General features: G+C 46.0%; 49 protein-coding genes and 1 pseudogene (2 of these 50 cut by a window edge). 42 read left to right on the top strand and 8 right to left on the bottom strand.

All coding sequences use genetic code 11. The annotated features are described in order from the left end of the window. The 6 genes in view from CBX98_RS20370 to CBX98_RS20345 are tightly spaced (at most 46 nt apart) and all read left to right on the top strand, a layout consistent with a single transcriptional unit that may run on beyond the window. Nucleotides 1-608: the 3' end of a hypothetical protein gene (locus CBX98_RS20370; protein WP_109170151.1), read on the top strand. The gene continues 1,042 nt to the left of window position 1, outside the view; the window shows 608 of its 1,650 coding nt (coding positions 1,043-1,650); the start codon falls outside the window, past its left edge; its stop codon occupies nt 606-608. A 46-nt stretch (nt 609-654) separates the two neighbouring features. Then, nucleotides 655-1,086, top strand: coding sequence for a DNA-directed RNA polymerase subunit alpha C-terminal domain-containing protein (locus tag CBX98_RS20365; RefSeq protein ID WP_109170150.1), 432 nt, complete (start codon nt 655-657; stop codon nt 1,084-1,086). Next, nucleotides 1,079-2,653 carry a hypothetical protein gene (locus CBX98_RS20360; protein ID WP_109170149.1) on the top strand — a complete coding sequence of 525 codons (1,575 nt, stop codon included), beginning with the start codon at nt 1,079-1,081 and terminating at the stop codon, nt 2,651-2,653. The genes CBX98_RS20365 and CBX98_RS20360 overlap by 8 nt, the downstream gene beginning before the upstream one ends. Nucleotides 2,654-2,675: 22 nt before the next feature. Beyond that, the gene (locus CBX98_RS20355) at nt 2,676-3,344 is read left to right on the top strand and encodes a hypothetical protein (RefSeq protein WP_024703854.1); all 669 of its coding nucleotides are present in this window, start codon (nt 2,676-2,678) and stop codon (nt 3,342-3,344) included. Nucleotides 3,345-3,353: 9 nt separating this feature from the next. Next, nucleotides 3,354-3,962, top strand: a complete 609-nt coding sequence (locus CBX98_RS20350) for a hypothetical protein (protein WP_109170148.1) — start codon at nt 3,354-3,356, stop codon at nt 3,960-3,962. 13 nt (nt 3,963-3,975) lie between these two features. Beyond that, the gene (locus tag CBX98_RS20345) at nt 3,976-4,473 is read left to right on the top strand and encodes a baseplate protein (RefSeq protein ID WP_109170147.1); all 498 of its coding nucleotides are present in this window, start codon (nt 3,976-3,978) and stop codon (nt 4,471-4,473) included. A gap of 65 nt (nt 4,474-4,538) precedes the next feature. Here CBX98_RS20345 and CBX98_RS20340 read toward each other — a convergent pair whose 3' ends face one another. After that, on the bottom strand, nt 4,539-5,870 hold the full coding sequence (locus CBX98_RS20340) for a Fic family protein (RefSeq protein ID WP_109170146.1): 1,332 nt from the start codon (nt 5,868-5,870) through the stop codon (nt 4,539-4,541). 470 nt (nt 5,871-6,340) lie between these two features. Between CBX98_RS20340 and CBX98_RS20335 the strand changes: the two genes are divergently transcribed. The 20 genes and pseudogenes from CBX98_RS20335 to CBX98_RS20240 all read left to right on the top strand — a co-directional run bounded on the left by CBX98_RS20335 (nt 6,341) and on the right by CBX98_RS20240 (nt 33,640). Further along, entirely contained in the window at nt 6,341-7,240 is a 900-nt protein-coding gene (locus CBX98_RS20335; protein WP_109170145.1) for an HNH endonuclease signature motif containing protein, read from the top strand. A 344-nt stretch (nt 7,241-7,584) separates the two neighbouring features. Then, nucleotides 7,585-10,887, top strand: coding sequence for a hypothetical protein (locus CBX98_RS20330; protein ID WP_109170144.1), 3,303 nt, complete (start codon nt 7,585-7,587; stop codon nt 10,885-10,887). 198 nt (nt 10,888-11,085) lie between these two features. Then, on the top strand, nt 11,086-11,646 hold the full coding sequence (locus CBX98_RS26615; protein ID WP_242446601.1) for a hypothetical protein: 561 nt from the start codon (nt 11,086-11,088) through the stop codon (nt 11,644-11,646). An 11-nt stretch (nt 11,647-11,657) separates the two neighbouring features. Continuing rightward, entirely contained in the window at nt 11,658-12,173 is a 516-nt protein-coding gene (locus CBX98_RS20320; protein ID WP_109170143.1) for a hypothetical protein, read from the top strand. Continuing rightward, nucleotides 12,173-12,985 carry a hypothetical protein gene (locus CBX98_RS20315; RefSeq protein ID WP_109170142.1) on the top strand — a complete coding sequence of 271 codons (813 nt, stop codon included), beginning with the start codon at nt 12,173-12,175 and terminating at the stop codon, nt 12,983-12,985. Before CBX98_RS20320 ends, CBX98_RS20315 begins: the two co-directional genes overlap by 1 nt. Nucleotides 12,986-13,113: 128 nt before the next feature. Beyond that, a complete protein-coding gene (locus CBX98_RS20310; protein ID WP_109170141.1) occupies nt 13,114-15,786 on the top strand; it encodes a hypothetical protein in 2,673 nt (890 codons plus the stop codon). 3 nt (nt 15,787-15,789) lie between these two features. Further along, nucleotides 15,790-16,137, top strand: a complete 348-nt coding sequence (locus tag CBX98_RS20305) for a hypothetical protein (RefSeq protein WP_109170140.1) — start codon at nt 15,790-15,792, stop codon at nt 16,135-16,137. Then, nucleotides 16,134-17,531, top strand: coding sequence for a hypothetical protein (locus tag CBX98_RS20300; RefSeq protein ID WP_109170139.1), 1,398 nt, complete (start codon nt 16,134-16,136; stop codon nt 17,529-17,531). The genes CBX98_RS20305 and CBX98_RS20300 overlap by 4 nt, the downstream gene beginning before the upstream one ends. Before the next feature lie 91 nt (nt 17,532-17,622). Continuing rightward, on the top strand, nt 17,623-18,462 hold the full coding sequence (locus CBX98_RS20295; RefSeq protein WP_109170138.1) for a hypothetical protein: 840 nt from the start codon (nt 17,623-17,625) through the stop codon (nt 18,460-18,462). 56 nt (nt 18,463-18,518) lie between these two features. Continuing rightward, nucleotides 18,519-18,980: a hypothetical protein gene (locus CBX98_RS20290; RefSeq protein WP_109170137.1), complete on the top strand. Its 462-nt coding sequence runs from the start codon at nt 18,519-18,521 to the stop codon at nt 18,978-18,980. Continuing rightward, nucleotides 18,980-20,239 (top strand): hypothetical protein, encoded by a 1,260-nt coding sequence (locus tag CBX98_RS20285; RefSeq protein ID WP_053307347.1) that lies wholly within the window; start codon nt 18,980-18,982, stop codon nt 20,237-20,239. The genes CBX98_RS20290 and CBX98_RS20285 overlap by 1 nt, the downstream gene beginning before the upstream one ends. A 73-nt stretch (nt 20,240-20,312) precedes the next feature. Beyond that, nucleotides 20,313-21,431, top strand: coding sequence for a hypothetical protein (locus CBX98_RS20280; RefSeq protein WP_109170136.1), 1,119 nt, complete (start codon nt 20,313-20,315; stop codon nt 21,429-21,431). 94 nt (nt 21,432-21,525) lie between these two features. After that, nucleotides 21,526-24,150, top strand: a complete 2,625-nt coding sequence (locus CBX98_RS20275) for a hypothetical protein (protein ID WP_109170135.1) — start codon at nt 21,526-21,528, stop codon at nt 24,148-24,150. Nucleotides 24,151-24,549: 399 nt separating this feature from the next. Further along, the gene (locus CBX98_RS20270) at nt 24,550-24,873 is read left to right on the top strand and encodes a hypothetical protein (RefSeq protein ID WP_074190812.1); all 324 of its coding nucleotides are present in this window, start codon (nt 24,550-24,552) and stop codon (nt 24,871-24,873) included. Continuing rightward, nucleotides 24,870-25,283, top strand: coding sequence for a hypothetical protein (locus tag CBX98_RS20265; protein ID WP_053307343.1), 414 nt, complete (start codon nt 24,870-24,872; stop codon nt 25,281-25,283). The genes CBX98_RS20270 and CBX98_RS20265 overlap by 4 nt, the downstream gene beginning before the upstream one ends. Next, nucleotides 25,276-25,902: a hypothetical protein gene (locus CBX98_RS20260; RefSeq protein ID WP_053307342.1), complete on the top strand. Its 627-nt coding sequence runs from the start codon at nt 25,276-25,278 to the stop codon at nt 25,900-25,902. Before CBX98_RS20265 ends, CBX98_RS20260 begins: the two co-directional genes overlap by 8 nt. Beyond that, nucleotides 25,899-30,692, top strand: a complete 4,794-nt coding sequence (locus tag CBX98_RS20255) for a hypothetical protein (RefSeq protein WP_109170134.1) — start codon at nt 25,899-25,901, stop codon at nt 30,690-30,692. Before CBX98_RS20260 ends, CBX98_RS20255 begins: the two co-directional genes overlap by 4 nt. A 68-nt stretch (nt 30,693-30,760) precedes the next feature. After that, nucleotides 30,761-31,444 (top strand): hypothetical protein, encoded by a 684-nt coding sequence (locus tag CBX98_RS20250; RefSeq protein WP_109170133.1) that lies wholly within the window; start codon nt 30,761-30,763, stop codon nt 31,442-31,444. 324 nt (nt 31,445-31,768) lie between these two features. Beyond that, nucleotides 31,769-33,162, top strand: a pseudogene (locus CBX98_RS20245) (hypothetical protein); the annotation flags it as partial. A gap of 145 nt (nt 33,163-33,307) precedes the next feature. Then, complete coding sequence (locus CBX98_RS20240) at nt 33,308-33,640, top strand: hypothetical protein (protein WP_079878982.1); 333 nt, start codon at nt 33,308-33,310, stop codon at nt 33,638-33,640. A gap of 21 nt (nt 33,641-33,661) precedes the next feature. Here CBX98_RS20240 and CBX98_RS20235 read toward each other — a convergent pair whose 3' ends face one another. From CBX98_RS20235 to CBX98_RS20215, 5 genes are all read right to left on the bottom strand, one after another. Beyond that, a complete protein-coding gene (locus CBX98_RS20235) occupies nt 33,662-34,597 on the bottom strand; it encodes a ParB/RepB/Spo0J family partition protein (RefSeq protein ID WP_109170132.1) in 936 nt (311 codons plus the stop codon). Continuing rightward, the gene (locus tag CBX98_RS20230) at nt 34,594-35,367 is read right to left on the bottom strand and encodes a ParA family protein (protein WP_109170131.1); all 774 of its coding nucleotides are present in this window, start codon (nt 35,365-35,367) and stop codon (nt 34,594-34,596) included. The genes CBX98_RS20235 and CBX98_RS20230 overlap by 4 nt, the downstream gene beginning before the upstream one ends. A 3-nt stretch (nt 35,368-35,370) precedes the next feature. Beyond that, a complete protein-coding gene (locus CBX98_RS20225; RefSeq protein WP_109170130.1) occupies nt 35,371-35,610 on the bottom strand; it encodes a hypothetical protein in 240 nt (79 codons plus the stop codon). Nucleotides 35,611-36,142: 532 nt separating this feature from the next. Further along, the gene (locus CBX98_RS20220; RefSeq protein WP_109170129.1) at nt 36,143-36,568 is read right to left on the bottom strand and encodes a hypothetical protein; all 426 of its coding nucleotides are present in this window, start codon (nt 36,566-36,568) and stop codon (nt 36,143-36,145) included. A 55-nt stretch (nt 36,569-36,623) separates the two neighbouring features. After that, a complete protein-coding gene (locus CBX98_RS20215; RefSeq protein ID WP_109170128.1) occupies nt 36,624-43,343 on the bottom strand; it encodes an SNF2-related protein in 6,720 nt (2,239 codons plus the stop codon). A gap of 381 nt (nt 43,344-43,724) precedes the next feature. Between CBX98_RS20215 and CBX98_RS20210 the strand changes: the two genes are divergently transcribed. Together CBX98_RS20210 and CBX98_RS20205 are read left to right on the top strand one after the other, a co-directional pair. Then, the gene (locus CBX98_RS20210; RefSeq protein ID WP_109170127.1) at nt 43,725-45,398 is read left to right on the top strand and encodes a portal protein; all 1,674 of its coding nucleotides are present in this window, start codon (nt 43,725-43,727) and stop codon (nt 45,396-45,398) included. Between the two features lie 13 nt (nt 45,399-45,411). Next, nucleotides 45,412-46,365, top strand: a complete 954-nt coding sequence (locus tag CBX98_RS20205; RefSeq protein ID WP_109170126.1) for a head processing protein — start codon at nt 45,412-45,414, stop codon at nt 46,363-46,365. A 91-nt stretch (nt 46,366-46,456) separates the two neighbouring features. On the opposite strand, the gene CBX98_RS20200 is transcribed toward CBX98_RS20205, so the two are convergent. Next, a complete protein-coding gene (locus CBX98_RS20200; RefSeq protein WP_109170125.1) occupies nt 46,457-46,810 on the bottom strand; it encodes a hypothetical protein in 354 nt (117 codons plus the stop codon). 551 nt (nt 46,811-47,361) lie between these two features. Between CBX98_RS20200 and CBX98_RS20195 the strand changes: the two genes are divergently transcribed. Both CBX98_RS20195 and CBX98_RS20190 read left to right on the top strand, forming a co-directional pair. After that, complete coding sequence (locus CBX98_RS20195) at nt 47,362-48,282, top strand: hypothetical protein (protein WP_109170124.1); 921 nt, start codon at nt 47,362-47,364, stop codon at nt 48,280-48,282. Nucleotides 48,283-48,371: 89 nt separating this feature from the next. Further along, on the top strand, nt 48,372-49,448 hold the full coding sequence (locus CBX98_RS20190; protein ID WP_109170123.1) for a replication initiation protein: 1,077 nt from the start codon (nt 48,372-48,374) through the stop codon (nt 49,446-49,448). A 1,797-nt stretch (nt 49,449-51,245) separates the two neighbouring features. On the opposite strand, the gene CBX98_RS20180 is transcribed toward CBX98_RS20190, so the two are convergent. Then, nucleotides 51,246-51,479 carry a hypothetical protein gene (locus tag CBX98_RS20180; protein ID WP_109170121.1) on the bottom strand — a complete coding sequence of 78 codons (234 nt, stop codon included), beginning with the start codon at nt 51,477-51,479 and terminating at the stop codon, nt 51,246-51,248. Between the two features lie 139 nt (nt 51,480-51,618). Here CBX98_RS20180 and CBX98_RS20175 point away from each other — a divergent pair, with 139 nt between their 5' ends. The 12 genes from CBX98_RS20175 to CBX98_RS20125 form a co-directional block, all read left to right on the top strand. Further along, nucleotides 51,619-52,050, top strand: a complete 432-nt coding sequence (locus CBX98_RS20175; RefSeq protein WP_109170120.1) for a hypothetical protein — start codon at nt 51,619-51,621, stop codon at nt 52,048-52,050. Further along, the gene (locus CBX98_RS20170; protein WP_017634072.1) at nt 52,025-52,327 is read left to right on the top strand and encodes a helix-turn-helix transcriptional regulator; all 303 of its coding nucleotides are present in this window, start codon (nt 52,025-52,027) and stop codon (nt 52,325-52,327) included. The genes CBX98_RS20175 and CBX98_RS20170 overlap by 26 nt, the downstream gene beginning before the upstream one ends. A 3-nt stretch (nt 52,328-52,330) precedes the next feature. After that, nucleotides 52,331-52,873: a single-stranded DNA-binding protein gene (locus CBX98_RS20165; protein WP_109170119.1), complete on the top strand. Its 543-nt coding sequence runs from the start codon at nt 52,331-52,333 to the stop codon at nt 52,871-52,873. A 4-nt stretch (nt 52,874-52,877) separates the two neighbouring features. Then, nucleotides 52,878-53,177 carry a hypothetical protein gene (locus CBX98_RS20160; RefSeq protein WP_024703810.1) on the top strand — a complete coding sequence of 100 codons (300 nt, stop codon included), beginning with the start codon at nt 52,878-52,880 and terminating at the stop codon, nt 53,175-53,177. Nucleotides 53,178-53,233: 56 nt separating this feature from the next. After that, nucleotides 53,234-54,637 (top strand): hypothetical protein, encoded by a 1,404-nt coding sequence (locus tag CBX98_RS20155; RefSeq protein ID WP_109170118.1) that lies wholly within the window; start codon nt 53,234-53,236, stop codon nt 54,635-54,637. Beyond that, a complete protein-coding gene (locus tag CBX98_RS26225; RefSeq protein WP_145535847.1) occupies nt 54,634-54,831 on the top strand; it encodes a hypothetical protein in 198 nt (65 codons plus the stop codon). Before CBX98_RS20155 ends, CBX98_RS26225 begins: the two co-directional genes overlap by 4 nt. 87 nt (nt 54,832-54,918) lie before the next feature. Then, entirely contained in the window at nt 54,919-55,500 is a 582-nt protein-coding gene (locus CBX98_RS20150) for a hypothetical protein (RefSeq protein WP_146192900.1), read from the top strand. Next, nucleotides 55,500-55,988, top strand: coding sequence for a hypothetical protein (locus CBX98_RS20145; protein WP_109170116.1), 489 nt, complete (start codon nt 55,500-55,502; stop codon nt 55,986-55,988). Before CBX98_RS20150 ends, CBX98_RS20145 begins: the two co-directional genes overlap by 1 nt. Then, the gene (locus CBX98_RS20140; RefSeq protein WP_109170115.1) at nt 55,981-56,481 is read left to right on the top strand and encodes a hypothetical protein; all 501 of its coding nucleotides are present in this window, start codon (nt 55,981-55,983) and stop codon (nt 56,479-56,481) included. The genes CBX98_RS20145 and CBX98_RS20140 overlap by 8 nt, the downstream gene beginning before the upstream one ends. 160 nt (nt 56,482-56,641) lie before the next feature. Continuing rightward, on the top strand, nt 56,642-57,028 hold the full coding sequence (gene uraH, locus CBX98_RS20135; protein ID WP_045625025.1) for a hydroxyisourate hydrolase: 387 nt from the start codon (nt 56,642-56,644) through the stop codon (nt 57,026-57,028). 147 nt (nt 57,029-57,175) lie between these two features. Then, nucleotides 57,176-57,640, top strand: coding sequence for a hypothetical protein (locus CBX98_RS20130; RefSeq protein ID WP_242446600.1), 465 nt, complete (start codon nt 57,176-57,178; stop codon nt 57,638-57,640). A 2-nt stretch (nt 57,641-57,642) separates the two neighbouring features. Then, a protein-coding gene (locus tag CBX98_RS20125; RefSeq protein WP_109170114.1) for a VRR-NUC domain-containing protein crosses the window boundary here: on the top strand, nt 57,643-57,671 show its start. It continues 700 nt past the right edge of the window; only the first 29 of its 729 coding nucleotides appear in the window; its start codon is at nt 57,643-57,645; the stop codon falls past the right edge of the window.

Genomic DNA, 57,671 nt, shown 5'->3' with positions numbered 1-57,671 from the left:
AAGATCTGAAATCTCTACAGATGAGTCACATGCGCAACACATTGGCATCGGAAAAAGCGACTCGCCACCTAGTAGATATGGACTTTGCTTGTACGCGCGAAGAAACATTCAATATCTACGTAGCAGCTGGTGAAGATTGGCGTCTACATCGTGAACGTCTAAACGAAGTTCTTCTAAACGTTTCTACGAAGATCCTACAAGCGACTCGCACAACTGGCATGACAGGTATCTTTGCTGGTACTGGCGCGTCAACAATCCTTAAGTCTCTTGGTGCTCCATATTTCGTTGCTCCGGCTAACTACCAACAGAAAAACGCTATCCACTACGCGGGTAAATTGTTCGGTATGTGGAAAGTGTTCGAATGTCCGGTAGTTATCGGTACGAACGACATGCTTTGTTACGGTCGCGGTTCTTCTCACTCAGAAGCGGGTTACGTAGCGGGTGATGCGATCGCAGCAACCATGTACACACATCCAATCGGCAAAGGTCTAGTAGCGTCTAACACGCTATACGAATTGGCCTACGGCGAGATCCATCCATTCGACGGAGAAGACTACTTCTACCGTGTGAGACTTATCGACGAAGCTCCTGTAGCAGAAGCGGCATAAGGCAAGTAAGCGGCAGTCTTACGGGCTGCCGCTCTTGGGGGATTCGATGAAAGAAACGATCGTTTTAATCACCAACCACACACCAAAGGAAATCACGGTGCAGGGTCGCGTTATGCCACCACTGGCCAAAGATTTCCCTCTCTCAGTTTTCAACGTGAACCGCTTCAAACACGAAGTGGAAGCGGCCTATCCAAACGGCCTTGTTTCGGTTCGCCTTGAGCCAACGGATTTAACAGAAGCTCAAAAACAACCAGACACAGCCACCAGCGACAAAGGCACAGCGCTATCAGCACTTGAGCTAAGCGCAAGCGTTGAAAAAGCCCTGATTAACCACGGTGTGACAACGGTTGAGCAACTAACCGAAATGACGAAAGACAACGTGATTGCGGTGAAAGGTATTGCTCAAGCGGGTTTGCAAGAAATTGTAGACCAGCTTGCAGCACAGGATCTAACGCTGAAAGAGACAGAGAATGAGTAAGATTGAATTTTCAATGGATAACGTCTCACAAGTTGCGGTTGCGCCAATTAACGCTGACTCGACAACGAAGCAAGGCACTGGCTCTAACCAGCTAGTGTTTGGCGGTGTGATTGTGTCTCAAAAAGGTAAGCCGTTCGAGGTTATTCCGGTAACTGCGGCTAACTTCCTAGATAAGCTAGGTAAACCTTACCACTCAAGCCTTGGCAAACTGGCTGACGGCATGCGCGTTCTTGATGAAGCATTGCGCGGCGGTAATGGCTATGTGGTTCGTGTCGTACCAAAAACGGCAACCTATCCAGCTATCAAGTTAACCAAACCAGCAGACGAAGTAACGATCACAAATGAAGCGATCAACTACTCGGCTGACCTGTCACTTGAAGATGGCGAATTTTTAGCGATCGCTATCAAAGACGGTGCTCAATCCGATAACCGCTCTATCACGCTTGCGAAAGCAGACGAAGCGACTTACGGCGCCGGCATGTTCACTCTTACCCTAGAGGAAGAACAGGCGGCTGGTGGCTCTGTAGTGCTAGAAGAATGGGTTGTATCCCTAGAGCCTACAGCTGTAGACCAAATGGGTAGCGCTGCGTTTATCGAGACTGTTCTTGAAGAACGTTCGCTGTACCTAACTTGTCGTATCGATGCAGAAGTAGCGAAACGCGAAGTTACTGCAATTGCTCAAACCAAATTCACTGGCGCAACCAACGGCAATATTAGCGACATTACGGCTGAAGATTACCAGAAAGCAGTGAAAGCACTACGCACTACCGTTTACAGCTATAACTACGTTTGTGGTTTGGGCTGCTACGAAACAGCGGTAATCACTGACCTAGCGCAAATCTGTAAAGACAAACGCATTTCTGGCTACTTCGATATTGATCCTCGCCTAACGCACGAAGCGGCATTGGAGTTCAAAAAAGGTCTGAACTTCAACAACCATCGCGCTTCATTCGTGCATATGCCTTACCTAGCTAAGTGTCGTTTCTACGGCAACATGGCGATATGGGGCGGTTCGGGTATCGGCTTTGCAGCTAAAGCGCTTGGTGTTGCTAAAACCTCTCCGGTCGGCGGTTGGCACTACACACCAGCAGGTGTTGAACGTGCTGTTATTCAGCGTAGTGGCCTAAAACCAATCCAAGGTGCTGGCGAGCCTAACTACCAAGAAATGTACAAGGCACGTCTAAACAAACTAGGCACAGACGAAAACGGCAACCTGTTCATTGATGACTCTCTAACGTCATCTGCGGCTGAAAACTACCTACGTTTTGAGCAAGTCGTGTCTATTGCTGACGCTATCTCACGCGACTTCTACGCACTAGGTAATCGCCTAAAACACCAACCTGACGGTGCAACGCTTGAGGGTCTAACTGACGGCATGGCCAGCATCCTAGAGGGCTATGAAGCCGTTGGTGCGCTAGTGACACCTCGTAATCCAAATGAAGACGGCGAAAGCGCTTGGACACTGGAAATCAAGCAAGTCGAAATCGACTACTGGAAGGTCACTTGGTCGTTCTGTCCAACTGGCTCAGCGCGTCGAATCCTTGGTGAACCTGTACTAATCCGTTAATCAACAAAAGAGCAAGAATAGAATGAAATCAATGTTTTCTGAGGGTTCTGTTCTTGCTCGCCCATTTGTGATGCCACAAGTGGCCGAGCAGGAACAAACTGAAACTGCATTTTTTGAGTCTGTAACAGAAGACCAACTTCTTGAGTCAATCAACCGTGCATCAACCATCATGGCTCGCCAAGACGCAGCAGCGGCTTGTGTTCAGTGGGTTAACGGTGGTGACAGCTCAATCGACAACCTAGACGCAATGCTATTTGGCATGGCTGGTGGCGATGATGATGCAGAGCTAACCGATGGCCAAGCAGCACTATACGAATCGCTACAAGAAGCGGCTAGCGAGTTCATTGCTCAAGTTGGCCAGCCAAAAGAGGGCGACATGCTAGAAGCTCTGGAAGATCCAGAAGCAGCAGATCGCATCTTTGAATCCCTAGAGCGTGGTCTAGACAACGTGGACTCGGACGAAGCGATTGCAGAGTTCGCCGTTCGTGAATCCATGATGCTTGAAGCGCTTAAGAAAGTGATCCGTGACGGCAAGGTAACTTACATCAAAACCAATCGCCGTAAGCGCCGTATGAGTGCAGCACAAAAAGCTGCACTTAAGAAAGCGCGCGCGAAAGCTCACAGCTCAGCAGCTAAAGCAGCTCGCAAAAAGTCTAACCGCATGCGCGATTCTCGCGGTATGGACAAGTAAGGGTAAGCAATGGCTGTAATTGTCGGCGTACCTAATGATGATGGCGTGTCTATCCACAATAAATGCGCCATTACACAAGTCATAGGCGGTCAAGAGGTTACGGTCATTGGTTACATGAATGATGAGTGTCAGCTTGCCTTTAGAGCGATATGGGAAGCGCCGTTTGAGGGCGATTCCGTGGGTAACATCAATGCCCTAGATAAAACGTCCTCAGTCGCGCAAACCGTGTCGGATAAGACGAGTAAAACACTATGGAACAGTCAGCAAGTTTGGCAAGGAAACGAACCGCCAGAAATCACAGCAACGCTGAAATTTGTCGCGTTCACCAATGCCAAATCAGAGGTTAATGATCCCATTAAATACCTGGCTCAGATGATCAGTCCCGAGCTCCAAAATACTGTTCCAGTCAGTTCCGATGGCCTTGGTGGCCGTGTTCCAAGTGATGCGAGATTCAAGATTGGCAAAGCGCTCAATCTACCTATGCGTATTAGCGAGGTGAGTTATGACATTAACGCACCTAAGACGCGAGACGGCAATTTCGCTTACAACACGGTAACTATTACCGCCGCTCCTAAGCAAATGATTAATCAGTCACAGATTCCAAACCACTTCCAATAGAATAGGTGTAATTATGGCCGGAGCATTTAACGCAAAAGGCGATATGAATTTCTTAAAACAGAAATTCACTAAGAACGTCCAAGCTGGCGAAAAGATGATGGGTACAGAGTTCGAGATGAAAATCGAAGAATACCCTAATCTTAGCGTTTTGGTGCGTTCTACTCAGTTTCCAGCAATGGGTCGTGCAGACGTAGAAGATTTTGGCCAAATGGGCTTGGGCTACATCCAAAATGGTGCACTTGAGAACAAAGGCGAAATCGCGGTGACGTGCGTAGAAACGATCACAGGTACAGTGCTAGAAATGCTACGTGAGATCGTTCGTGAAAAGAAAATGGTCACTGTCGTTATCGAGTCTACGCCTGAATCAACTAAGGGTAAGGGTTCAACCTCGCATCGATTCCGTTTGGAGCACGTAAAAGTACGTTCAGACGTGATCGACCTATCGACAGAAGATTCAGCAGCGCTTGTTAAGCCAGCTATCACACTGCAATACAACTGGGTAGATTTCTAATCGCCAACCAGTCCTATTCTATTCCCTACAAAAAGGCCGCCAGTTTGGCGGCTTTTTTGATGCTCTTAAGCTTTGGTTAGCCTATCTTTCAAGTCGGCTGGTGCAATGTAGGTGTTCTCGTTGCCATCCTTTGATTTGAACAGCAATTTCAGCTCCACCAGCTTCTCAAGATACTTGCGCGCAGAGGTATGAGACACGTCAAAATCAGACTGAATTTCCTTAACTGAAAAGACACGTCCGGCTGTTTCTAATCCCTTGGCCAGAATCACAATGTGCGGCAGCTTCAACACATCCTTAAGCTTGGAGTCGTCTAGCAGCTCGCGCACCTCTCTCGTATCTTCAATCTTAGATTTGATGTACTCGTTAAAGCGCTCAATCGCCTTAATGATGACCGTTAACTGGTAGTCCACAAAGTGCGTTAAGTCGTTGTCGTCCGTTTCGGTGTAAACGTAGCTTCTAACGTACTTGGTTGACGCGAGTTTAAGTGGCGCAGAGATCGAGACGTACTTAAAGTTCTCATAACCATGCTTAAGGATGAACCAGTAGAAAAGCGCCCTAGCCGTTCTCCCGTTGCCGTCCATGAATGGGTGAATGTAGCCAATCATGAAGTGCAGAATACAAGCCTTAACGATTGGGTTAATAAAATTGGTGTTGGTGGTATGGTCGGTATTGGCGAAGTCACATAGTTGCTCAATGAGCTTCAAAACGTGCTCATGTTCGGGTGCTTCGTGAACAATATCGCCAGTGGCCACGTCTCTAACCATGACCGCATCCGTTCTATATTGGCCAGCAACGTGCTCATTCTCTAACACGCCATCGGTGGCTATTTCATTAAATCCGCTAATCAATTCTGGTGTGAGCTCTACATCCTTAAGATCATCGGCCATCATAATCAAACGCCAGTTATTGATAATCATCCGTTCGGAGTCATCTTTAGGCTCACGTTCCGTTTCAAGCATTTCCTTGGCCACTTTGCGCGTTGTGGCCGCTCCCTCCAATTGAGCGCTGCTAATGGCTTCTTCCATGATCACGCTTTTCACTAGGTGTGCCTTTTTATCTTGAGCAGATAGCGGCAAATCTTCTAGTTTGAGCTGTTTATCGATGCGGAATAGCTTAGCGTCGAGACTGGCGGCACTAAGCTGGAACGGATTGCCCTTTTCATCAACAAGCGAAATGTCGTTAAGGCCACGTCTGATTTTTAGGGCATGCCAAGCGTAGCCCTTTTGGTCGCGTTTAAACTCTTTTGAACGGTACTGAAAGTCATTCCAATGCAAGTAATTGCCGCTGCTATCAAACCCGTACTCAATTGGGTCTAGCTGACCGATTAGTTCTACTACTTTCATGAAATCAGTAGGTTTTGCTGGTGGGATGCTGACTCCCGCTATCTTTTTGCTCATGACGTGAAACTTTTTGAAAATGTTTAATGCATCTAGTATTGCACACAGGAAGTGGGAGTCAATCAATTATCTATCTAGGAGTTACAAGGGGTGTAATGCTTTGCTGAATACTTTCAATAATACAGTTGTCCCCTTAACTTCCATCCCAATCGATCAATATTTTATGCCAGTGACCAACAACTGTCGGTAGACAGTAAAGTTCAAAACCTTTCGAATAGTTGGCTTTTCAGGAAGTCACTCTCAAATTCACTTCGTAACACCTCTAAGTGCCCCAAAACGTGTTGGGGCTGACCTCGGCAACCACGCCTTGTCACCGAAACAAGTGATGAACCAAAGTATGAGCATAGATTTTCTGTTAACTTTGATATGCAAAAAGTAATGCTGGTCAAAAGTTAAGAACTAGCGCCTATTAACCTAATCAAACATTTATATTTACACAAATAAAAACTAACTACTAAGTAAGGTAGATAATGTCACGAAAAAAATTTATGGAATCCTACGGCGCAACTAATCGCAACGCTCGGTATGGCTGGGCCTTTGTGAATCACGAAAAAAAGGAAGTATATTTTGGTGCGTGGGATGTCAATACGAACGGAAACAGAGCGTTGATTTTTTCAATGGCCTGGGAGTTCAATAACGAAGGGCGTAGGGTTAATGCATTTGGCGAAGCTCTTGAGTATATAAAACTAGTAGAAAATGAAGGTTATTCATTAAGAACATTCCCAATAATATGGGATGAAGATAACGACGGTTACGCAGATACAGGCAGCGCCAAGATAAAAGAGTATATTGAAGAAGTCTCTGACATGTCTCTAGATATTGTTGGCGGTGATTACTATGCGGTTGGTAACCATAAAGCAAAGCACTCTAAAATGCCTTTACCCAACGTAGCACAAGACATCGATAGTATATTCGGTACTACTACAAATAAGACTGAGCGCGAAAGCTTAGTACTTTCTCGTGTTGGACAAGGGCAATTTAGACAAAACGTCATCAACGTTTGGGGTAATGGTGAGAGCTGTGCGTTAACCCTTACACCGGTGCGCGAGATATTAATTGCATCTCATATAGTGCCTTGGTCTAAATGCGAAAGTAATGAGCAGAGGCTTGATGGGGCAAATGGTATTCTACTCTGTGCTCATGTTGATAAACTCTTTGACGCGCACCTGCTAACCTTCACAAAGAAGGGCTCGAAGTACATATCTAAGTTATCACCCAACCTTGATACTTCACTGTTAAAAGGTTTGGGTATTCAAAATGGTGAGGAACTTTGTTCTGAAGAGATTAGTGAACAGCATCGTGATCGATTCGAAAAGTACTTGGAAGTGCATAACAACGAGTTCAACTTTAAGCTCTCACAGACTCGCTAAACGATCACTATCTCGACCATTTGGAGTTTCAGCATTCCAATTAAAGTGCCCTACGTGATTAGTCGCGGTGATTGTAATTAGGTGGATTTGTCAGGACATCATCGCACGATACAGATATATTGTTCTAACTAACTCCTGCCCCGAAATGAGTTACGTCTCGCGAAAAGATGCGAGTAGTCAGCTACTTTTTGCAATACATATTTTAGTGGAAAGGCAAGAAGCAATGCCTACCTCCATTACAGGCACTAAACGTTTTGAATATACGCATCTAATTGATTAATCGTCGACATCTAGTAAAGTAGTTGTACCTGAAAATGATCCACCTAATTTCTGGAGAGACTTAAGTGTTTGCTAGGATAGAAAAGCTGTTAAATTCACTTCAGCATCATGTAGATAAAAACATTGATGAAACGCTTTATCAAAACAAGGCGTTTTTATCTAGCGAGTGGAACCTTTTAGAACACAACATATTGCATTGGTCTCAAAGACATAGGTATTACATCTTTCTTCTCTTCGTCTTATCTAGCTTACTCGTTGCCAATTTATTACTCTGGAAAGAAGAGTTAACCCCATTTGCCCTTGAGTATTTCCCTCACTGGAACAAACTCATTGACTGGCAAGGAGCTTTTCTTGCAGGTCAGTTGACCATTATCGGTGTTGTTTACCCCCTTGTCATTGGTTTGATTGGTGTACTTTTTCAGAATAAGTCAGCAAAGAAGACACTATTTCCTATTTATCAGATGTATTCTGGCTTCATGTTTGCTGGATTGAGTGGATTATTTTTGTCTATTTTTATAATTGCAGGCTATTTCCTCAGTGCTAGTATCGAACAGTCAACTTATCTATCGATTTGCATAACTACTGCACTATGGCTTACATTCAACATCTTATTAACAAGCTGGTTTTTTGCGACCACTTTCTTGATGTTGGATGAAACGAAACGTGATAGGTTAATTGTTAGGTTCACTATTCATGAGCTTTGTGAAATGGATATTAGGCAAAGAATTCATGAACTATTATTACTCAACTCCGTTCGGAATAAGATTCTAGTCAACCCTAATGAAGATCTGCTAAAAGTTAGCACTTATAAGTTCTCTGATGAGAAGTACAACGAAATTATAATTCCGTCAACAGATCCAATTCGGATTACAAATGTTTACTACGCAACAATCAACGCGCTAATTCATTACCAAGTTAAGAAGCTAAAGATACTTCGTTGGTTTAATCGGCAGAGCTTTGGAAAGTGGTTAGTTTCAAGAAAAGGTTTTAGCGGGCTTAGCTTTGACTTTAATGCTAAACCAGAGTTCGTACTACAACCTGTATGGACGAAGAAAGGTGAAACTGGTCTAGTAGTTGCCAGATATGTAGACTTCAATTTGGGCTGGATATCTAAGCTACTGATTAAGAATAGCGTTACAACAACGAAAAAAGAAGTTGATTATGACAAAAGCCTGACGTCCATGATGTTAGGTCTTGTTGGTTCAGCTAATGATTCTATCCGTGAAAAGAATATCGGCGAATTCAAAACTGCTTTAGCCAATATCGTAAAGTGGCACACTGAGATAGCTTCTGCTTTAAGTTTCTTAAATGATAACAAGGAAGATGACAATTGGCTATTGCTACCAACGACCAACTTTTTCAGTAGAAGTTATCTCGATGAAATTTTGACAGAGTATTATCGAATAGCTAGATCTGCTGTTGAACTAATTCCTGAAAACATCGAATTTTATGACGAAGTTATTTCCTTACATAAGCGCCTATTTGCTGGGCGAGAAAAGTTGGTTACACGTGAAGGTTTCTCATTGATACAAAGCAGTTACTTTACTTGGTCGTTATTGATGGAGTGGCGCTCTTACAGTTCTTCTTCATCAGATATACGCTTAGCTAATAAATATGAAGATGTGCTTTTTGACTTCGTTGGCTCATGGGAGTCTTGGCTAGATTATATTGAGCCTAGATATCAACGACTTGATAGCCTAACTGATTCACTACCCTTTTATCTCGCTCATTTAGAATTTACAGCTCATACCACAATATCTGCATTAAGGTATGACAATGTTGAGGCGGCTGGTTGGGGGGTTGATATGCTAAACAATTGGTGTGAGACACTTTCAGTGAGAGATTACGGCTATGGGTTCGAAGAATATAGATGGCACTCAGAATTAGTGACCCATAATATATTGCTTAAAGGTTTAGATGACAAGTTGTGGGCTATTATATTAAATGGTCATGAATTTAATTCTCGGTCTGCTTTTTATATTGCATTTGAGAATGCAGCGCTTGACCTTAGAGTTATTACAGCATGTTATATTTTGCTCAAGCCTAACTTAAATGATGATCAAGTAAGAAAATATATTAGAGCATTACTTTCTAACGCTGCGATTCATCCAACTGGTGCAATTGCTCGTGGAACGAAGTCCGTATCTAACGCTAGTGATATAGTTGGGGTGTATATTAGGCATAGAGATTACTCTAATAATGGCTATGGCTCATGGCTTTCAGGAGTTCTTGAGTCTTTTGGGCGAGTTAATGAAAAGAGAAGAGTATCAGGGCGTATCTATTCAGGTTGGGGGCGTAATGATCCTCAAAGTATGAATGCGGCTTACATAGAGATAGCCGTTTCACTTTCAAATAGCGAATGGCAACTGGGACGTCAATGGTTCGATATTGTATTTTCGGATGCATTTCGTCATCAAGATCAACAATCCCTTGTTAGTGACTTACAAGAGTGGCTTAGATTGGTCGACGAAATCAAAGAACCATTCCTTATCTCTAGAGAACAGTTTGATAGTTACCTAGATAATTTTAAAAATTCAGTTCAACGAGTTATAGAGCAAATAAATCAAAGACAGAGTGAATTAGTGGCAGAAGCGGAAATTGATGAAGACCTTCTAACACAATTTGGTTTGATTTGTTCCGAGGGTCTTATAGGCAAAACCCCGAACTTAGAATTCCCAATCAGCTTATTTAACTCAGTTGGTTTTAATGGTGATATTGTTGATGATACCTTATATAAATTAAACATACAGGAGTACAGAAAAGAAAGGGTTGCCAAAGGTATTGATACCAATAGAGCAATCAACGAGAAAGATTGGCTAAAAGAATCAACAAGGTCTAATGTTCAAGCTAACATTTTAAGAGAGATATTACGTTACAAAACATCTGATTCAAAAGTTTATTCCAGTGTCGAAAATAATATTTTTGACATTTTAGATATAGCAAGAACCATTACAAATCCTATTTTGTTTTCAGGAAGCTCAGAGTTAAAAAAGTTGCTTAGAGAAGCTAGGTACAAACCAGAAGTAGCGAATAAATACAATATCTCTTTTATTGATGGCTTCGGAAAAGATTATATATGCAATTTGGGTGGTGTTATTGTATATAATCTTTATTTTTCAGACATCAACTTTAGTTTATTGACTACTAGAGAGTTATTTGAACATATTGAATTCGGCAAGATAATGGATGATCAATTTGTAAAAGTAAGTTACAAGCCATCTCAAAGTGCAAATGTCGGTGAATTATCAATAAATTATTGGATGCAAGTTACTTTAGCAAAAGATCTACCTTGTATTAAAACTGAAATAAAGAACACAGATAAAAGTGATGATAATCAAGTACTATTGAGTAAGGCTACAACACTTTAGGTGGTTTGACGTAATTTTAGTAATCTCTATTTGGTGAGCTAGAGCAAAGAACCTAGCTCACTTTTGTCCAAAAATGAGTTTCGGTCTTTGTTGTCCATCGGCAATAACACAGTTTGAATCGCGCGCCCTATCGCTTTGAGTTAAGATTCACCAAGCCTATCCCCTATCTCAAAATGCGCCGCCACTACCGGAGCGGCCATGACACCGATTGAACTACTCGAAGACGTGAAAGCGAGATTCCCTATCTTGCTCCACGACGACGAAAAGGCGCTGTTAAGCCTACTGCGTAAAGCGCTGGCCAAGTACCAAGAGATTGCCGGATTTACCACTAAAACCCGCATCCAACAAAGCGACTTAGCCGATAGCAATCAGTTTGAATTACCGTCCGACTTTGCTGCAAGGCTGGTGGTCAAAGATGACCGAGGCCGCTATGTGCGTAGCGAGGTTTGGGGCAACGTTCTTGAACTGAAATTAACAGGCGCAGAAACATTCCCACTGACATTGATGTACATGCAAAACGTACTCAATGAGCCGTTTGATTCGTTCCGGCTTCCAACGCCGTGCATTAGCTTGCTTGGCGACTATCTGGAATTGCTGATCACTATCCCGAACGCAGAGCGTCAACGCCGTATTGCCATCGCAGGCAAGCTGGATGTGACCGATATTGCTGCCGAACCTGACCTAGCCGCACGTAAAGCCGAGATTGAAAACTCAATGCGCGCGAACCGTGCCATTGTCCCGCCAGTATCGTTGCTATAAGCGAGGTTGCGATGAATCCATACATGCAGCTCGCCAAACGCGCGACCAATAACTTTATGAATAAGCCGTGGCTACAAGGCTGGCAATGGGCGGTAGAAATCGACTCGCCGGACGCGCCAACGGACTTTGATATTTACGTAAAGGATATTGATTTTGGTGCTGGCTCTATCGATGCAGATTCATTCCAAGTCGGTTCAGGCTCGATTGCGCTGCCTACATACAGCAGCGTTGGTGAAATCACGCTAACGGTTCGTGATGACCAAAACCTGACTATCTCCAAGTGGTTTGAAAATCGAATCAAGAAAGTCAGAAACCAAGACGGCACACTCAACATCCCCAAAGAGTACGTGTTTAAGGTCAACATTTTTAGGCTCAACGAGGACGGCAAAAAGTCACTCTATAAGAGCTATCAAGTCTTTCCTACCAAGATTGGCAACGTGATGTTTTCACGCGAAAACGGCAACCAGATCCAATCATTCCCGCTCATTCTCCAAAAATTTATGTCTGTAGGTAACAAGGTACTGTAATGCACATTCCATCATTTCCACTACCAAGTAACATTTCAGAAGTGATTGAGTTTCGAGTCCCAACCGTGGAAGACGCTCTATTGTTCTGCGACCTCAACGAGTACCAAGAGGAAGCCAACACAACTCGCTATCTGAACCACATGCAAGACACCAGCAAGCGCCCTATGAGTGATAGTGGCCTATGGACTGGTGAAGATCGCCGTGCAGCATTGTGGTGGATTTTTATGTCCACCAGCGAGCTAGGCACCATTCCATTTAGTTATGAGTGCGAGCACTGCAAAGAAACTCACTATCTCGATCTCAATATGGGCGAGCTAATGGAATCGGCCAAGGCGCTCAATGGATTGCCAAAACAAGAGATCACCTTAAGCGTGAAAGGCAAATCATACCTAGCGAACGTGAAACCGCTAACCGGTTACGAGGCGGAGCAACTTGAGAACATTCGTAATGAGCGCGACCAGTACGAACCGGACAGCGCTGAATGGAAGCAACAAGCTAACCGCATGGCGCTCACTGAGCTGGCCTACTGCCTAACGTTCGAAGACCAACCGAAAGACCAAGATGATGCCCTAGTGTGGAAAATCGACCTATTGAAATCGATGTACCTCAACACGGAATTTCGCGTGGCCTTTGCCAAGGTTGAAAAGTGCCTACGCAATGCGCGTCACGGCTTGCTCACTAAGTACGATGAGGGTCGCTATTACCTAGTCGCCACCATAGCGCAATGCCAGAAAGTTATCGAGCAAGGAGGTGAAGCAACTCGAATGTTGCTCTTACCCTTTCGGAATAACGACTTCATTACAACGTTTTGATTACGTTGGTTGGAACGTACTGATTGAGAACTTAACGATCTACGGCGGCCAACCTATCGATGCGGTATTCAAAACACCTCAAACGATGGCCATAAGCCTAGATAAAGCGCTCCAAGACAAGGTGAAAAATGGACAAAAATCAACAAGAGGTCGATCTATCGCTGGTTGTTGATGCAGTGAAGCGATCCAGTGACAGAGAGCTGGCCGTGCTATCTGAGATTAGTCGTAAACTCGATGGCAAGACGCTGCCAACGAACCAGAAAAAGGCTGTCCTTGCAGTAGATACAAAAGGCATCGAAAAGGCGGTGACTAAGGGCGTTTCCAACGCCTCTTTAAACGTCTCTACAATTCCGAGCACTAATCCACAAAAAGGATTAAAACAACAATCAAATGGCGCACATCAATCCAGCTCAACCAAGACCAAGCGAACGGGTGAAATTGAGCTGTCATTTGCGCCTAGTCAACCAGCAGAGATACAAGCAAAGCCGGACGCTAAAGCGGTCGAGCAAAGCAACTCTGTAAGTGGCGTTACGCCGATTGCTGACACACTGAAAAACGAGGACGCGCGCGAGCCTGTAAAGCAAGCGCCTGTTGTCGTGAATGTAGAGTCGCCAGAATCCAATTCTGAGCGTTTAGATACCTCAATCCTTGATGATGTACCAGAGAAGCTAGAAAAGGCCGTCTCTGACGCACTGGCAGAGTTTGAGGGCTATTGGGAAGACGCAAACGGCAAGCTTCGACGCTCCGATGGCCGCTACGCGAGCAAGCAAGAGCAATCGGCTTACAAGAACGCGCAACAAACGGCATTAGAGCGCCAGATTGAAAAGCAAACCGACACGGAAAAGGAAAGCCAGAGCGTTTTTGCCAAGGTGGCCACCAGCCTTAAGCAGTTAGCCATCAATAACGTGAAAGAGTTCCTACAGGAAGAAAACGATGCGACCGATGCAGCTGGCGCTGCGGCTGGTGGTTCGTTCTTCTACTCCGCAAAAGAGCTCTATCACTTAGGCCAAGACGCTAAAGAGGCATTGGATGATGTAAGCGAAAAGGCCACTTCAACCAAGGACAAGCTTAAAGAATCGAAATTAGGCCGACTCTTTACCCGAGGCAAACAAGCGCCAGAGGCAGACAGTCAGGCCGTCACAGCCATAGAGACAGTTAGCCATGAACAACTATCAGCGACAAAAGATTCGTTCGAGACAAGCCATTCAACGCAAATTACGCCTAGTGATCGACCTAACCGTGATGGTGCTAGGGGTAACGATCCTGTCAATCTTGCTAGGGGCGATTCTAGCCGGATAAGCAAGGCCAGTGAGCTAACAAGCACCAAAGATCAGAGCTACCGAGCAAACATGCTTGAAGTACTCCATGAGTCGAGTGCTGATCGTGAACACCAGTTTGATGATGTGCTAGACAAGCTCGATGATCTGATTTCGGCAACCAAAGCAGCGGGGAACGATGGCCAAGGCGGTTTATTTGACTTGGCTGGCGATATGTTTGAACGCCGCAGTGGTCGTAAAGCTGGCGGTAAGCGTGGCCGAGTTAAATCGGTAATGTCGGGGATTGGCAGTAAAGCCTCAAGCGTGGCCAGCAAAGGCGCATCGATGGCGGGTGCCGCTTTTAAGGGCATGTCTAAAGTCGGCTCCGTCGCTGGTAAGGCAATTCCTTTCCTTGCTCCGGCTTTAATGGCCTACGAAGCGTTTAGCGGATTTACAGACCAAGACAAGCAGAAAGAGACGTTCAACCTCAAAGATGGTCAAGAGGCGACAACTGGCCAGAAAAGCTCAATGGCATTGGCGAACGTGCTCGATTTGGGTGGCCTAGTCAGTGGCGGTGCTGGTTTGCTTGGTTCGGCGCTTGGGGCGTTCGGTTTTGATGGCGCTAAGGAAGCATTAACCTTTGATTCTGGCGATATGGCCAAAGGCATTTACAAGCTATTTGGCGGTGAGGTTGAGGACGACAAAGAGGCTAAGGATTCTAAGGCTGAGAAAGCTCAACCGGAGAAAGAAGAACACCTTAAGAGCGCCGAAGCCTACCACACAGCTAAAGTGTCCGGCGACGAGAAAACCATGCGCGAACTTGATGCGAAAAACTCAACTCAAGTGACCTCTCAAGAGGTATCGCAAAAGGCCAGCGAGCAAGACATTAGCTACAAAGAAGCTTACTTAGCTGTAAAAAGAGAAAAACGCATTAGCCAGGACAAACGTGTGCAAGTGGCTAATGAAACGGGCATGGATATGTCCGGTATGGTCGAGCATCCCGAGCTTGGCCAAGTTTACTCGCCAGATAAGAAAGCCGAACAAGTGGCCGCTGTCGATGCGGAGATCAAACGCCGTAAAGAAGCCGAGGCCGTAGCTGCACTAACCAAGGCTGCAAATAACACGCAAACCAACAGCGTGACCACTGCCAGCCATGAATCATCCATCAATACCGAGCTAAGTAACCAGAAAACGGATGCTCAATCCGTGGTGAAAGTGGATACCGAAAACACCTCGAATAAGACGGTTGCGACTCAATCATCCATCCAACGCAATGAGCGAGTTAGCGAGCTGCAAGCACAGGCAGCAATGAAAGACCTCAAAGAGAGCGGTAAGCCTCAAACCGTGGAACTTAGCAAGCATTCACTGGATGCCATTGGGCGCGCGGTTAGCGGCAGTGATAACAACAAACCAACCACTATCTTTGCAGCGCCTAGCGGCAGCTCAAGCAAAGACAAGCCAGCCTCATCCACTAAGGCTAGTGGCTCTATTCCTCTCAACTTTGATGACCGTTCGTTACAGCGTCAAAGCGCTGATATGGAGTGATAAATGAGCCAAGAAATTGATTACTTACTACGGGTCGATATTGACGGTGTAAAGGTGGCCGATGAGAAACACGCGATCGTTGCGCGCGTCTCTGAATGGCTCGATACACCTCAAGGCCAAGTTTGGGGCGCTCCAAAATGGGGCAACAGATTAGGGGCATACAAGCATGAACCACTAAACGAAACCACAGCAGCAGCTATCGAAAACTCAATCCTATTAACCCTCCCAATTGACGTGAAAGACGCGGTGGTTCAAGGCATTGCCGTAGAGCCAAGCGTGAACGGTATCGATGCCTACAAATTGACGATCGTTGTGAACGGTCAAACGTTGGAGAGAGGTATTACGTTTTGAGTAAGTTAGAAGAAGTCAAAAAGACCTTTAACGAGGCGATTGCTGGTTCAAGCTGGTGGTCGCGTCATATTGGTTCGCAATTCGTTGACTACCTTTGCTTATTTGTGGCCAAGATTGTTGAACGCATGGCAGCAATCAGTAGCCGTGCATTGCAAGAATCCTACTTGACGCTAGCCACTAAACGCACCTCCATTTTGGCGGGCGCTGAAACTGAGGGCTATGTAGGGCGAAAAGCAGCACCATCGAAAGGCCGTGCGCTAGTGACCAATACCGGAACAAAGCGCGTAACCTTGCCGAAATACAGCCAATGCGTTGCTGACAATCAATTGCGCTATACGCTAATGGAAGCCATTGATTTGATGCCGCAAGAAAGCGCCGCAGTAGAGGTACAACAGTTCGAAGTGTCCAAAATGACCTACACGGTCGATGAGGGACAGAACTGGTTGGCCGTGGCGTTCCCTCAAGAGCTGACTAAGCGCATTCATAACATCATCGTGCGCGTGAACGGCGAGCAATGGACGCACGTTTTTAAGTTTCGCAATACGGACGGCAAATCCAAAGCCTACATGGAATATTACAAGCCAACCGACCAGCTAGGCGTTCGTTTTGGTAACAACAATAACGGTCGCGCGCCAGCTACGGGCGATGTGATTGAGTTTGAGCTATGGCTGACTAATGGTGTGACTACCCTACTCGATGCGCAGCCTTTAGAGCTTATCGATATGGGTATTCAAAGCGCCTATAAAGACCAGCTCTCAATCAAAACGTCCACCAGCATTATCGGCGGTGCAGAGCCAGAAAACATTGAATCAATCCGAAACAACGCCCTTTACTCGCCAATCTATGACGAGCAGATTGCGTGGGACTCGGATTACATGACCTTTGTTAAGCGTAATGTTTCGGGTGTTACTTGGTTGTCCATTTGGGGCGAAGCAGAGCAGGAAAAACTCACTGGAAAACCTGACGTTCGTAACATCAATACCATTTTCATTTGCGCTTATTCTGCCGATAAGCCCGACGAGATTTTGTATAAGGAAATACAAGATCTATTCGCTGGCCGTGAGGGCTACAACGAACGCTATGAAATGGTGGAACGTAAAGACGAGCCTTTCACTGTAGCGATTACTGGCAAGCTTTATCCAAGCTCAAATCCAGAATGGGCGACAAAGGTACTAGCCGATGCGTTAAATGAGAAATTTGGCAAACAGACAAGTCGCAATGACCGCATTACCAAAAACCAAATTTGGGACGCCATCCAAGAGCTCAACGTAACTTTGGGTATTAAAGAGTTTGAGGTTGATGTCGTTGGGATTCTTGACCGCATCCCTATTGATACTTACCACTATTTAGACGTGAGTGCGTCAACCATTCAACTTAACTTCGATTACTCATAGAAGTTTTCGCATGCGAGAACTTTTTCGCACGGAGCATGAAAAACACGGATGTTTTCGCATGCGAAAACTTTCACACCAATAAGGAAAAAACATGGCATTTGGAGACTTTAGAAAATGGCTATCTGGCCAGCTAACCAAGGCGCGTCAAAAGGAAGCCGCTTGGGTAGATTTAGCAAGCGCGATCGCAGAGTCAATTGAAGCGCACGTAGAGTCATACATTGAAAAGCTTAAAGCGCGTTCTTCACTGTACGAAATGGACAAAGAATCGCTGCTAGAAGACATTAAAGAGCTGCGAAAAATCTTCCCACTAGGCGAAGTGGCCGATGAGGACTTGCCACACGTTGTGATGCAGCGTAAGGACGAAATACACTTTAAAAAGACCATTTACCCACTTATCTCAACGCTCGCGCGTGAATTTAAAGGGCTACGTGTTAAGTGGGAACGAATCTACGCGCCAGTAGATCAAGACCGATTCCCATACGGCACGTTCTTAGTTCCCGAGTCAGAGTTAGAGCTGCAAAACGGATTAAACCCGAGCGACTTTTTCCTGACCAGTCGCGGCGCTATTCGCATCCCTTTGAACGACATTGCAGGTGAGGATGGTATTACCGAGGAAGCCATTCGAGCATTCGAAGCAAAGATTAAGCGAGTGGTGCATCCTCTTATCCCATTACGTATTGTTTTAGATGGCCAATTGTATTCTATTGAATTTGAAGTCATGGATATGGTGGAAATACCTAACTATTCTGACCATGTTACGGTTGGAAAACAGACCACGACCAATATAGAATCAACACCGAGCTATAAACAGGATTTTGTTCAGACTGGAACGACGACACAGGAAGAACGCCCTGTTAGCCCTATGTATGGTACACCTAGAATGGATGCGATCCCCTTAGATGCGATCTCCATTGATAGACGGTACTATTAACCCTATTCCTATTCCCCGTCCCATTAAAGCGCCACGACTTATACGAGGTCGTAAAGGTGCTTACACAAAAAGTAGTCCTATCGCAGTGTGAACTGCTTAACCGTTATTACGACGAACGCGCCTTGTCGTCGTTGCCTACCAATGGTACTGAGCCTTATTTCCAATTTGGCGATCTTGAATGGGGTTTTGACCTTATCCAAGAAATTGAGGGCAAGCCTAGCTGCATGCCTATCCCACTGGATAAAACAACCGTTGAAAACGTGTTTTACCGCTCTAAGGCGAACTACGCCTATGTGAACGGCAATATCGTGATAACGGCAAACTTGCCAGCGGGTACGCTAGCAGAAGATGAACAATACCAGTTCTCTTGCGTGGGCGTGAAAGATGCGAGCGGCGGCCTAATTTTAGTAGCTGTCACTCAACCAGTTTGGATCTACTCTGACCGTGGCCTATCGATAGAAATCGTGATTAACACGGCTCGCACGGATAGCGCTCAAGTGGCGCAGGTTGGTGCCTAATGAGTCGCCCAAACTTCGAAGAAACGATCATCATTCCACCACTGCTAACGGACTGGCAAGCGCTACCGTTTATCACCGATACGCAATACCTAGAACCACTGGCTAGTAACAGTCTAAACCGCAAATTCTACGGCATCGTTCGCGCTGGTATTTTCCGTGGGTTTGAATGTGCTCCGGCTGGTGGAATGAAACTGCGTGTGAGCAGTGGTGAACAATTTGGCGTGGCATTGGTTGAGCGTGACGACTACATCCTAACCGTTCGCCAGCAACACGATATTGATGTGGAAATTCCGGTTGGGGCGACTTCTTATGTGGTGCTTGAGGCGTTCTATAAGTTCGGCGTAAAGACAAAGCAAGTCGATTTAGCGTCAGAGATTGAAGCGTCACAAGTTAAGGTACTTCCGCAGGAGGCGGTAGAAGAACATCATTTGATTTTGTGTCGTGCTACCGTGCCAGATGGCGTTAGCCAACTCAAAAGTGAACACCTTAATTTTGATGATCGTGAACAAGGCGGTTATGACCTACAAGGCCACGTTTCACATCCCGACCCACATAAGCAATATGCGATGCGCGCCGAAGCCGATGCGCACTACGCTGACCGTGAAAACCCGCACCACGTAACCAAGGCGCAAGTTGGCCTTGGCTTGGTAAACAACTGGGACGCAACCAGTGAGATAAACGTAGATAACGATCAGCTGTATGCTACAGCGAGAGCAATCAAGTTAGTCCACGACAAAGCCGTTGCCGCCTACAACAAATCGGTTGAGCATTGGCCATACATTGCGTCTGGTGGTGAAACAAAAATCGCATTGCCTTACGAGGTGCCAGAAGTAGATTCATTGTCTATCCAAGGTATCGTGCAAACCAAAGATAGTGCTTGGCAGTTTCTAAAAGACACTAACGAAGTTGAAGTAGCCGAACCACTTGAAACGGGTGATGAAGTGGTGATTACTCTTGGTGTTCCATCATTAAGCTCAAGCTCCATCATTGCAGAGCTTCAAGAGCACATCGATAACCTTGAATCTATCATCAACAGCGGCGCTACTGGCTCGCCTATGGAAGTATTCCATAGCCACTTCCCTAATACCTCGAACACATTCGCTATCCCGCCAGCATTTGCAGAGCGCGCGATTAAGCTTGTGTTCCTACAAGGTGTACAGCAATCAAAAGATATTGCTTACACCATTGTGCCGGACACTGGTGTTATCCAGTTTGTTGACGAAATTGCAGCAGGAACGGAGATCACCTTGGTCGGCTAATCAGTTTCTACATTCCCCCAAAACCTATTCCCCATAAATGCCCTTTTTACTAACAACGAAAATTGGATCTTTTATGGCTACACAAAACAAATTAACTCGCATTAACCGTCTCGTTTCTGATCTTTCAGCTCAAGACGTTGGTGCATTACCAGCGGGTGCTCGCGCAACAGACTCATCAAAACTTGAGGGCAAAACCAAGGCACAAGTTGTCAGTGAAGCGCGTTCGAACCTTGTCCCAACTTCTCGCACTATCAATAACAAACCACTAACGGGCGATGTGACTCTGACTCACTCAGATGTGGGCGCAGCGCCAGCAAGCCACACTCACGACTACATCCCTAATAACAAGAAAGGCGTTGCAGAGGGCGTGGCTACGCTAGATAGCACAGGTAAGATCCCACAAGGCCAATTGCCAGCTATCGCAATCAAAGAAACGTTCCCTGTTAAATCAGAAGCGGAAATGCTTGCTCTTACAGCGCAAGAGGGTGATATGGCAATCCGTTCGGATCTGCGTAAATCATTCGTTCTTATGCGCCAACCAGCAAGCACACTAGCGAACTGGCAAGAGCTGTTAACGCCAACAGATGCGGTTTCATCTGTTAACGGCCAGCGCGGTAACGTAGTGCTTGAAGCTACAGACGTAGGTGCTGAACCAGCGTTTAGCAAAAATACAGCATTTAACAAAAACTTCGGCACTAGCGCTGGCACGGTTATGCAGGGTAATGACTCTCGTGTTGTTAATGCAGTGCCAAAGACTCGTACCATCAACGGTCACGCGCTAAGCGCAAACGTCGAGCTCACAGCTGAAGACGTGGGCGCGCTAGACGCTGACGCAACTGCCGTTAACGCAGCAAAGCTTGAGAACACCACTAAATCACAAATCATTTCACAAGCACGTAGCGGTCTAGCTGCTAGCGGCGCGTCATACACCAAAGCGGAATCTGACGGTAAATATGCAACCAAAGATAGTCTAGGCGCTTCCATCAAAGACGCGATCCGAACGGTGGATATTACTGTCGAAGCTGCATCAACTACGGTCACTCTGCCAGCGGGTACAGTATCAGCAATCCTTGTTCTAAGTGTGTGCGGCGTAATGCAGAACGCAGGTGTATGGAGTCTATCTGGTAACACAATCACGTTCGGTGAACAGCTACAAGCTGGCGACATCGTGACGGTTATTGGCTTCAAGTAAACATGACCTTTCCTTTCCTACTTCCCCATTAACGATGTGCTCCGGCGCTTTGTCGGAGTTGCTGGTCAATGAATTGAGAAAGGCATATTTCTGAATGGCATTAAAAAAATTGACTCAAGTTGGTGGTAGTCCAGCTCGAAAATTGCGTGAAGAAATCACGACAAAAGTGGATGAGCACGCTAGCAATAAAACGAACCCGCACGGAGTCACAAAGGCACAAGTAGGCTTAAGCAACGTACCAAACTATCCAGCCACCAGCTCGGTATCAGACACGTCCAACAGTAAACTGGCGACCGCTGGTGCTGTTAAACAGGCATACGACAAAGGCGTTGATGGTTTAAATCGCGGTAACGCAGCTTATGACCGCGCAGAGCAAGCAGAGACAAACGCGAACAAGCACACCGACGAACGTATCAGCACTTTGATTGGTGGTGCGCCAGCAGAAGCGCTAGACACAATCAAAGAGCTAGGTGATGCGTTAATGGATCAAGAAGATGCGGTAGCGGCCATTACAACCAATATCGCTCAACACAAATCCGACACATCAAACCCACACAAGGTGACAAAAGCTCAAGTTGGCTTATCCAACGTGCCTAACTACGCATTCACAGCGGCGATTAATGATGCCAGTGATGTGAAATTTGCGGCAGCAGGTGCCGTTAAGAAAGCGTATGACCTTGCAGCATCGAAAATGACACAAGCGCAAGCCGATGGCCGCTACCTAAAACAGTCTGGTGGTACACTGACTGGTGGCCTAACCATTGATGAGGGCAGTTCCAATGTATCTCAATTGCATTTAGGCCATGCAGGTAAGCGATTCCATGTAGAAACGAAAACCGATGGCACATTTGACATTGTAGAGAGTGACGTTTCAAGTCGATTGAAGATCCGCAAAGGTGGTGAAACAACGCTATACGGCTCAATGAACGCAACAGAGTCGGTTTCTTCTAACCGTAGTGTTGAAGTGCAAGGTACGCGCTCAGGAAATAGCGTTCCCGCGAGCGAGCAAGTTAAGCTGGATGGCTATGGAGTGATTGGTAATCGCCGTGCTGTTTACTTTACTAACGGCTCTAATTCATCTGATGCTTACGTTCAAATAGGGGTTGGTGGCGCTCACAATGGAGGGGATGCTAAGTTAGACCTGACTCGCTCCAAGCTTCATTCCACCGTTCCTATCGAAGTTCAAGGACAAAAAGTTGTCACAGAGGCATTCAACCGTACAGAGGTTGTGCGCACCTCTTTAGGTAGTGACAACTCTTGGTGTTTGGTTGCTAATGTAACGATGCCTCAATCAAGCTCTACTGCGGTTATTGAGTTCTTTGGAGGTGCTGGCTTTAACGTCAATCTGCATTATCAATCATCACGACATCAAATGATTCTGCGAGCCAGTAATAACAACCCTAAAGGTCTAAATGGCCAAGTGATCACAGACCATCCTAGCGGCTTGCCATTTAGTGAATTTGGTTGGGTGAATACTGGCGGCGATAATTACGCAATCTATGTGAAAACACGTAGTGCCTACAGTACGAACATTCTTATTCGATACATGTGTAGTCACACAATTACGCCTTACGTTAGCAACAAAGGTGCGACTGAGCCATCGGGTATTGTTAAAGGGCGAATGGTCACTAGCTATACGTCTTACAATAAAGACTTAGGGGCAATCAACTCTGTTGATGGAAAGGGTTTAGAACTTGATTACTCTACAAAGAAAACTTGGATTGGTTCTCGTAATACTTCTTGGTGCCACCTCCAAACGGAGGCAGCGAGTGGTTTCTATTTCTACAATCCCATCGTAGCTTCTTCGGGTCTAAATATAAATTTGAACCAAACCTTGGATTTTGGTGGTAAGACAGGGGTTAGAGCTACAGATGGTTCTTGGCTTCGCATCAATGACTTAGGATCATTTGGTACTGGTGTCTTTTTCGGTAGCTCATTGGTTCGTACTGATGGACAGTTTACTTCTGGTTCTTGGCATTCCAAAGCAAAGGCAGCTCGTGTAGCTCCTAACTTCTATGATGGTACTTGGGGTGGTAACGGTTATGCTGCTTACAGTGTTAATGTGCCAGATAGTACAGGTGCTCATTGGGCTTTTGCCTCTTACTACGATGGAACTAACATTCGTGCTGGTATTCAGGTTCTTACTAACTCTGATGGTCGGATTAGATTATACACTAACCGTAGAAGCAAGTATGTCGAGGTATATAGTGGCAACGTATATGCGGGTGCGCCTCAAAGCTCGGCGGGTCACTCATTAGCGCGCAAGGATTACGTAGACTCTAAAGTTGCTTCTTTGAACCGTAGCGGTGAGTCTGTTGTTGGTAGCGGAGGACAGTTAAGGGCGGGAAATATCACAATTGGCTCAACCACATGGGAATACAAGGATTGGATAGGCCATTATCTCGATCCGTTTGATTTGGTTGCATACAATACTCCGGTGTCAGGGTTTGATATTCGTGTTGCAGGTTATTACGACATTCAATGGACTCCGATACGACGACGAAATGCCGTGAATGACTCGATTGTTTACTCAGCCATTACTAAGAACGGCGTTATCATTTCAGAGTCAGAGAGCTTGTCTAACGACTATTGTGCATCCACGATCACTTGTCGATGGGTTGGGAAGCTAAATCGCGGCGATTTAATTCAGTTCCTAGACAGGGGCGCGTCAACGGCGGTTAAGGGTTCACATTTCTCGATCCGCTACATCAAGCCATAACCATCAATCTAAGGGACACGATGCTGTCCCTTTTTTGCAAAGTTTTCGCATGCGAGAACTTTAAAACATGCCATTCCCTAAAGTTTTCGCATGCGAAAACATGGGCGCATATTGATGCGAAAGCCAATATTTATATAATCTGCCTTGTCAAACATCGATTCGACTCGACTATCCTCGTTGTAAGTTTTGTTTGCGTTGCCGCGCAACAAAACGCTTGGACTTGCCTCTCGCCTACCTTTTGGGCGAGAGGCTTCTTTTTTATATAGGCTCTTGAAATCTAACTTTTTTCCTCAAACCAGCCCTATTTAATACCTATTCAAAAGTAAGTAACGCCCGTCTATTGAGCAAAAGCCATAATTCCGAATACACTCGCTAGGTGACATATAAAAGGGGGATTTAATGCCAGTGTCAGTTGTTGGTGAGAGCTTTGCGATTAGCGTACTGGCTCTATCTGTCCTCAGTGGTGTTGGGTCATATCTCCAAGGCATACGCGAGCAACGTTTGGCTGGTGGATTCCTTGATTTTTTAACCGAGCTAACGCTGGCGTTGGTGGTCGGTTTGATAGTCGCTTACTTGTGTGAAAGCGAGGGTGTGGAGGCTGGTTACACCAGCGCGCTTGTCCTCATTGCGTCGAACAACGGAGCAGACTCGATCAACTTTATCCGCAAGCTGACTAGCCAAACGTTAGCGAGATTTTTTAATACCGGAGGGCAAAGCAAATGATGGAATTTGCAGTGATTGGCCTAGCCATTGCTGACCGATTTTTGCTTAAACGAAACGCAGTAAGAATACTGCATGCAAACCAGATGGACGATCCCGATGTGATTCGATTCGTTCTTGGTTATCAATCTCAGCGAGCCATAACGAGTGGGACTTTAACCTATTCGTTGCGCAGTAAAAAACGACCAAAAGCCGTCATTACTCGCACACGTAAGCTCGACTTTTCACACGCCGGAAATAACAGCGAATACCTGACATTCGATCGCAAGTTACTCGAACTCGAAGCAGGGGAAAAGCTGCATGGCGAGTGGATTCTGGACGTTAAGATTGAGCGCTCCTGTTCCCTAATCAATCCGCTATACAAAATCTTTCCTACCTGTACGACATATTCAGAGGAATTTGAAATTGCGTAACAACAGTAAGTTTGCACTAGACCAGTCACATAACTATGTGGTGGTCGATTTTGACAACGTGACCGAACGCGGCCTTAAGAGTCTGATCACTGCGTTAAAACAAGCTGGTGCGACTGTTACAGACGTAGAAGCCTCGAACAAGAGAACGAGACGAGACGGCGAGACAGTTAAACGCGCCAAGTTATTCTTTGATAATGGCCAGTCAATGACGCTGTTTATTGGTGATGAGGGTGATATTTTCCAAATGACACTCAACAGCACTAAACAGCCTATCCCTAGCGTGAAAAACGAGCGCGAGCTTGCGCGTGAAATGGTTCGCCTCATGAAGCGCAACCAAAGCAAGTTTGACAAGCAAGTTGCACGTAAAGCGGCTAAAGCCGTTAAAGACACCTCAGACATTCAACCAGCTACACGTTCTATTGCTAAGCGACTTGAAGAAGCCAAAGCGGCTGAACAGATCGCTCAATCCAATTACACCAATGCCCTAGCCGCTCGGGACAGCGTTCGCACCAAGTTGGAAGAAGAACAACGCCGCATAACAGATCTCGAAACTGCATTAGAGCAAGAGAAGCAAGAAACCAAAGAACTTGAAGCACAATTAGAGGCGGCAAAGTCATGATGTTTACCAGTCAAAATCAAATCAAGATTGTGGATCGCATCGACCATCTGGCCAAGAAGCTCACGCCGGAGCAGATTGAAGCGGTGCTGCAAGGTAAAAACGCCGATCAAATCCTAGAGGCATTGTCACTTGAGGATTTGGAGAACACCTACTTGTATCAGTGCAAGCCTGTGCCACAAATGATGTTAGAGGCGTTCAAATCGAAAGCCTCAAGGCTTCAATTTCGTGCTCAGCAATTCGGTAAGCACTTGGAACGTAAAACCCCTACTCTATCGGTAGAGGCCGTAGAAGTAGGCAAACCGCGCAAGTCTGGTGCGGTTGCTGTCCAAATGGTGAAAATCCCATTTTCGGATGGCCAGAGCATTTCTATTGCGTTCCATGCGCCGGATAACGATCCGCTAAAAATCAATCCAGACGACACGCTAATTGCGTTCCGCTTCCTAATGAACTCACGCGATATTACTCACGTAGTCGCGCCAAAGGGCAACATGGATTTGTCCCTTAAGGAAGTGACCAACAAGCTAGCGCAATTGCTTGAAAACAACAGCGAGAAGTTTGTAGCCGCTAAGGCGAAGAAAGACGCTGACAAGAAAGCATTGGAAGAAGCGCAACAAAAGGCACAAGAGCTCGATGAGCAAGCCGCTCAACTAGGTGAAGAAGCTACCGACTTGGAACAAAAGCTCGGTGAACTGGCCAAGAAAGAGAAGCGCTTAGAAACTCAGATCGCTACGCAAAACGAAATCCAAGAAGAACTACGCAAACAGCTTGCTGCTATCAAGCCAGCAGCAAATACAGCAACGAAAAATGTAAACGCTGGTGGTAGTTCGTCTCAAGTGATCGAGCAATGGGACGCTTCATGGACTAAGCAAGAGAAGCGCGACTTCATCATTAACCGCGCGTTCAATGGCGATCTCGATGCCTTTGTTAAGCAGCTAAGCCAAGAGTTTAAAGACTCATTAGAGTTTGCGGGTGCAGCAAATCAAAACGTTCCTAGCACGTATTCAGAGTCGTACATCAATGATGCGATTTATGAGCTCGATAAAGGCGCTATGACAGTATCAGAGCTTGCCGAGGCTAAAGAATACATCCGTGATTCAATTGAAAACGATTTTCCTCAGTTGTCAGACGAAGAACGGGAACGAAAAGCAAATATCGAGCGCAAAGAATGGCTATTGGCTCTTATTGGTCGCAAGACCATTGCTAAGGGCTGGAAGATGGATAAAGGCGAAGATAGTGAGCCGTTTGTCTACTTCGAATCGCCTGACGCGAACGACGATGATAGCTTTGGCCAGTACATGATCCACGCGCGCGATAACCAAACCTTGGCTGTCACTTACGGCGAGGGTTCACCGCTTGCTGGTGGCGACGATCTACAAGGTTGGGAAGCTGCTAAATCACTTATTCTGGCTGACTACGATCGCGAATCTAAGTTGCTTCAAGATACCGATGACAGCAATGAAGAACCACAACCAATTGAGAACGACGAGCCAAACGCGAACGACCAAGACAAAGACGAAACCACGGATAACCTATTCTGGTATGGCCTACGTCTACGCCCTTATGGCTTGGGTACAACGCCGCCACAACATCAAGTGGTTAAGTGCCTCGATCCAGAATCGGCTAAAGAGCAATTCGCTGACGCTGGTAATGGCATTCGCCACGGTGCAATCGCTTATGACCAAAAACTGCCACCAGAGCTAGTAAGCAACTTTGACCTAGAGCCGCTATTTGGCATGGTTGAGTGCGACCTAGAGGAAGCGGAGCGCATCGCAGCCGAAGCGCTAGACCAATGGGTTGAGGACAAAGGCGTTGATGAAATTCCTCAGTCTACGCTCGATACCCTAAAACAAGTGGGCTTCAAAGCAGCGTTCGCTAAGCAGCTACGCCAGCAACCGGAAATGAAGAACCGCAAGGAAAATCCAAAAGCGTACAAGCTATGGAGCGCATCGATTGACCTTGTGACACCGGAAATGGTTCAAGAGATTGCCGAAGACCTAATGCTGGTTCAAAGCGATGCTGAATTACAACGCCAAGCAGAACACACGCAAGGCCGCATGCGCTTCCAAGAAACTGCCCTATCTAAACTTAAGGATATGCAGTCAGTGAGCCCAAGCGATCGCAAGCGTCTCGTTATGCTGGCTGACCTAACGCTAGGCACTGGCAAAACGCTAAAACGTGGCGAGAAAGTGGATGACCAAGCTAAGCGCATTTCAGAGCAAGCGCATCTAGTGGAATCACTACAAGGTGAAACCCTAGCGTCATTGGAAGCGCAGTTTAAGAACCGTAAAGAGATCACTGATTTCCTAACGGCTCACCGCATCCCATTTAACCGCCGTGCGAAACGTGCTGACCTACTGCAAGCTATCTTGAACTACCGTGACGGATTCTTTAGCGCAACGGCGAAAATGTTCGACCTACGCGCGCTACGTGGCGACCTATACGAGAAGTTTGAGAACGGCGAAGCGTTAGCACTGGATGACGTAGAAAAAGCGTTTAGCGCGACTACGGTTTACCATGATGGAGACGTAGCTTACACCAAGGCAAAAGGTGAAACCGTCATTCCAGCAATGGCAGACCAAGGCGAGGACTACCAAAAAGTTGAGCGCTTCATTAAGGCGATTGATGACGGTAGTTACCCTGACCTATCCGAACTAAGTTCAGATGAGCTCTTTGCTCAGCACTATGCAATGGCAAGTGTTACCAACCAAGACATCCTGGCAATTCATGGTTTTAGATACTTGGATAACGATGAGCAGATCGACAATGAACAGATGGCGCGCGCTATCCATAACTCAGTCATGCCATTGTGGTACACAAAAGCTATCGAAGCGGAATACGAAAGCCGTGGCTTCCCTAGCCTTGCTGCATTGCCTGACTTGAACCATAAAGGTCAATTCAAGGCGACACGCGAGAAACGCTACGCACCAGTTGGCACTATTGGCCAATCTGATTTTAGCGTTATCGATACGTACACAGGCAAGGTGCTAGAAACTGGCCTAGAGGGTGCAGCAGCGCAGCAAAAATCGACTCAACTAAACGACCAAGCAGTGAAAGAAAGCACTATTGCAATCTTTAACATGCTTAAGGACGGCAAAACGCTTGAGCAAATTGCAGAGACGGAATACAGCGCACCACTAGAGCCTGTCAGTCCGGCCATGTTCACCACAATCAACGGCTTTGAATCATTGTATTCAACGTTAGCCATTAACGGCTCGGGTTCGCTTCACTCGCGCCCAACACTACGCGAGAACGCCGACAAGCTACTGGCTAAGGTGGACGCTGACGGCAAGATTAACGATGTTGCGCTAACCGAAGAACAAGAGAACCAAATGGAAAATACATTTGGCTACAGTTTCTTCTCTGCAAAATCGAGCAAGGGTAAAGAGCTACGCTTTATCGCTAACACCAATTCTCGCAGCTACCTAACGGTTGACGGTGCAAACAAACTGCTTGAGCTATTGGGTGCTAAGAACGCCGTAGAATCTGACACAGCAGATGAAGTGAATAAGGGTGCGTCCGAGGAAGAAAAACAACTTCTCGCGCTAGACCCAACTCAATATTCATTTGGCTCAATCTACGAGAAAGAGGGCATTCGAGATACGGGTGAAATCGCTAAGCGAATCCGCGCCTTTATCGCTCAGCTTAAGAAAGCTGGCAAAATCAGTAATGACGTTAAAATCTCAGTACGCAAGCCTCGCTACGGCACACTAGATCTAACGCTGACTGACTTGCCAAGAAACGTCATGCTCTACAATCCAGCTTACCTACAGTTCGAGATTGATAACCCTAACTCGCCAACGCCACACGGTATGAGCCGTTATACCGAAGCAGTAGATCAGCTGATCGAGTTTGTTAACGCTTATGTAGGCCAATACGACTACAACAACAGCGACACAATGACCGATTACCACGATCGCAATTTCTTTGGTGGCCGCCTAACCGTGGACTTTGATTTTGGTAAAGAGCGCAAAGTGGTAGAGCTCGCATCTCTAACTGAAATGCACCAGCAAGGCGAACAGGCAGAGGATGACGTATTAGACGTTAACTCATTCCGTGAAAGCCTAGATGAAGAAGAAGCGAAAGCGCTTGAGCAGCTAGAAGCCTTTACCAACCTAGAGCTAAAACTTGGTAAGCAAGAAGTGACATTCCCAACAGGCCGAGTGAAGTCGATTAATGCGAAAGATGAGGACGGACTAACTTACAGCCTAGACGTTCTATTCGACATTCTAGCGACCGACTTAAGCGAAAAAGCGAAAGCTCAACTTGAGACGATTAAGGACTGGCAATCTGCGGATACCTACTACAACGAAAAAGGCGCATTGGTACAACCAAGTGTTGCGACTGGTATCCATTCAGTAAATGGTTCAGTACCAGCGAACGTGTACGCTCCGCTAGTCGCCCGTTCATGGCTAAATGAAAGCCACGCTGACATTTATCCGATCGCTAAAGATGGCGAGTACAAGTTCGCGCTATACCAAGGCAACGACTTGATCGGTGAATTTGACGATACAGCGGAAATGGAAGCGTTATTAGTGAAAGCGTTCAATCTAAGTAGTGAGGCGCCTCAATCTGAAACAGAGGGCAATAACGAAGAAATGGAACATGTAGAGAAACTAAAGGAGATCCGAGATTTCACTGGTGAACCTACGCCGGAATTGGTTGATGAGTTCCAAACCGCACTAGAGCAAGCTTACGCCTACTTCGAAGCTAACGACCAAGTGGCAGAGAACGAAGCGTTGATGGATGCCGCTCTAAGCAACATCACTAGCATGATCCAAGCGCAAATCTAATCACAACCAAGGCCGCCACTTCGGCGGCCTAAACCGGAGAGAATCAAGTGTTAAGCTTAAGAGAAAAAATGACGCTCAACCGCGATGCTGCGGGTTTGTTGAAAGAGCTTAAGAGTGGCCAGCTATCGATTGGTGAACGCATCAAAAAGAACCGTGAGCTGGTGGAAATTCTTAATAAACTGACTGGCGCTAACCAAAAGGTTGAGCAGGAACCGGTATCAAGTTCGGATGAGCCAATATCGGTAGAAGAATTTTCCAAGTTAGGCCGCTCCGATAAGATTGAAAAGCTCAATGAAGTGCTATTTCTGCCTAACTGGTACGAATACGAAATGGCGTTTTTCCCTAACTACCAAGTGGTTGAAAAGGGCGATAACTACGTTGTGTACAAGGATGGCGAAAACTTCCAGTTTGGCTACAAAGGGCATATCGCGCGCGGTTTGGACTACTGGAAAAACGATGCGGGTTCAGCCAAGAAAAATGGTGGCTTTGGTAGCTGGTCGCGCGCTGACCGTAACAAGGCTATCAAAACCCTTACGAAGCACATCGAGCAGAATGAGCGCGACAATTGCGAACGTCCAGTTGAGCAAAGCGAGCTAGTTGCGAGATTCCTTGCAGGGGAGTTTAATACAGCCAAGCCATCGTTGTTTGTTGATGTAATGCGAGACGTTCACTCAGAGGGCTTGGAGCTAGATAGCATCAAGCAAAAAGCGATTGAATGGTTCGAGCACAATCCTGACAAACTGGCCGCTTAAGTTTTCGCATGCGAGAACTTTTTTGCATGGAGCGCGAAAGACACGGATGTTTTCGCATGCGAGAACTTTAAAACATGACATTCTATATACTTTTCGCATGCGAGAACTTTAAAGAATCTCGTTCGATATAGTTTTCGCATGCGAAAACTTTTCAGAGAACTTGAGAAAAAACAATGAATGTTTTCACTAAAATCCGAGCAGACTATTACTACAAGCAATCTTTAAACCTTGCACTAGCAGCCAGCGAACGTCAAAACTACGCCAAGGCGCTTTTCGCATTGCTTAAGAGCCTTTGATCCGTTTCCCTGTCCCAAAAGTTTTCGCATGCGAAAACTCGCCACTCCAACCGGAGCGGTCAAATTGAACCAACTCACATCAATTAGCGCCGAAATCAAAGAGGCGAAAAACATCAATGACCTAGCCGAGATTGTTCAACTGTACGCAACAGACAATCCAAAACCCAAGCTAGGTCGCACCAGCTACGTTGTGACAGCAAAAGGCGACGAAGTAGAAACAGGATTTAAAGTCGTGGAAGCCAGCGACCTTATTCCATCGAACGACTTAGACGGTCGAATCAATCCGAACTTCCCGCAAGAACTGCAACCGCGCGACCGTACTCGCGTATCCTCAAAATTGCAGATCTCAAAAATGGCCAACGATTTGCGCCCACAACAATTAACGGATTCTGGACTATCTAGCCACGGCGCACCGATTGTCGGCTCGGACAATGTGGTGGAGTCGGGGAACGGTCGAACCATCGCTATCATCAAAGCGTATAGAGAGGGCAAAGCTGAAAAGTACCGCCAGTTCCTAATCGACAATGCGGAGCGCTTCGACCTATCACCGGAGAAAGTTGAAAGCATGCGCGAGCCAGTGTTGGTTCGAGAACGTGTCACCAAAGTTAACCGTGCTAAGTTTGCCCGAGATTCCAACCTCTCTGACTTGCAACAAATGAGCGCAGCCGAGACAGCTTGGGTTGACGCAGAGCGCATCGATGACCGCATGATTGCTCTGTTCCAACCGAGCGAAACAGGAAACCTTTTGGCCAACTCTAACCAAGGATTTATAAACAGTTTCTTAACTGAAATTGTGATAACTCAACCGCCGGACTACTTACCGAAGATGGCCGACCAACCAAGCAACTGATTGAGCGCATGCAAAATGCCGTGTTTGCCAAGGCGTACAAAAACGAGAAGTTGGTGAAGCTGGTAGCCGAGGAAGCCGATCCCGAAATTCGCAACATTTTGAGCGCGCTAAACGCCGCAGCAAGCGCGTTTGTTGAGATGCAATACCTTAGCGGGGAGGTGCATAAAAACACGTCTGGAACACTGGCAGAAGCCGTGGAAATTAACGCCTCACAACCTGACCTCGCTAAGTCAGCACTTGACTCACTGGTGCAAGCAACCGAGCTGGTAAGACAGGCCAAAGATTCCGGTCAACACATCGATGAGCTATTGGCTCAGTCCGGTTTGTTTGGCGACAACGATCCCGAGGCCGAAGCGCTGGCGAGATTCATTGCTGCTAACAACCGAAGCGCAAAACGCATGACACTGGCATTTAAGGCAATGGCCGAGGCAATCAATAGTGAATTGCTTCACCAAGGCCAAGCGCTCGGGGATATGTTTGGCGGGGGTGGTGCATCGCTTATTGATATTCTTGGGCGTGTAAATCAAGAGCTGGAAAACGAGGGGGTACAAACAGGCTTTATGTTCGAGTCCAGTGTGCAACTGGACGAACTTGCAAACGCTTCGAGGCATGCTATAAATTAGTTCTTGGCATATACTGCCTATACAACCTTTATAGACACACAAAAACGCCAGATTTAATTGTCAAATCTGGCGTTTTTGCATTTGGGAGTAGGGGATGTTTACTATCAGGCATCGTTATCACTACGGGCTAATCGACATAAACGAAGACGGCGTTGCCGATGGCCATTCAGTCGCAGGGAATGAGATCCCCGCTTTAAGGAAAGATGGCGAGTATATCTACAGACCATTTAAAGGGGCGCTAGATAATATCTATCTACTGCATGTCCAAAAGGTAAAGCTGGTGAATATCGTCGCTTATTGCGATGACGAACTAGGGCTATTTGGCTGGCAAGACGTGCCACTCGATCACTATGTGGTTGGTGTCTACCGTGATGGCGGGTATTACGTCCTAACGAAAAACGGGCAGCTAATTAGCCACCCGCTTTAAAAGTTTTCGCATGCGAGAACTTTACACACGATACCCAACTAATTGAGCTTCACCAACTGGCACTTGCTCAAGTTCGCCATCATCAAACAGTACCGTTAGCTTGTCGCTATGCTTACCAGATGCGAACACCAAACCATGACGGCCATTAACCATGACACAAATGCTGGTAGGCTTTTGGTTTGCCGTAGGCTTTTGGTTTGCCGTAGGCTTTTTGCTTACTGGTGTCTTATCGGTCTTTTCTGCTTTCTCGGGTTCGCTAGGTTGAGGTGCAACTTCCACCTTGCTATCTAGCTCGCCAGTGCGCAGTTTTACACAATCTTGGCGCGTTAGCTTCTCACCGCTTTCCAGTGCTTCACGAACGCGCTCAGAGTTATCGATGCTGGCTTTGCGTAGTTCGTTGATGGACTCAACATCACCAATAATTCCTTTTTTGAATGCTTCCAAAACAAAGTCAGGGGCTTTAAGCACATTTAGGTATTTCGAAATGTAGCCGTCTGATTTGCCAAGGCGCTTAGCTAAGCCACGGTTATCAAGATTGTGCTTTTTCTTAGCTTGGTCAAACGCCTTACCCAATTCGATTGCCGTTAAATCTTCACGTTGGATGTTTTCAATGAGCTGGCCAAAAATATCACCCTTTTCACGGATAATACATTCAACGTGAGTCAGCTTATCGCTCAACATAGCGGCGCGCCAACGGCGTTCACCCTCTTGGATTTTGTATCCCTTGCCATCGAACGGGTAAACAACGACAGGTTGAATTTGGCCGTTCTCTTCTAGGCTTTCGCATAACTCAAGTAGTGATTCATCGTTAAATTCTTCACGAACTTGCTCAACTGAATACAAAGAGTCTTTAGGGATAGCCAGCACTTTCGCTGCATCGCGGATTTCTACCGCTGATTCATCCAAGAGATTATCTAGGTCGCTAAGCTTGATTCGATCTCTTAAGCTTTTGGTCATGCTGTCACCTCTACCATGCGCTTGCAAAGCTCATCACAAACCGCTGTAAAGCCGAATTTCTCAGCCGCTTTAGGGTTGGTTTCAATCAGTGCTTTGCCTTGGTTTAGAGCTTCACTTACGCGCGTTGTTTTAATCAGTTTGTTTTCAAAAACTAGGTTGCCGTACTCTTTACGAAGTTCCGCTTCCTGTTCGCGCTGGTCGTTTGTAATGTTGGCTTCAATAAGGTTTAGGACAATGCCTAACACTTCCAAGTCAGGGTTCATTCGACGGATTTGGCGCGAGGTCTTAACCAGCTCATTAACGCCTTTGATCGACATTTTTTGTGCTTGGCTAATGATAAGTAGCTTGCTGGCCACAAGTAGCGCTGCATGCTGTAGCGCGTTCGCCGCTGGTGGACAGTCGATAAAGATATAGTCGTAGTCGTCTTTGATAAGGTCGATAGACTCAGCCACGTTTAAGATTTGTGATTGAGTAATGTTGCCCATGCGCTTATCGCCGCCAATAACGTGTACGTTTTCGGTGACTTCGAAAGGTTGAGCCTTTACTGGATTTTCGAAAAGGTTGTAAGCGTTGTGTAGGCAGCTCGCAGATGTGTACTCTGGATTCTCGACCATTTCCGGTGCGATTGAACCGCCTAAGTTGTTTTGTGGGTCAAAGTCCAGGAATAGACATTTATTGCCTTGATTAGCGATGCTAATGCCAAAGTTGTAAGTACAAGTTGTTTTACCAACGCCGCCTTTTTGGTTGGCAATCGCCATGATAATGCTCATTAATTAATTTCCTTTGCTGGTGGAGTTTGTTTGCTGTTTTGGTTTGCTCAGTGCTGTCTCAAGATCATCGATATAGCACTGAACCACATAATCGGTCGTACCGCCGCCATTCATGGCTTTGTAGATGGCAGTGTGACAAGGGCTTACTCCCTTAACGCCATCAATAAGCAGCTTGGCTTTTCTGGTACTTCCTGCTTTCTCGACTAATTGAATTAGTCTTTCGCATCGTTCCTTGGATGCCATATCAACGCCTCTTAATTGTTGTCACTGGCAACGGGGTTACACTATACGTTGCCAGAAGCAACAGCACAAGCAAAAAAGTGAACAAACAGAACCGATTGCACAAGTTTTCGCATGCGAGAACATCAGATAAATTGTGAGATTGATTCCATGTGTTTTCGGATGCGAAAACTTTTTGACAATTCTATTACTTAACTAGGTTACAAAGAGCAGCGTCAACAGGCATAAGAAGACAAAAGCACCTAGTTGCATAGATCGTTGTTTTTAATAAAAAAGATCTAAAAACCTGTTGAATATGAAAATTATTTCATATACATTAAATTACAGATAGGCGGCAACAAAACTATTAGGGGTAGGATTGATTGCATCAAAGCTTATCTGTTCAACGTGCAATCCCCGCCATTTTTTCAGTGGCGGGGTTTATTTTTTCTATCTCAAAAGTTTTCGCATACGAAAACTCTCCACTAAATTCCATGCAAAAAAATACCCGCCAAAGATGACGGGTATATGAGAAAAAGTTTTCGCATGCGAAAACTTACTGCATCGATTTGCTGTTAACACTCCACGCTTCGAGATTTACGTCCTCGATAGAATATTCAAATTCTTCATCATCGGCGTAGTAGGTATGTAGGTTTGCTTGCCAGTAGCCTTTATCAACTTGCTCTTGCTGGTACGCCCACGCAGCACACAACAAAATCGCAGGGTCTTCGAAATTGAAGTGTTGCTCTGTGATCACTTCTGAATCGCTGCCAAGGTCATAACCATGCTTAGCCATGAGCGATTTAACCGCCCACCAATAAGCGCCATAGTGACGGTACATGAGCGGATTGGCTTTAAGTGTTTTATAAATGCCATCTACTTGAGCTTGGATAAATGCTTCTTTGCTTTGCGCTGTTTCTAACGCCTCATCGAGTAGGGGCTGTAGATCTTCAACGGTAGGCAATTTCACTTGGGTAATCATTTTTGTCTCCAAAAAGTTTTCGCATGCGAAAACTTATCGCATGCGAAAATTTGAGTTAGGCAGCTTCGGCCATTGTGTTGTGAATGGTTAATAGCGATTTCGCTAGCAATTCCAAATCCGCTTTAGCAGAGATAAACCACCAGCCGCCATTAAACTCACTGCTTGCGTTCGAGGCGAAGTCTGCGCCGTACTCGGCCTTGGCTTCCTTGTCACCAGCGAACATCACTTTAAGCGAACCTTTAAGACCGTTGTTGTCCATCAAACCAATGCGCTCGTATGGTTCCACAACAATCTCTTTTCGGTTGCGACCGCGCTTAGGCTTCCAGCTAATTGGTGAAGTCACCATTTTAACGTCGATGCCAATGCCTGACATTAGTTCACTAAACTTCTCGATGCTCTCTACGTTAATGGCAGATATATTATCGATTTTCACTTTCTGCGTTTCGGTCACTTTAACCTCGGCCTTTTCCGGCTTATCCGCATTTAGGTACTTCTCGATAAATTCCTCACGCTGTGCGCTGCGGTAAGTGAATAGCGAACCATACGCACCTTTCATGCGATTCAATGACCAGTCATCCGAGAAGATTAGGCCGTCACCGGATAGGAACTCACGTTCGCCAATAGCGTGTAGGTCAGCGCATACCTTAAGCATGGTTTCTTGTGAGTTTTCGCCGTAAATCGCATCGACCTTTTTCAGCAAGTGAGTATCGGTCGTCGGCTTGTATTGCGTCATCCAGTACGCGATCTGTGATAGACGTTTTGCACGTTCAGGGTCGTTGGCCACCAGCTTAGTGAAGTCAGCGAATAGCTTATCTTCCAACTCTGTGCGGTATTCGCTAGAACGTTCGGTCAGAATATCGGTGTAACGAGTGTACTCACGAGCCGATAGGCGGCGCGCTTCGTGTGCGTTGGTGTAACCTGTCCATTTCAAATTGCTTAGATGGTTATCTAGCTCTTTGAGGAACGTGATAGACGTTTTGTAAGTCGTCTCCGCTTTGAGTAGCGCCTCTTGATAAAGCTCAGGGTGTTTTTCCTCGAATGCTTTGATCTCAAGTGTCACCAGTTCAACGACTTCCTGTTCGCTCACTTGGTTGCCGTTTTCCATCGCCTGTTTGTCCCAATCGCTACCGATAAAGAAACTTAGAATGTCGTGTTCCAACATCACGCGACCTTTATCTTCCAATTGCTTGGTCACTTGGTCGAGTAGGGCTTTCGCGGTCGCTTTATCGCTCGCATCTGGATAAATCAGCGTTTGGTCTGGTTCAACATCCAATCCCCACGGCGTAGAGAATGAGCCGTCAGCATTACGCACCAAACAACGGCGGCTATTTCCGTAGGCTTTCATTTTCTTCTCTGCGACCAGTTCAAAGAACGTCTCACGGTCAAACGTATGAGCGACTTCACTTAGTGGTACACCTTGGAGCGCTTTTGCTTCTAGTGCTGCTCTATCCTGATTCACTGGCGCAATTTCAATGATGCGCTCAACAGGTAGATCGACATAGTTGCGTGACGCTGGTTCGCCGTCCATTTCAGTAATAAAGCCGTCCACCGTGCCAGATTTACGGTCGAAGTTGGTGATCATTATTGTTGCTTTTGAGTCGTACTCGGCGCTCCAAGAACGGCTCTTAACTTCGGCTTTGTAGGTGTAGCCATTACGAACAATCACACCGTTGCGAACAATGTATAACTCTGGATGAGTTAGGAAGTCAGGGTAGTCTTTTAGCACACCGTCATTGATAGCCAGCTCCATTGCTGGTTTCAGTTTCTTAATGGTGTCGCTCGCCTTATCGCGGTTTTTGATCGCTGCCTCAAAGGTTTTGATTTGGCTTTCTAGGGCAAACAGTCTGCCCTTGGTGCGTTGGTAGTTTTTGTGCTGCCAACTGCCGCGCTTCTCGCCCTCTGCACGTAGGCGATCTTCTTCCACCTCTTTGCGTAGCGGCTCTAACTTCTCGCGTAGTTCGGCCAGCTCGCCCTCAACCGCACTCACATCCAAAGCAAGCATTTGGGTGGCTTTGATGTACTTGCTAACGTTGATACTTGCTAGTCGGCGTTCCTCTAATTTTCTCTTGCGCTCAGCTTGACGCTTAGCCGCTTCGATACGGGCTTTCGCTTCTTCTGGATTCGCTGCCAGCATGATTGCAGTTTCGTCAGCTGCGTCTGCATCGGCGTTCGCAATGTACTTGTCATCACCTTTGAACATTGTCTCAATCCAAGTGGCTTTGCGTTGGATTGTGGCCAAGCGGAAATCATCGAATGAGCCTTTCGACGTGTAGTAGTGAACGTTCACGCTGTTTTGTTTAGAGCCAACACGCGCGCCACGGCCATTACGCTGTGTGATACTCATTGGAGTCCAAGGTAGCGTTAAGTGGTGAATATCGGTTGTGCCATGATGCAAGTTGATGCCAACTTCCCCTTTTTTATTGAGGATCATGAATTTGTATTTCGAGGTGTTGTAAGCATTGGCCATTGCTTCCAAACCCGCTTCCTCATCGTCCTCAGTCGCTTTAGAGCCTTTCTTACCCGCAACGGTATCGCTGTTCAAAATGCCGATTTCAGACAGCTTACAACCAACAAAATCCGCAATGATTCGCGCGACTTTCTTGTGCTGTGTTTTTTCTTCGGTAAAGACAAGCTGCTTACCGCCAGCCAGATAAATCTCGCGGGCGCTCTCAAGGAACTTGGCGTACTTAGGAGAGACAGGGTGCGTAAATTTCAACTTGGCCTTGTCACAAATGTTTGTGAATCTGTCATCAAGTTGCTGGTGGAGCTGAACCACGCAGTGATCGCCCTCAACCTTAACGCTCTTATCAACCTTAACTTGGATTTTGCTTAGCTTAACCGTGCCGTCTGGTGCCACGTCCTCAAAGGCGACCGTGACGGTATTTGGTAGCTTGGCTACTGCCGCCTCAACCTCTTTCTTGCTGTCCTTGGCGAATCGGTAGGTAACACGCTCATAGTACAAATCAAGGTCTGTACTTACCTTGTCCATCTTGCGGATCAGGCCGAAAACCGTGTCGTTAGGGTATTGCTCGACAATCTCTTGGTTTTCGTCTTTGTCTGGATTGCTGATTGCATCAGCGCGCTGGCGTAGTTCCTCATATAGCGCTTCCTGTTCGCTATTCATTTGGACAACGCTTTGCTGACTAATCAGGTCTGGAATGTGAACGTTGGCACCAACGGATTTAGCATCCTCGATCGTCATGTAGCGGTTAACGATGTTTCGAAGTGCGTCTAGGTTTTGGAATCCGAGTAGGGCTTCACGCTGTTCAACTTCGCCCGAAATCTTAGTAACCAGCGCTTCGCCAGTCTTACCAAACATGCGGATAAAGTCGTCGCTGTCAAAGATCCCCATCTTGGCAAACGTATCTGCCGGAATGATGTGGGACAGCATATTGAACATATCAACAGGGCTGTTTACGGTTGGCGTAGCTGTTAGGAAGTAAACGCCTCGACCGTCATTGCGCGCCTTAATGACGTTGTTCTTAAGCTGCATATCGATAGCGCGATCGGCTTGCGCTTGGCTAGGCAAGAATGCCAGGTTGTTTCGGTATGAGCCGCCCTTGTACGAGTTACGGAAATCATGCGCCTCATCGACCATAACCGAATCGAATAGCAAGTCCTCAAAGTACGGTAGTTCTTCGTTTTTGGCCGTACCATCGTCAGCATATTTCGCTTCAAAGCGTGCGTTCTTTGCTTGCTCTGTGTGGCTTTCCGCTTCCTTAACTAGCTTGCTTGAACCAGCAATCAAACCAGCATCGCGCATTTCAAGCACGTTGGCCGAAATCGTGTCCGGCTTCAATGGAATGCGGTTGTACACGTCTTTTGTCATTACCACGATGCGAGCGGTTGACTGTGTAAGCTGGTGGAGCTGTTCTGCTACGCGCTTGCCGTTTGTGTCTACGGTCAGTTTGGCGCGCAAGATAGGATCGCCTTTCTTGTCTAACTTCGGTTCGCCCGTTTCATCTAATACCGGTTCCCGAATGATTTTTCCGTCATCGTCTTTGTGAACTTCAAGGCCGATAAATACCTTGTCAGATAGATTGCTTTCACCAAAGAACAGGTCGGACTCATAGAACCAGTTTTCTAGCACTGATTTAGGAACAACGATGGCCACACGGTTTGCGCGTTTGGTTTCTAGGTTGTACTGCACTAGGCCAAGGCCAGTGAGCGTTTTCCCCAAGCCAGTACCAAAGGCAATAATGCCGTTACCGTCTGCACTGTGACGGCGAATGGTTGAGTTTTGGTAAGGTAGGAACTCAATCGCACCAGATACGCCATCTAGCGATAATGGAGTGTCATCGAACTCCGGTTTAATCCAACCGTTAAACGTATTGTTGTAAACCTGTTCCAAGTATTCTGAATGGTCAGATGATGCAATCCATGTAGAAAACTCATCATCGAGGCGGCGCATTTGTTCACGGATAAGTGATTTATCTTCGTTCTTACTACCGCCACGAACCGCACCATAGTTGATGTACGATTCAATTTGACGCTCAAATCGCTCATCGCTGTTCGCTGCTTTACCTTTCACGCCATTACGAGTTAGGCCATCAATCCATTCGCCATCACGCCAACGGTAGCCAGTGAGGTATTGGCCGGATTCGCTTTGTACGAAATCCTCAAAGCCGTCCTTATCCTCGGTAAAGTCGCCCAAGATAAATTCCGTGTAGCCACGGTCATGCAGGAACTCAAGCATGATGTTTTTAGGAATCCACTTATCGGTAAGCTTCATCTTCACATCGGCAATCGAGATCTTGTTTCGCTTAGATTCGATGGCTTGGATTTGGCGCATGATGTTAGCTTTCACGGTATCGCTGGTGGCCGATACTAATTGTGCGGTCAGCTGATCCATGCGCTTGCCGACTAGGCCAGTCGTCGCTTTATGGAATGCCGTCACCGTGCCGTCAGGGTTTACAGCTACCTCATCCATGTTCGCTAGGTAATCAAGCAACTGCTCATCGCTCATCGCATCGATACCGCTTGCGGTGTAATACGTGCGAACGTCATGCAGTGTCAGTGTGGTTATGCCTAGTTCACGGTCGCATAGATGGAACACGTCACCAATGCGAGACGAACTGTATTGAACGGTCAGCTCACGCTTAAGGTCGCCTTTGAGTAGGTCAGACAGTTTGCCCTTAGAATCGATCGATGAGTGGTAGTAATTCCATGCAGAAACGTACTTCTCGCTTAAGTTGCTTAGCGCTTTCTTCGATACCTTAGAGCCGCCCATTAGTGCGTTCAGCTCAAACACTTCGCCGCTTAACTTCACGCGATATTGTTCGGTCTGGAAGTCCTCCGAGCCCATTGCCATGTTGGCCAAGTCGCTATTGGCTGTGGTTCGGCCACCAGCAACCAGCGTTGCAAGTGTTTGAACTTTCATGCCAAGTAGAATGCCTTTATAAGCGTGTTCTTGGCTCGCTTTTGGCAGCTTGGCTATCTCGCGCATTAGGGCTTTAAAGTCGTCATGACACAAGTAACCGTAATCTTCGAAAAGCTTGAGCGCTTGGCTGGCCGATAGCTTAAGCATCGATTCAGTAGAGTAGGTGATAGAACCGATCTCATCGGTGTTATCTACGCCATAGGTCGCCTTGCTGATAACGCCTGTTTGCGCGTTGCTTTCAGATAACTCCCATTCGCCATCAATCATTTCGTACTGCTGGCCATTGCGGAAAATCGTGTCGCCCTCGGAGTATTTCGCGCTCACTGGCTCGCTGACCGCTTCATCGAGCAACATCCAGTCAATGCGACTGTCAAAGCGGCGCATTAGCGACTCTTTAATATCCTCGTTAGAACGGTTGCCACGCTTCACGACTTTGCGCGCAAACTTACCTACGCCCTCAACAGTCTGTTCGCCGTTGATGAATTTCTTACCCTCGCGCTCGAACCACTTACCTTTAAGCCAAGTATCCCAAAGCACGTTAGATTCAATCAGCGTGTCACGGTCGGCGCTATCAATCAGCGCTTTCGCTTGGTCGCTGTGTTTGCGCCAGATAACAAGGTCAGTCACTACGCCCGTATCAGCGAACGTGCCCGTTGGTAGTCGGTGCGCGCCCAAGAACTCCGCTTTAAGTGCGAGTTGTGTACGCCACTTCTCAAGGTTTTTCGCATCACAAATACGAGTTGGAAGCACTAGGGCAATCAAGCCACCAGCTTTCGCTTTATCGATAGAACGAGAAACGAAATACTGATCGGCGTACTTAATGTCTTTGTACGCTTTGTCTTTCATCGCGCTAGCGTCTCGAACACCATAAGGCGGGTTGCCGATCACTAGGTCAAAGTCACCAATGCCAGGATTAGTTGCTACCGCTTCGAATGCTGATTGGATTACATGGTCTTCGGGGTGAAGAATTTGGTTGATGGCCGCTGAGGTCTGATCCATTTCTACGGATGTAGTCAGGGTGCCTTTAGGTTTGGTTTCGCTAAATACGCCCACGCCCGAACTTGGTTCAAGTACGCTGCCGCCAGCAAAGCCATAGGAACGAACTGCATCCCAAGTCGCGCTCGCCAGCCATTTAGGCGTGTAGTATTCGTTGGTGGAGCCACCGATACCGCCAAAACCTGTGTAGTCGCGCAGAGCTGCTTTATCTTCGGGTGAAACGTTGGAGTAGTCGCCGTTGTACTTGGCGAGAATATCTTTGGCTAGTTGGTTAGCCTTAAGGCGCTGGTGGCCTTTTGGAGTGTCGCTAATATCGACAGCGAGCAAGGCTTCAAACTGGCGTACCAGTTCATCGATTGTTGTCGCCTGTTCAATACTGCGGGTTAAATCAGTGTTCATTGAACTTGCCTTTTATTCATTGGATAAAAGCCAAAAAAAAAGTCGAGCTTTCGCCCGACTTTTTCCTTTCCTATTCCCCATCCCAAAAAAACGCCACTATCAATATCAATTTAAGTTAATGAATAATCTAAAATATCTAAGGAAGTAGATTTTTAGGGACGGGAGAATTATTCCGAACACGGAGGTTATCATCAAGAATAAAAATTAGTGTTTTTGGTGAGTAACCAAGATTCAAAGGCAAGCAATTGAACTTTGACTAAAAAAATTTAATGCATATAAAATCAATCATTTATTAGCGTATTGGTCACATTGACGCGATGCGCTATCATCCAAAATCATCCCCATCCCTGTAGAAAGCGCCTCAACTAACCGAGGTCGCACATGTCGCAAAACAAGGCATCAATTGGGCTAGCGACAGCTTTAAAACAAGCGTTCCCTTTCTTTAACGAGAATGACGATAAAGAGAGCGGGATCAGTTTTGAATCTGGCGCTGGATACACGGGATCGCCATTCCACGCTCGCGAAAACCAATTAGATGAAAGCACCGGCGCTCTGACCAATGACGGTCGAAAAAGCTCAGACCGCTTTTTTCTGCACAAGCTGCCGAAAGATCGGTTCATGCTATATCCGATACTCAAGGAAATGGCCGAGGACAGCACGATTGATGCCGCGCTCAATCTGCACCTTGGTCACGCTCTTTCGGTATCAAACGACAATGGCATGGCTGTGTATCTTCATCCAACCGATGAGAAATACGCCGAGTACGTAGGCCGTCTTAACCGAGAGCTGCTAACTCCAATCAACGAAAACCTAATGAACTGGACGTATTCAACGCTGGTTTATGGGGTTAACTATGTTCGCCCATACACGAAAGAGGGAGTGGGTATTACTCACTTTGAGGCCAACTACTACACGTTGCCAAACCAAATTCGTGAGTACGAACGTTCGGGCGAGCTAGCTGGATTTACTGCGGAATATCTACAAACCAGAGCGAACGGCGAACAGGTACGCCTTGCCGAACCTTGGGCGCTTATCCCACTAAAGATGCCAATCTGGCGACCAGATATGGATATGCCGCCAGTTAACTACACTGGCCAGCGCTACTCACTTTATGACGATGCGTATTCACGCATGCCAATCGAGACGCAGAACTACGGCACGTCCATTCTGCTTACCTGTTTTGAGGCTTGGTCGATGCTTCGCCAGTCCATTGCAGCGCTAGGCGCAAGTCGTGTGAATGCTTCACTTATCGATCGCATGGTAGCGGTAAACACTGACGGCTTAGATGCTGCGGGAGCTGCGGAATACATCAACATGGTCGCTGACCAGATGAAGCAAGACCGTCAAGAGGTGGTAGACCGTTCCCGCAAGCTAGGTTTCATCCCAACCGTCATCAACACGCTATTGCCCTTTATGGGCGGCGCTAAAGGTGGCTTGCAGATCGATACCTTTACCACTGACCCAAATATCTCCCACATCGAAGACATTATGTTTCACCTTAAACGCTTAGCCGGAACGCTTGGCGTAGACCCATCCATGCTTGGGTTTGGTGATCTTCTTTCTGGTGGACTAGGCGAGGGCGGCTTCTTCCGCACTTCGATTCAATCTGCACTACGCGCCAACCAAATCCGCGCAGCCGTGGTGACGTTCGTTAAGCGCGCTATCGACATTCACACCATCTACCGAGACGGCAAGGTGTGGAATGACAACGATATGCCATTCGAGATCCGATTTAACTCTCTCAACACTGCTATCGAGCAAGAGAAGTCGGCAGCAATGGAGTCGCAAGCGAACTACGCAACCATGCTGACTACCGTGCTTGACCTTATCGAGCAATCCCCAATCAGCAAGTCTCCGAAACTCAAAAACCATCTTTACACGTCCGTTGTTGGCCTCGACTCCGAGCTGGCCAATGAAGTCATTTCCGAGCTCGCAGCTCAAGTGGCCAAGAACGACAAGATGATGGAATCCATTGGCATGACTGACCAAAGCGAAGCGGAACGATTCGTTAGAGACGTAGTTCTCGACCTACTAACCGAAATCCAAAGCCATTAATGGAGAAAAGAAAGTGACAGCAAAAGCACTTAAACAAGTATCCGACCGTTTCAGCCTATTCAATGACGGTCGAAAACTTAGCGCCAACAAGCGCAATTACATCATCAAAGCCGTGCAAGCGATGATCAACAGCCCACGAACTAAAGAGCTACTGCGACTAGGTGAGGCGTATGGTTACTATGGTCATCAATCCCGCCAACGCGCCAATAAGCTCTCAATCGGTGAAACTGAGGTGATCATGATTAATGGTCGTCCGGTTGTGGTAGAAAACGTGCCATCTAACCGCACAGTCTCTATCACCTGTTCAGATGACGGTATTGTTGAACACACTCAAGAGTTTTTAGATACCGACACAGGCCGTATTGCTTTAGGTTTGCACAATAGCCGTGCTGGTGGTTGGAGCTGGGCGACTGGTGGCCAAGATACACGCGAGGCATCGATCACGACTTCATATCACGGTATGGACTACGTATTGCAGCCGAACTATATCAGCCTAGACCATCCGGCCATGATGATGGAAAGTGCGAACAGCGAGCAAATGATCCTCGAATCGCTACAGGAACAAGGTTTTGATGAGGAATCCGCGCGTAATATCTACGCGAACATGACTCAACAGCCTAATGTTGAGCTTGTCGGTGATCTTACTAACCAGCTTATGTACCTAGAAAGCGTGAACGCAGAGTTGCGTGAAAAGGTAGAGCAAAACGCTAAGGCAACCTCGATGCTGCTTGATGTTGTGGACTCTTTACCTATCTATGTGACCGATGCGCAGCGCAAAGCGATCGCCAACATGGCCAGCAAGGAAGATCATCAAGTGGTGCGAGCTATGTTTGAGTCGCTAGGTTCCCGAAAAATGGCGACTTTACCGACAAATAGCTACGTTCCAGTAGAGCAAAAAGTGAGTGTTGCGCCTCAAATTAAACAGCAGTTCGTCAACTTCGGATCTTCGGCACGAAAATTCCAATAAGCTGATCAATCAAAAAGCGCCACCAGCGATTAGCAATAAAGTTCAAAAAACAGTCAATTCAACCGAAAATGCTGGTGGCCAATTCGGAATTTTATAAATCACTAGGAGCGACAGGACGCAAGTAGAGTTTATCTTTCTTAAAGTGCGTAGGTCGCCAGTCCCAACCAGCGATAGATACGCTATCTCGCGCGCCAGCAATATACGACACTGCGCGCAACACATTGATACCCTTATCAAAGTTAATCGCCTTGTCGGCCTTTAGAACGAGTCTACCGTCTTTTTGGCTATGCAAACCAAAGGTGCAACCTGAGATTGTTACTAACAAATCCAACGGTAGCACTGGTGCGTTCTTTTTCGGGAACTGTCGGCGCTTAAACTTTTGTTTTAATTGGTCAACTTGAGTTTCTAATTGCTGTTCAGCACTTGGTGGGGGAGTAAATTTCATCACAGAGTTATCCACAAAACTTAGCGTGTTCGGAATATTAACACGTCTAAAAGGAGTTTAAATAGATAAAATTTTTGGTAAACTCTAGCGCCAGATGGTAACACACCATGTTCGGAATTGATTTGATATGGAGACTTGTTTGATCAACCATTTAAGATCAATAATAGGGGAGTTTTTCTGTAATTAGATCATGGCGATGCCGTGATAGAGAGAAAGTGATTCGATTTCGGACAACAGAAAATAAAAAAGCCCGCTTTGGCGAGCGGGCTTTCTTACTGAAATCGAGCTTTAAGCGGCAAACTTAAAGCGTCACGACAAACGAACTTAAGGAAAGTCAGTATGCCGTAATAAATTAGACCGAAGCCTAATCAGGTGAGACATTTTAGTTTGGCGACTAATGTCTCAAATGGTTCGTAATTAATTTAACAACTTAGATTGTTTTGAGCACCAATCTTAGCGAGCGTTAAAATTACACAACACAAGACAGGTGTAATTATAACGTTCAAAGAGATCGGTGGCAAACTTTTGCGCTTTTTATTTGAGCAAATTTTATGCAAATTACACCACTTTTGCTGAATCCTCGGTACTGGAAGTCAGGATTCAGAACACAAGCTTCCAATATCAAAGCCAATAAACCATTGGCACAACGTAAGCTTGCTTGCCTACTAGAAACTATCTCAAGCTTTATCCTTAAGCATGGTCACACTTGCTTTGCTTCAAGCGATACCTTAATGCGTACCTACAATGAGAACTGTCACCGTTACGGTTGTAAGCCAATCATAAAGCGCACTATTGATAATTACATCAAAAGTGCAAAAGAACTTGGCCTGATCGCTTATGGACAGCCAAAGAGGAACGATCACACAGGTCAGAATCAACGTCACATCACTCTATGCGCTGATGGCATCCAAAACATGTTCACTGGTGCATACAAATACGCGCTACAAGCGGCAGAGAAGTTTTGTAATAGACAAAAATTGCATTTAGGGGGGGCTTCGGTGGAAAAACCTCTTGAGGCCAGTTCTGACAAGGTTTGGGAGCAATCAGACAAAAACAAAAATTGCAGCATAAATACAAAAGATCTCTCTACAGAGAGTAAAAATAAAATTAATAACGGTATCCCATCTGATTCTTGGTTTTTGAAAATCTTCAAACGTGACGCAGATGAAGTAAAACAACTTCAATTAGCTGCTAAGCAAGGCCGCCTATCAGCTAGTGGAGCTCGTCGTGTTATCAAGCTGTACAACAAGCACCAACAGCCTTTAGCGCCTAAGTTCGTGTCATACCTTAAGTTTGTGATTGCTAGCTGGCACAACAAGACTGCAAGCGCCGTGAAAGCTAGCGTGAACAAGGTTCGTGATACAGCTACCATACTAGCAGAGTACATGAACACCATTTCAGAGAAAGAGTCTCAAGGCTTGGTTGAATACTATCGTGACGCAGTAGGGCGAGTACAAATCAGGTATCTGTAATCACTGCTTGATGTGAGTATTTCTATACATGCGTGACCTAAAATGTGTCATAATTACCTAAATCTTGTTATTTATGGATGTGCATTTGCATGAGTGATGAAGAATATTTCTACCCTGCGGTAAGCGATAACCTCCCGAAACATATCAAAAAAGGCCATCAACTGGTCTTTAGTCGTCAAGATCTATCTGCTAGGGAAGCAGATATGTTTGCGTTGATGATTGCACATATGAAACCAAGTGATTGGGAGCAGAAAACACCACATTATGAATTTACTTCACATCAATTATCAGAGTGGTTAGGTGTTGAGTCTAAACATATCGGTAGCAACTTAAGTCCAGTAGCGAACCGCCTAGCTAGTCGAAAAATAGGGATAAAGGTGGAAACCCCGAAAGGTGATATTGAATTCGACTATAGACCTCTTTTCAAACATATCGCTTATAAACACGGCATACTTACGATGGTTCCTAACGATATGCTCAAACCTGAGTATATTGAATATAATCAAGGATTTGCCCTGATTAATACTCGCAATTTCTTTGAGGTAAAAAAGGAGTATTCTAAGCGCTTGTACGAACTGCTTAGTCGCTTCAAAGACAAGGGCTTTGAAATGCATGCGCAAAAGCTTAGTGAACTGAAAGGAATATTTGGGCTTTTGGACGAATCAGGGAAGCTGAAAAAAGATAAAAGTTCCTTCAAAAACAACAGCGTATTTATGAAACGTTGTATCAGGGAAAGTATTAAAGAACTTTCTGAACACCCTCAGATTAGCAAAGAGCTTCTATTTTTAGAAAGTAGCCAGGGTGATAAGGGGTTTGAGGTTGTAAAGAAAGGTAGAACCATTACAGGAATCAAGTTTCTCTTCCGGTGGGTTAAGCTAGGTTCAATTGATGAACTGAATCAACACGATGCTCTAAAGACAATTCGACAACTCGAATTGAAAAGGCTTCAAAACCAAGTCAGACTCACCGAGTCTGAACTAGAATCACTTGCCATCGCGTACCGCTATGTGGGTAAAGAAGACCACGCTCTTAAAGTTGAAGATAGCTTGTCAAAACGATACTCAGAAAAAGAGCAACAAAAACATGATGATGGAATACATGAACTAGAGTCGTTAATGGAAAAGATAGATACCCTTTCAGAACTAACCGATACTCACGATTACTGATAGCTAACAAGTTTTAGGTCATGCGCTCTATAGATGACATTTTTTAGGTTGAAATGAGCTATGTGACACATTTTAGGTATGTAAGCGAGAATCCGACGTGATCATTGACTCGAAAGTAAAAAAAACCGAACAAGACTTCGATATAACCATGTCACACACCTAAAATATGTCATTTAAGAACAGAAACACCTAAAATATGTTACCCAATCACCTGATATATGATCACTTTCACCTAAATTATGTTGCATTAAAGCCTGCAAGAAGATCACAAACACCTAATAAATGATCAATTAAACCTAGATCTTGTTACTCAAAGACCTAAAAAAAGATCTTTAAAAGAGTTAAAGCTCAGTAATATCAATAACTTACAACTCCTATAGATCTTATAGATCTATAGTTACCATAGATTGATATAGTTAAATATAGATCTTTATAGCGTATGTGGATAACTGGAAAATCAAAGATTTACACAGTTTCCCACATACACAACAAGTTTTTGTTGTTTGGATGAGTTAATGATCCTAGCTATAGACAATGGCATGCTACAACGAATAGCGACCGCATTTGTGTGAGTTCTTGACAAAAACACGAATTGACAGGAAATATTAATTATTGGATAGTTGTAAGTGTGCTCTAGAAGCAACAATGTACTTCTAGAGCAGCGTTGGTTAACCGAATAGTGCTTGCACTATAACGGCGACGAGATTGATTATCGCTATAATCAGTTCAATTAAATTTACCATTTGTTCCTCTGCTAAGGCTCATGGTGAAAAACAACGTAAGTGGTATTTGATGGTTGCCGCCATCGTTTACCCGCATACACGGAGTGAAGCTTTCTAGTTAGCTCCGAACTTGGTAGGTAATTACATAATTAGTTATCTCCTAGTTAACTAAAGGTTGGGTTCTTCGAATCCAGCCTTTTTTTATATTCTTCACACCAGCAATGGTTATGGGGGAACGTTTTGTTCCAATCCTTGCTGAACCTAGTATTTCAGACTCTTAGCATATTTTGCAAACGGCGAAATGGTATAAAACGTTCTTTGCCGCGAATGAATTCATTCTATTGCATCTCGTAAAAAATAGCCCTGATATTGCTTTTTGTTTGCTTGCTTTCTGTACACCATCGAGGTTAATCAACGTCTTTGTGTTTGTCTATAAAGATTCGACGTTGTGTATATAGCTCCGTCATACTCAAACTAGGCCGATTATATAACACCTTAAATTTAAACCGGAAATCCTCTCGTCCCATAAGAGGGAATTGGTCATTATCTATTCAATTACTTGATTTTGGTTCTCATCAAGTTATCCGTTAGCGGCATTAAACTCAACTATTTGACGTCGATAAGACACTAAACGATCCGGTATCACGTAAGGCGTTTGTTTTTCACTATACACTTGCCCAATTTGCACCCCAAGCGGATTGAAAGCCTAATAAAGAAAAACCAACATTAACTTAAATCTGCGATGTATAACATCCAGTTTGATCTTTGATCTGTATAAAGTCGCTATGTATTCAATATATAGATTATTTAGTTAATTTTAAGTGACTTACCTTCCACCGATATTCTGAGTGAATTAAATGCGACAGTCAGTATTTGTATTTGTGTTTTGTTGGCTGGTGATTTTGTTGCTGGTGGGTGTTCATTGAAATTCCGAATGGTAAGCGCTTTCTCGATGAATTGGGGCTTTTTTTGTGCCTTAAATCCTTGAGTGTTCGGATTAAGTATTGAAGCAAAAAAGCTTCGAGTTTCCCCGAAGCTTTCCATTACTCTTATCCCGATAGCTAAACGTATCCGTCTATGCGAGGTGGATTTTATCATCATCCACTTTGAAAAGAGAAGTGTTTAACTTGCTAAGTAGCTTATCTACAGGGATTTTCCACTTTTTACACAAGTCATATAGGTTGTTCTGACCGCTCTTAATTGCATTGGCCAAAGCGAAATCTAAGACGCTGTTCGAGGTGTTGGTCATGTACTCTTTAACGTCTGCTTGGATTTGGTCGTGAACTTTCTTGCTGTTGTTCTCTGACATTTGCTGATTCCTCATATGAGTCTGTTTGCCTGTTTGCTGAGACAAAAATACATCGTTTCGGTTTTTGTATCAATACTTTTTGCATTGCTTTTAAAGTGTGTTTATACTCCGCATAAAATTGATGTGTTCGGAATGAAAGGTGAGTAAGGAAATTTCTGAAATTAAGCGATCTCAACTGGAACAACGGCAAAGAGAGCGAGACAAAAGCTCACCATCAATCCTGGATACATTCGAGGGCATAGAGCTTACGGACGAACGCGAAGCTCTGGCGAACCGGTTACAAGATGCCGATGTGACATTGGACGACAAGCCGGATCGCTGCCCGACTTGCAATGGCACTGGTTACACCAAGTCGTTATTTAGCAAGTGGGAGTGCTGTAGCTGTTTTGGGACTGGTTACGACCTTTCCGATCCGGTTGCCGTTATCAAGTGGCAAAAGCTCTGCCTCGATTGGTCAAAGAATCGGTTACATGAATATCGCGTTGCATTGATTAAGGCGACTACAACCGAGGAAGAACGACTAGCAAGTGAAGTGGAGAGCTTCTATGAAAATGCGAGACGCAAAGACTAAACAGGCCGCTCGAATCCAATCGCTTGAATATCGACAGCAACGTGCAGCGCGAATCAAGCGAGCGAGACGGCATGCGGATTTAACCATACTCGAAATGAGCAGGTTAATTGGGTTATCACCAGACACTTATCGAAAAATCGAGAATGGCGAAGTGAACCCAAGGGTGCAAAACCTAGAACTGATAGCGGTCTACACAAGTACAGACGTGGGTTATTTGTTCTTTGGTGATGCGATTTCTAACAGAGACGAAGCGGTAAAGAGAGATACCGGAGAATAACGAATGGCTTCAAGAGGCATTAACAAGGTCATTCTGGTTGGTAACTTGGGGTCAGATCCCGAAATCCGATACCTACCAAATGGCGGTGCAGTAGCGAATATCACGGTCGCTACATCCGAAACTTGGCGCGATAAAGCGTCAGGCGAGAACCGAGAAAAAACCGAGTGGCATCGAGTGGTGTTGTTCGGCAAGTTGGCCGAAGTGGCGGGGGAGTTCCTACGCAAAGGGTCACAAGTTTACATCGAGGGTCAATTGCAGACTCGCAAATGGAAAGACCAGCAAGGCCAAGACCGTTACAGCACTGAGGTAGTGGTTCAAGGCTTCAATGGTGTGATGCAAATGCTAGGCGGCAGTAACCGTGCTGGTGGCCAACAGCAGCAAGGCGGTTGGGGTCAACCACAGCAACCACAACAGCCACAGCAACAGCAGGGCGGTTGGGGACAGCCTCAACAGCAGTATAACGAGCCACCAATGGACTTTGACGATGACATACCGTTCCAAAACGAGTTTCGTCATTACAAGGTGTTGAGTTACGTGGCGGCTTAAGACGATGAGCAAACAAAACGTAGCGTTAGCAAACCAAGACGACTTACTGATTGTACTGCGTCGAATGACCACTAAAGCGCTTATGGAAATGCGCGAAGCGACAGGCGAAACGGACTTTACTGACACACCGAATGCTTTCTATTTCAGTAACCGCGCAATAGCGGCAGAGGTAAACGGGTGTTCGCGTGAAGTGGCCAATCTAATCCAAGACAGCGATCTCGACTACGTTCACAGAGGTAGCGAAATACTGGTTTGGTTGGATGACTTAGAAGAACGCCTAGAGCGCTTTGCTAACCAAGAATAAGAAAACTTTAACCCTATTCCCTTATCCCAATTTTTGAGTAGTAGAGAATTTTTCCTATGAGCGATGTTTTTACTGTAGAGCTTCCGTGGGGACTTCCTGAAAATTCGCCAATTGAAATCAAAGAATTTGAGATCCCGCTTGTTGGTTTGATGCAACACATCATTGATGACTTGCAATTCAAGCTATCCCAACGCACGGCCAAGGCCGACGAGGCGCTAAAGCAAAAATATCAGGCAATGCTTGATGAACGTACCGAAATCCTTGCAGCGCGTGACCGCGCAATGGCTGGTACTGAGGTGATGCGTAAAAAGCGTAACGAGGCCGAGCAGATTGCAACCGAGCTACGCAAAGAAAACGAGCGTCTAGGTAAGGACAACCAACGCCTAGAAGCAGAGATCAAACGCCTTACCACTGAGTTGCGTCACGCTCAACAAGAACTGGATGGCATTCCTAAGCTGGTGGAGAACAAGGTCGCCGCTGCATTGGCTAACCAAGTGGCATCATCTGGCGAACTGGAATCGCTTAATCAGCAACTTGAGATTGTTCAAGAGCAACTACGCATTGCCGAGGACAAACGCAAAGCAACCGCCGCTAAGAACGCGACACTGGATGAGGCATACAAGGCCACTGAATCAGAGCTCACCAAGAGCAAAGAACACATCGAAATGCTAAGTGAGCTGGTGGCGACTCAAACCGAGCAAATCAACAGCATGAGCGAGGGATTGAAGAACGCTGACGAGAACTATCACTACGTGATGCACAACATTGATGAGGTGTTGGCCTACGCAGCGATCATTGCTCACGAAAACGAAGAACTGCGCAACGACAACCTATATCTAGGTGAAGCGGTTCAATACCACGATCTTAAATCCGTTTGGAAAGGCGGTAATTGGCAAGCCTACATGCTTTGCAAGGCGACAGCGATTCAGCCTCAAGAGGGTCTAGGTAAACCCGATCAGCGTTTTGGTCTGATTTACCTAATGAACACGCATACCGGAGCTGGCCACACGGCTTACATTGGTGAAGATGGCTCCCTATGTATGTCTAAGCTGCTACACGAATCGTGCCTACTTCCACAAGAGTATTGGGAAGAATTTACCGAGGCTGCTAAGCAAGTACCAGTAGATCAAATTGAGCGAGCTTTAGATCGTGCGGTTAAGCGCACAAAGAAAGTCGTGAGTGTGGCCAAAGTCCTCGATTTGGATTGGTGTACTCAAGTGAACTTAGTAGAGATTGCGCAGCGCTTAAGTGACTACGTACCTCAACATGAGCTAAACCGAGCGCTAACACACATTGAACGTGCGAAAGAGCTCGCGCCACGCAGCGTAAGCCTAATTAAGCGCATCAACAAACGATTCAACACAGAGTACGCGCTGCATTCCGCTGGTGGCCGTATTCCAGATACACTAAAGAAGCCAAGCAAGCCTAAACGTAACCATAAACGAGGTAAGCGTAAGTGAGCGAAACATACAAGCCATTTTCAGCTGTGCTAGTGACGTACCAATGCGATGACGAGCAGTGTAAAGGCAATGTCGTTCGACTAGGCAAGGTGCGCGTCGGTAATGAGTTTGCGCATCGATGCGAGAAATGCAGCAAAGGGTACATGCTGGAAAAGGAATACCCACACTTGGCACACCAAAGCCACAAATACTGAGAAGAATTTAAACCCGCAAGGGATACGCTCCCTTGCTTTTCCTACCCCTAATAAATTTGTTTAAGCCAGAAACCGAGAGGCATGGGCATGAATACTCCAAACAGAATTGAAACCGAATGCAAGCTGAACAACATGATGGTTGGTTTTAATCCAGAAACGGGCGGCGTTATCTTGATGGCTCCGTACTACTTCGACCATTACCGCGCTGTTCGTGACACGGTTCTTCAAGCTATACCAATGCACGTTGATAAATCCTACGAGTACGACGAGAACGACGAAGATGCAGTACCGCCTCAAGTGGTTATTGGAGTCGCTACCAAGATTGCTGAAACTCTACTGATGGATGACAAGCTGTTTCACATGTCTATGGGAGCAGCTGACAATCTGGAATATATCTACGAGGGTGAGGATGATTTCACGCCGGAAAAACACTTGCCATTAGCATTAGCCAGCCTTTCTCAACAGGCTTGTGACTTCCTAGTTGAGAACCTTAAAAACAGTGTCAGCGCTGTAGATGAGCGCCTTGGTGGTACGTCAGAAAATACTAAGCAGCTTATTGAAATTGTGATGGACGTGCTAACCGCACTGAGAGTTGAAACCAATGCAGATGAATCATTTGAGGTAGCGAACGTTAAGCGAGTTGAAATTAATGGGGAGACAATTCACTAATGCTTAAGAAAGTCACATTAGCGGCGGCCTTGCTGGCCGCTTTTCAAGCGCATTCAGCGCCAGTAGTAACTCCTGTTCGAGTTGCCCCTATGCCAGTTCGTGTCGCTCCTACGCCCGTTCGTCCGGTAACACCAGTTCGCAGCGCTACGCCAACTAAAACATCCACCAGCACCACAAGCACGGCGGCGAACGCTGCTTTAATGATGACCGTGCCAATGATTGTTGCTAACAGTTCTGCGGCACAAACCGATTCTAGCGGCTCGCTGGTGGTCAATCCGATGTTCTTCACGGCTTGCTCAACAGAGCAGTATGAGAACGCCCTAGTGTTCCAAGAAGTATGCAAGATAACGAGCGGTATCAATTCGACGTACTGTCCAATCTTGTCGTTCTTCCGAGAGTGCGATCGAGTGGAGTCTGTAGAGGGCTTACAACCAATCAAACCAGAGTACAAACACGTATTTTTCAAGAGCGAGCAGAAAGATGGCTGAATTTCATTGTGGAACCCGATTCGTGAAAGGATTGGCATTTACATTCGATAGCGCAAACCAACGAGTTTGTTTGGGTCAGAGCTTTTACTACGACCATTTCCGAGGTGTACGCGAAGCGGTTCGAACTACGCTTAGCGAGAAGTTGAAAGACCGTGGCAGTGAGATCTTATCTGGATTCGAACGCATTCTGGATTTGGTGTTGTCGGACGTGCGCCTACTGACATTTTCCAATGAATGCTCAAAAGCACTATGGAGATCGTGTGAGAGCCGAGAGGAAGCGCATAACCGCATGATGTACATCGCTAGCACCTTGGCAACGCTGGCCAATAAGAAACTGGCCAAAGTGCTGAAAGAGGAAAGTGCTGTGATTCGAGCTAACCATCCAGAAGTAGGCAATACGCCGTCACCGATGGAGTTGATAGCGATAATCCTCGACTCGATGAGCTCACAAGCGCGTAAAGCCGATGAGCCTATAGTTTCTCCAATACATTAATCGAAAGATCATGACGTTAGGCCGCCTCTCATTGGGCGGCTTTTTGGTGATATTGCTCCAAAAAATTACTGGTTATTCAAAACTCTGCGAAAGAAGTTCTAAAGGAGTGCGGTCATGTGCGGCGAACCCTTAAATTCACAATTGGAAAAGGAATGTACTAATGAAAAAACTTAAAGTATCGCTACTTGCATTGTGCTCTGCTTTAGCCGCTCCGGCATTTGCTGATGTGAGTGTTCATGTTCTAGATACCAATAAGGGATTGCCGGGCACAAACATTGAGGTTCAGTTGTTTGAGAAAGTTGGTGAACAGTGGAAGCTTCTAGCAACGAAAACGACAGATGAGAATGGCCGAATTAAACACTTTGATATTGGTGATGGCACAATGTACCGAGCTGTATTCAACGTAGAACCGTTCTTTAAGGAGCAAAAGGCTGATACGTTCTATAGCAGTATTCCGGTCGATTTTAAGGTAGAGAACAAGGATGCACACTACCATATCCCATTGTTACTCAGTCCTTATGCTTACTCAACGTACCGTGGGAACTAGGTTCGTTCTAAGATAAACAGATATAAGCAAGCCTCGCTCTTTGAGCGGGGCTTTTTTGTTATTGGGTTAAAGTTTGTTTGGTTCTTTGAGTGTGTTTATTATTGCCTTAATAATTATATGTTCGGAATAAAATTTATTGAGGTGTTTGTGGCTAACGTTAACGACTCCAATATCATTTCCCGCCTGTTATCTATTCCTGAGTGTTATCAGCTCGATTTCTTTGTTCGCAGTGCGCCAGCTATCCAAGACGACTCAACCTATTGGGACACGCTAGGAACGCTATGGAAAGCGCAAGGCTCGCACCAACATCAATGTGTGTGGTCGTCCCTGTTTACGTGCCCGAGACGCAACAAGCACAAGGTGATGAAATCGTCAGAGCGCAAGGCGTTCGCCAAGCTACCCAAGGTGGTCACGGCCTACCGCGCTATCAATGACGAATCCGAAATCGAAACCGCACTTTGTTGGACGCTATCTGAGGACATTGCTAAGCGTATTTTCTCGGAAGGTGGCCGCCGCAAAGTGGTAGCTAAGCAATTCACCAAGGACGAGGTATTTGCCTACTTTAACCGCCGTAAGGAGCAAGAGATTTTAGTAACGCAAGGGCTTATCTAGTTATGGCCAAGGCACCACGATTCGATCACTC

Origin of the sequence: Vibrio sp. T9, from assembly GCF_003123985.1 — a bacterium.
Classification (GTDB): domain Bacteria; phylum Pseudomonadota; class Gammaproteobacteria; order Enterobacterales; family Vibrionaceae; genus Vibrio; species Vibrio diabolicus.
The sequence above is the reverse complement of the archived record's forward strand: the minus strand, read 5'-3'. Positions and strand labels throughout refer to the sequence as shown.

Coding starts and splice junctions, on each gene's coding strand:
- CBX98_RS20365 (WP_109170150.1), top strand. CDS start 655: ATGAAAGAAACGATCGTTTTAATCACCAACCACACACCAAAGGAAATC.
- CBX98_RS20360 (WP_109170149.1), top strand. CDS start 1,079: ATGAGTAAGATTGAATTTTCAATGGATAACGTCTCACAAGTTGCGGTT.
- CBX98_RS20355 (WP_024703854.1), top strand. CDS start 2,676: ATGAAATCAATGTTTTCTGAGGGTTCTGTTCTTGCTCGCCCATTTGTG.
- CBX98_RS20350 (WP_109170148.1), top strand. CDS start 3,354: ATGGCTGTAATTGTCGGCGTACCTAATGATGATGGCGTGTCTATCCAC.
- CBX98_RS20345 (WP_109170147.1), top strand. CDS start 3,976: ATGGCCGGAGCATTTAACGCAAAAGGCGATATGAATTTCTTAAAACAG.
- CBX98_RS20340 (WP_109170146.1), bottom strand. CDS start 5,870: ATGAGCAAAAAGATAGCGGGAGTCAGCATCCCACCAGCAAAACCTACT.
- CBX98_RS20335 (WP_109170145.1), top strand. CDS start 6,341: ATGTCACGAAAAAAATTTATGGAATCCTACGGCGCAACTAATCGCAAC.
- CBX98_RS26615 (WP_242446601.1), top strand. CDS start 11,086: ATGACACCGATTGAACTACTCGAAGACGTGAAAGCGAGATTCCCTATC.
- CBX98_RS20320 (WP_109170143.1), top strand. CDS start 11,658: ATGAATCCATACATGCAGCTCGCCAAACGCGCGACCAATAACTTTATG.
- CBX98_RS20315 (WP_109170142.1), top strand. CDS start 12,173: ATGCACATTCCATCATTTCCACTACCAAGTAACATTTCAGAAGTGATT.
- CBX98_RS20310 (WP_109170141.1), top strand. CDS start 13,114: ATGGACAAAAATCAACAAGAGGTCGATCTATCGCTGGTTGTTGATGCA.
- CBX98_RS20305 (WP_109170140.1), top strand. CDS start 15,790: ATGAGCCAAGAAATTGATTACTTACTACGGGTCGATATTGACGGTGTA.
- CBX98_RS20295 (WP_109170138.1), top strand. CDS start 17,623: ATGGCATTTGGAGACTTTAGAAAATGGCTATCTGGCCAGCTAACCAAG.
- CBX98_RS20285 (WP_053307347.1), top strand. CDS start 18,980: ATGAGTCGCCCAAACTTCGAAGAAACGATCATCATTCCACCACTGCTA.
- CBX98_RS20280 (WP_109170136.1), top strand. CDS start 20,313: ATGGCTACACAAAACAAATTAACTCGCATTAACCGTCTCGTTTCTGAT.
- CBX98_RS20275 (WP_109170135.1), top strand. CDS start 21,526: ATGGCATTAAAAAAATTGACTCAAGTTGGTGGTAGTCCAGCTCGAAAA.
- CBX98_RS20270 (WP_074190812.1), top strand. CDS start 24,550: ATGCCAGTGTCAGTTGTTGGTGAGAGCTTTGCGATTAGCGTACTGGCT.
- CBX98_RS20265 (WP_053307343.1), top strand. CDS start 24,870: ATGATGGAATTTGCAGTGATTGGCCTAGCCATTGCTGACCGATTTTTG.
- CBX98_RS20255 (WP_109170134.1), top strand. CDS start 25,899: ATGATGTTTACCAGTCAAAATCAAATCAAGATTGTGGATCGCATCGAC.
- CBX98_RS20250 (WP_109170133.1), top strand. CDS start 30,761: ATGACGCTCAACCGCGATGCTGCGGGTTTGTTGAAAGAGCTTAAGAGT.
- CBX98_RS20240 (WP_079878982.1), top strand. CDS start 33,308: ATGTTTACTATCAGGCATCGTTATCACTACGGGCTAATCGACATAAAC.
- CBX98_RS20235 (WP_109170132.1), bottom strand. CDS start 34,597: ATGACCAAAAGCTTAAGAGATCGAATCAAGCTTAGCGACCTAGATAAT.
- CBX98_RS20230 (WP_109170131.1), bottom strand. CDS start 35,367: ATGAGCATTATCATGGCGATTGCCAACCAAAAAGGCGGCGTTGGTAAA.
- CBX98_RS20225 (WP_109170130.1), bottom strand. CDS start 35,610: ATGGCATCCAAGGAACGATGCGAAAGACTAATTCAATTAGTCGAGAAA.
- CBX98_RS20220 (WP_109170129.1), bottom strand. CDS start 36,568: ATGATTACCCAAGTGAAATTGCCTACCGTTGAAGATCTACAGCCCCTA.
- CBX98_RS20215 (WP_109170128.1), bottom strand. CDS start 43,343: ATGAACACTGATTTAACCCGCAGTATTGAACAGGCGACAACAATCGAT.
- CBX98_RS20210 (WP_109170127.1), top strand. CDS start 43,725: ATGTCGCAAAACAAGGCATCAATTGGGCTAGCGACAGCTTTAAAACAA.
- CBX98_RS20200 (WP_109170125.1), bottom strand. CDS start 46,810: ATGAAATTTACTCCCCCACCAAGTGCTGAACAGCAATTAGAAACTCAA.
- CBX98_RS20195 (WP_109170124.1), top strand. CDS start 47,362: ATGCAAATTACACCACTTTTGCTGAATCCTCGGTACTGGAAGTCAGGA.
- CBX98_RS20190 (WP_109170123.1), top strand. CDS start 48,372: ATGAGTGATGAAGAATATTTCTACCCTGCGGTAAGCGATAACCTCCCG.
- CBX98_RS20180 (WP_109170121.1), bottom strand. CDS start 51,479: ATGTCAGAGAACAACAGCAAGAAAGTTCACGACCAAATCCAAGCAGAC.
- CBX98_RS20170 (WP_017634072.1), top strand. CDS start 52,025: ATGAAAATGCGAGACGCAAAGACTAAACAGGCCGCTCGAATCCAATCG.
- CBX98_RS20165 (WP_109170119.1), top strand. CDS start 52,331: ATGGCTTCAAGAGGCATTAACAAGGTCATTCTGGTTGGTAACTTGGGG.
- CBX98_RS20160 (WP_024703810.1), top strand. CDS start 52,878: ATGAGCAAACAAAACGTAGCGTTAGCAAACCAAGACGACTTACTGATT.
- CBX98_RS20155 (WP_109170118.1), top strand. CDS start 53,234: ATGAGCGATGTTTTTACTGTAGAGCTTCCGTGGGGACTTCCTGAAAAT.
- CBX98_RS20150 (WP_146192900.1), top strand. CDS start 54,919: ATGAATACTCCAAACAGAATTGAAACCGAATGCAAGCTGAACAACATG.
- CBX98_RS20145 (WP_109170116.1), top strand. CDS start 55,500: ATGCTTAAGAAAGTCACATTAGCGGCGGCCTTGCTGGCCGCTTTTCAA.
- CBX98_RS20140 (WP_109170115.1), top strand. CDS start 55,981: ATGGCTGAATTTCATTGTGGAACCCGATTCGTGAAAGGATTGGCATTT.
- uraH (WP_045625025.1), top strand. CDS start 56,642: ATGAAAAAACTTAAAGTATCGCTACTTGCATTGTGCTCTGCTTTAGCC.